This is a genomic window from Brevibacillus daliensis (genome assembly GCF_021245735.1).
Classification (GTDB): Bacteria; Bacillota; Bacilli; order Brevibacillales; family Brevibacillaceae; genus Brevibacillus_B; species Brevibacillus_B daliensis.
Genome location: NZ_JAJISB010000032.1, coordinates 57,672 through 103,692 on the forward strand (window position 1 = coordinate 57,672; position 46,021 = coordinate 103,692).

47 protein-coding genes and 1 pseudogene (1 of these 48 running past the window's edge) are annotated in these 46,021 nt (G+C 39.6%); 14 read left to right on the plus strand and 34 right to left on the minus strand.

The window, feature by feature from the left end; genetic code table 11:
* Positions 1-721: the 3' portion of an ABC transporter ATP-binding protein gene (locus LM917_RS19485; protein ID WP_232699391.1), read on the plus strand. 53 nt of this gene lie to the left of the window's left edge; only the last 721 of its 774 coding nucleotides appear in the window; the start codon falls outside the window, past its left edge; its stop codon occupies positions 719-721.
* A gap of 143 nt (positions 722-864) precedes the next feature.
* On the opposite strand, the gene LM917_RS19490 is transcribed toward LM917_RS19485, so the two are convergent.
* The 3 genes from LM917_RS19490 to LM917_RS19500 form a co-directional block, all read right to left on the minus strand.
* Complete coding sequence (locus LM917_RS19490; protein WP_232699392.1) at positions 865-1,392, minus strand: ECF transporter S component; 528 nt, start codon at positions 1,390-1,392, stop codon at positions 865-867.
* An 87-nt stretch (positions 1,393-1,479) separates the two neighbouring features.
* Positions 1,480-2,049 (minus strand): isoprenylcysteine carboxyl methyltransferase family protein, encoded by a 570-nt coding sequence (locus LM917_RS19495; RefSeq protein WP_232699393.1) that lies wholly within the window; start codon positions 2,047-2,049, stop codon positions 1,480-1,482.
* The gene (locus LM917_RS19500; protein ID WP_232699394.1) at positions 2,043-3,098 is read right to left on the minus strand and encodes a type III polyketide synthase; all 1,056 of its coding nucleotides are present in this window, start codon (positions 3,096-3,098) and stop codon (positions 2,043-2,045) included. The genes LM917_RS19495 and LM917_RS19500 overlap by 7 nt, the downstream gene beginning before the upstream one ends.
* 270 nt (positions 3,099-3,368) lie before the next feature.
* On the opposite strand from LM917_RS19500, the gene brnQ reads away from it, so the two are divergent.
* Entirely contained in the window at positions 3,369-4,733 is a 1,365-nt protein-coding gene (gene brnQ / locus LM917_RS19505; RefSeq protein ID WP_232699395.1) for a branched-chain amino acid transport system II carrier protein, read from the plus strand.
* Positions 4,734-4,838: 105 nt separating this feature from the next.
* Here the strand turns inward: brnQ and LM917_RS19510 are convergent, their stop codons facing one another.
* Both LM917_RS19510 and LM917_RS19515 read right to left on the minus strand, forming a co-directional pair.
* Positions 4,839-7,241, minus strand: a complete 2,403-nt coding sequence (locus tag LM917_RS19510; protein WP_232699396.1) for an AAA family ATPase — start codon at positions 7,239-7,241, stop codon at positions 4,839-4,841.
* A 321-nt stretch (positions 7,242-7,562) separates the two neighbouring features.
* On the minus strand, positions 7,563-8,318 hold the full coding sequence (locus LM917_RS19515; RefSeq protein WP_232699397.1) for an NAD-dependent epimerase/dehydratase family protein: 756 nt from the start codon (positions 8,316-8,318) through the stop codon (positions 7,563-7,565).
* A 6-nt stretch (positions 8,319-8,324) separates the two neighbouring features.
* On the opposite strand from LM917_RS19515, the gene LM917_RS19520 reads away from it, so the two are divergent.
* Positions 8,325-8,534: a hypothetical protein gene (locus LM917_RS19520; protein WP_232699398.1), complete on the plus strand. Its 210-nt coding sequence runs from the start codon at positions 8,325-8,327 to the stop codon at positions 8,532-8,534.
* A gap of 35 nt (positions 8,535-8,569) precedes the next feature.
* Here LM917_RS19520 and LM917_RS19525 read toward each other — a convergent pair whose 3' ends face one another.
* From LM917_RS19525 to LM917_RS19540, 4 genes are all read right to left on the minus strand, one after another.
* On the minus strand, positions 8,570-8,776 hold the full coding sequence (locus LM917_RS19525; RefSeq protein ID WP_232699399.1) for a hypothetical protein: 207 nt from the start codon (positions 8,774-8,776) through the stop codon (positions 8,570-8,572).
* Positions 8,777-8,915: 139 nt separating this feature from the next.
* On the minus strand, positions 8,916-9,245 hold the full coding sequence (locus tag LM917_RS19530) for a hypothetical protein (protein WP_232699400.1): 330 nt from the start codon (positions 9,243-9,245) through the stop codon (positions 8,916-8,918).
* 98 nt (positions 9,246-9,343) lie between these two features.
* Positions 9,344-11,815, minus strand: coding sequence for a DNA topoisomerase IV subunit A (parC, locus tag LM917_RS19535; protein WP_232699401.1), 2,472 nt, complete (start codon positions 11,813-11,815; stop codon positions 9,344-9,346).
* A 2-nt stretch (positions 11,816-11,817) separates the two neighbouring features.
* Positions 11,818-13,782 (minus strand): DNA gyrase/topoisomerase IV subunit B, encoded by a 1,965-nt coding sequence (locus tag LM917_RS19540; protein WP_232699402.1) that lies wholly within the window; start codon positions 13,780-13,782, stop codon positions 11,818-11,820.
* A gap of 541 nt (positions 13,783-14,323) precedes the next feature.
* On the opposite strand from LM917_RS19540, the gene LM917_RS19545 reads away from it, so the two are divergent.
* The gene (locus LM917_RS19545) at positions 14,324-14,713 is read left to right on the plus strand and encodes a YflT domain-containing protein (protein WP_232699403.1); all 390 of its coding nucleotides are present in this window, start codon (positions 14,324-14,326) and stop codon (positions 14,711-14,713) included.
* A 167-nt stretch (positions 14,714-14,880) separates the two neighbouring features.
* Here LM917_RS19545 and LM917_RS19550 read toward each other — a convergent pair whose 3' ends face one another.
* The 11 genes from LM917_RS19550 to LM917_RS19600 all read right to left on the minus strand — a co-directional run bounded on the left by LM917_RS19550 (position 14,881) and on the right by LM917_RS19600 (position 24,775).
* Positions 14,881-15,183: a DUF1292 domain-containing protein gene (locus tag LM917_RS19550; protein ID WP_232699404.1), complete on the minus strand. Its 303-nt coding sequence runs from the start codon at positions 15,181-15,183 to the stop codon at positions 14,881-14,883.
* A gap of 584 nt (positions 15,184-15,767) precedes the next feature.
* Positions 15,768-15,953 carry a hypothetical protein gene (locus tag LM917_RS19555; RefSeq protein ID WP_232699405.1) on the minus strand — a complete coding sequence of 62 codons (186 nt, stop codon included), beginning with the start codon at positions 15,951-15,953 and terminating at the stop codon, positions 15,768-15,770.
* Between the two features lie 98 nt (positions 15,954-16,051).
* The gene (locus tag LM917_RS19560; protein ID WP_232699406.1) at positions 16,052-16,894 is read right to left on the minus strand and encodes an ABC transporter permease; all 843 of its coding nucleotides are present in this window, start codon (positions 16,892-16,894) and stop codon (positions 16,052-16,054) included.
* Complete coding sequence (locus LM917_RS19565; protein WP_232699407.1) at positions 16,894-17,820, minus strand: ABC transporter ATP-binding protein; 927 nt, start codon at positions 17,818-17,820, stop codon at positions 16,894-16,896. The genes LM917_RS19560 and LM917_RS19565 overlap by 1 nt, the downstream gene beginning before the upstream one ends.
* Complete coding sequence (locus tag LM917_RS19570) at positions 17,817-20,123, minus strand: DUF8725 domain-containing protein (RefSeq protein WP_232699408.1); 2,307 nt, start codon at positions 20,121-20,123, stop codon at positions 17,817-17,819. Before LM917_RS19570 ends, LM917_RS19565 begins: the two co-directional genes overlap by 4 nt.
* Positions 20,124-20,137: 14 nt before the next feature.
* A complete protein-coding gene (locus tag LM917_RS19575) occupies positions 20,138-21,247 on the minus strand; it encodes a TolB family protein (protein ID WP_232699409.1) in 1,110 nt (369 codons plus the stop codon).
* Complete coding sequence (locus tag LM917_RS19580) at positions 21,237-21,812, minus strand: RNA polymerase sigma factor (RefSeq protein ID WP_232699410.1); 576 nt, start codon at positions 21,810-21,812, stop codon at positions 21,237-21,239. The genes LM917_RS19575 and LM917_RS19580 overlap by 11 nt, the downstream gene beginning before the upstream one ends.
* Positions 21,813-21,927: 115 nt before the next feature.
* On the minus strand, positions 21,928-22,410 hold the full coding sequence (locus LM917_RS19585) for a dihydrofolate reductase (RefSeq protein ID WP_232699411.1): 483 nt from the start codon (positions 22,408-22,410) through the stop codon (positions 21,928-21,930).
* A complete protein-coding gene (locus LM917_RS19590) occupies positions 22,411-23,205 on the minus strand; it encodes a thymidylate synthase (RefSeq protein ID WP_232699412.1) in 795 nt (264 codons plus the stop codon).
* A gap of 98 nt (positions 23,206-23,303) precedes the next feature.
* On the minus strand, positions 23,304-24,011 hold the full coding sequence (gene rluF / locus LM917_RS19595; protein WP_232699413.1) for a 23S rRNA pseudouridine(2604) synthase RluF: 708 nt from the start codon (positions 24,009-24,011) through the stop codon (positions 23,304-23,306).
* A gap of 83 nt (positions 24,012-24,094) precedes the next feature.
* Entirely contained in the window at positions 24,095-24,775 is a 681-nt protein-coding gene (locus LM917_RS19600; protein ID WP_232699414.1) for a hypothetical protein, read from the minus strand.
* Positions 24,776-24,924: 149 nt separating this feature from the next.
* Here LM917_RS19600 and LM917_RS19605 point away from each other — a divergent pair, with 149 nt between their 5' ends.
* On the plus strand, positions 24,925-25,314 hold the full coding sequence (locus LM917_RS19605; RefSeq protein WP_232699415.1) for a DnaJ family domain-containing protein: 390 nt from the start codon (positions 24,925-24,927) through the stop codon (positions 25,312-25,314).
* Positions 25,315-25,438: 124 nt separating this feature from the next.
* On the opposite strand, the pseudogene LM917_RS19610 reads toward LM917_RS19605, so the two are convergent.
* The 3 genes and pseudogenes from LM917_RS19610 to LM917_RS19620 form a co-directional block, all read right to left on the minus strand.
* Positions 25,439-25,889: pseudogene (locus LM917_RS19610) on the minus strand (RtcB family protein); the annotation flags it as partial.
* 121 nt (positions 25,890-26,010) lie between these two features.
* Complete coding sequence (locus LM917_RS24660) at positions 26,011-28,425, minus strand: S-layer homology domain-containing protein (RefSeq protein ID WP_232699416.1); 2,415 nt, start codon at positions 28,423-28,425, stop codon at positions 26,011-26,013.
* 423 nt (positions 28,426-28,848) lie between these two features.
* Positions 28,849-29,319: a GNAT family N-acetyltransferase gene (locus LM917_RS19620; RefSeq protein ID WP_232699417.1), complete on the minus strand. Its 471-nt coding sequence runs from the start codon at positions 29,317-29,319 to the stop codon at positions 28,849-28,851.
* A gap of 347 nt (positions 29,320-29,666) precedes the next feature.
* On the opposite strand from LM917_RS19620, the gene LM917_RS19625 reads away from it, so the two are divergent.
* The 5 genes from LM917_RS19625 to LM917_RS19645 all read left to right on the plus strand — a co-directional run bounded on the left by LM917_RS19625 (position 29,667) and on the right by LM917_RS19645 (position 33,578).
* Entirely contained in the window at positions 29,667-30,371 is a 705-nt protein-coding gene (locus LM917_RS19625; RefSeq protein ID WP_232699418.1) for a peptidylprolyl isomerase, read from the plus strand.
* A 302-nt stretch (positions 30,372-30,673) separates the two neighbouring features.
* Entirely contained in the window at positions 30,674-31,435 is a 762-nt protein-coding gene (locus LM917_RS19630; RefSeq protein WP_232699419.1) for a cell wall hydrolase, read from the plus strand.
* Positions 31,436-31,565: 130 nt separating this feature from the next.
* Entirely contained in the window at positions 31,566-31,871 is a 306-nt protein-coding gene (locus tag LM917_RS19635; RefSeq protein WP_232699420.1) for a DUF1811 family protein, read from the plus strand.
* Positions 31,872-31,901: 30 nt separating this feature from the next.
* Positions 31,902-32,351, plus strand: coding sequence for a DUF441 domain-containing protein (locus LM917_RS19640; RefSeq protein ID WP_232699443.1), 450 nt, complete (start codon positions 31,902-31,904; stop codon positions 32,349-32,351).
* Positions 32,352-32,501: 150 nt separating this feature from the next.
* Positions 32,502-33,578 carry a DUF2515 family protein gene (locus LM917_RS19645; protein WP_232699421.1) on the plus strand — a complete coding sequence of 359 codons (1,077 nt, stop codon included), beginning with the start codon at positions 32,502-32,504 and terminating at the stop codon, positions 33,576-33,578.
* 73 nt (positions 33,579-33,651) lie between these two features.
* Here LM917_RS19645 and LM917_RS19650 read toward each other — a convergent pair whose 3' ends face one another.
* From LM917_RS19650 to LM917_RS19660, 3 genes are read right to left on the minus strand one after another with little or no spacing between them, the layout of a single operon-like run.
* A complete protein-coding gene (locus tag LM917_RS19650) occupies positions 33,652-33,816 on the minus strand; it encodes a hypothetical protein (protein ID WP_232699422.1) in 165 nt (54 codons plus the stop codon).
* A gap of 18 nt (positions 33,817-33,834) precedes the next feature.
* Entirely contained in the window at positions 33,835-34,731 is an 897-nt protein-coding gene (locus LM917_RS19655; protein ID WP_232699423.1) for a DUF1444 family protein, read from the minus strand.
* Between the two features lie 26 nt (positions 34,732-34,757).
* A complete protein-coding gene (locus LM917_RS19660) occupies positions 34,758-35,915 on the minus strand; it encodes a DUF3900 domain-containing protein (protein ID WP_232699424.1) in 1,158 nt (385 codons plus the stop codon).
* Between the two features lie 249 nt (positions 35,916-36,164).
* Here LM917_RS19660 and LM917_RS19665 point away from each other — a divergent pair, with 249 nt between their 5' ends.
* Positions 36,165-37,031 carry a serine/threonine protein kinase gene (locus LM917_RS19665; protein ID WP_232699425.1) on the plus strand — a complete coding sequence of 289 codons (867 nt, stop codon included), beginning with the start codon at positions 36,165-36,167 and terminating at the stop codon, positions 37,029-37,031.
* 177 nt (positions 37,032-37,208) lie between these two features.
* Here LM917_RS19665 and LM917_RS19670 read toward each other — a convergent pair whose 3' ends face one another.
* The 5 genes from LM917_RS19670 to LM917_RS19690 form a co-directional block, all read right to left on the minus strand.
* A complete protein-coding gene (locus LM917_RS19670; protein WP_232699426.1) occupies positions 37,209-37,364 on the minus strand; it encodes a hypothetical protein in 156 nt (51 codons plus the stop codon).
* Between the two features lie 110 nt (positions 37,365-37,474).
* On the minus strand, positions 37,475-38,734 hold the full coding sequence (locus LM917_RS19675) for a DEAD/DEAH box helicase (RefSeq protein ID WP_232699427.1): 1,260 nt from the start codon (positions 38,732-38,734) through the stop codon (positions 37,475-37,477).
* Between the two features lie 177 nt (positions 38,735-38,911).
* On the minus strand, positions 38,912-39,052 hold the full coding sequence (locus LM917_RS19680; RefSeq protein ID WP_232699428.1) for a hypothetical protein: 141 nt from the start codon (positions 39,050-39,052) through the stop codon (positions 38,912-38,914).
* 62 nt (positions 39,053-39,114) lie between these two features.
* Positions 39,115-40,005, minus strand: a complete 891-nt coding sequence (locus LM917_RS19685; RefSeq protein ID WP_232699429.1) for a HEPN domain-containing protein — start codon at positions 40,003-40,005, stop codon at positions 39,115-39,117.
* A 44-nt stretch (positions 40,006-40,049) separates the two neighbouring features.
* Complete coding sequence (locus LM917_RS19690; protein WP_232699430.1) at positions 40,050-40,757, minus strand: hypothetical protein; 708 nt, start codon at positions 40,755-40,757, stop codon at positions 40,050-40,052.
* 107 nt (positions 40,758-40,864) lie between these two features.
* Between LM917_RS19690 and LM917_RS19695 the strand changes: the two genes are divergently transcribed.
* Entirely contained in the window at positions 40,865-41,014 is a 150-nt protein-coding gene (locus LM917_RS19695; RefSeq protein ID WP_232699431.1) for a small acid-soluble spore protein P, read from the plus strand.
* Positions 41,015-41,199: 185 nt separating this feature from the next.
* Here the strand turns inward: LM917_RS19695 and LM917_RS19700 are convergent, their stop codons facing one another.
* A complete protein-coding gene (locus LM917_RS19700; protein ID WP_232699432.1) occupies positions 41,200-41,565 on the minus strand; it encodes a hypothetical protein in 366 nt (121 codons plus the stop codon).
* Positions 41,566-42,045: 480 nt separating this feature from the next.
* Here LM917_RS19700 and LM917_RS19705 point away from each other — a divergent pair, with 480 nt between their 5' ends.
* Positions 42,046-42,666, plus strand: coding sequence for a class I SAM-dependent methyltransferase (locus tag LM917_RS19705; RefSeq protein ID WP_232699433.1), 621 nt, complete (start codon positions 42,046-42,048; stop codon positions 42,664-42,666).
* A gap of 891 nt (positions 42,667-43,557) precedes the next feature.
* Entirely contained in the window at positions 43,558-44,307 is a 750-nt protein-coding gene (locus LM917_RS19710; protein ID WP_232699434.1) for a hypothetical protein, read from the plus strand.
* Between the two features lie 140 nt (positions 44,308-44,447).
* Here the strand turns inward: LM917_RS19710 and LM917_RS24500 are convergent, their stop codons facing one another.
* Both LM917_RS24500 and LM917_RS19715 read right to left on the minus strand, forming a co-directional pair.
* Positions 44,448-44,579 carry a hypothetical protein gene (locus LM917_RS24500; protein ID WP_255668440.1) on the minus strand — a complete coding sequence of 44 codons (132 nt, stop codon included), beginning with the start codon at positions 44,577-44,579 and terminating at the stop codon, positions 44,448-44,450.
* A gap of 14 nt (positions 44,580-44,593) precedes the next feature.
* Positions 44,594-45,892, minus strand: coding sequence for a helix-turn-helix domain-containing protein (locus LM917_RS19715; RefSeq protein ID WP_232699435.1), 1,299 nt, complete (start codon positions 45,890-45,892; stop codon positions 44,594-44,596).
* Positions 45,893-46,021: the final 129 nt, after the last annotated feature.

The window sequence follows — 46,021 nt, forward strand, 5'->3', positions numbered from 1 at the left end:
CGATCGACAAAAATCTGTGCATGTGCTTGATAAAATCTCTTTAACAGTGAACAAGGGCGAGTTCGTGTCATTGATCGGTCCATCAGGAAGTGGAAAAAGCACTATCTTTCATATGATTGGAGGTCTACTTACACCTTCATCAGGTGAAATCTATATCAATGGAAGACAGGTAACTGGAGAAAAAGGACTCATCAGCTATATGCCTCAATCATCCAGCCTGTTTCCCTGGCGAACAGTTGAAGAGAATGTAGGTCTTGCCTTGGAAGTAGAAGGAATGTCGAAGAAACAAACGCTTCAACTAGCCAGAGAATGGCTTCCCAAGATTGGACTTGGTGGTTATGAGCAAGCATACCCTCATATGCTCTCTGGCGGTATGCAGCAGCGTGTAGCCTTTCTACGCGCCCTCCTCAGTAACCAGGAATTAATCTGCCTCGATGAACCTTTTGGTGCCTTGGACGCATTAAGCAGATTAGAAATGCAAAACTGGCTGCTTTCCGTATGGGAAGAATATCAACGCTCTGTCTTACTTGTGACGCACAGTATCGACGAAGCCTTGCTACTATCTGATAAAATCTATGTGCTATCTGATAAGCCTGCCGTCATCGCTAAAGAAATTGTCGTTCCACTAGAACGTCCTCGACATGAGGAAATGATGGTCCGCTCCGAATATTTACAAGTGAAGCAACAAATCCTTTCTTTGCTCAAAAACAGGCAGACCTGAAGGAATATGATGTGTACGTAAGTCCCTTGCCTTTATAACAGAAACACCTTGCCCAAACCCTCTATTAAAAGGTTATCTGGAAAGGTGTTTTTTCTTTTTATACTTGTATGTAAGTATGGAGTTACGTGTAGGAAAAATGATGATTACCTTACTTTTTTTAATTTCTTATAAGCAAGTGCCGCCACAACAATGTTTGCAGTGGAACCTACTAGTAGTGGAATGATCATACTAATAGCAAAACCTGTTCCTATAATCGGTATCATCATAAGTGGTCCTAAAATACCGTTACAAACGATTCCTCCAATAATCCCTACCCACAGATTAACTTTAGTGGAAAGTAGCCAGAAAATCATTGCCCACGCTGCTTGTTGAACTGCCACAAAAAGATGAATGGGTAATCCCAAGGGAAATCCCGTCATTGCTGCGGTAAAAAGATGACCAATACCAGCTACAATTCCTCCCTCGGCTGGTCCAAATTTCACCCCAGCGTAATACCCCGTAGCTGAATCCAGCGCTACGGTTCCTGTTGGAGAAGGGATTTTTAACAGCGAACCTGCCCAGCTTAGTGCAATCATCACTGCAAGACGAGTTATTCTGCGTGTCGTCCAGAAGGGCTGTTTCATTCTAGCTGTTTGCTCATTACTTCCTTCTTTAGCTTGAAACAAAGTCACATTTATCTACTCCTTTCAAAAAAACTTATCTGCGACTAATTATATATTGTAACATATTTAATGATAACGTAATGATAATAATACGTATTATTTACGTCGCCACCAAATTGGCACAAACCGTTGCTGATCACTCATCCACCGTTTATATTGATACGCCTCATGTAGTGCTGCTTCTTCTATAGATATGCGTACGGATAGCATTAACACATTGAGTAAACTAAACAGTACAGCAGTCCAGATTGCTCCAAACGTCATCGGCAATGTAACTAGTTCAACTATCACTACTAGGTAGTTGGGATGCTTGATATATTTATATGGTCCACGCATGACTGGTTCAAGACCTTTTATCACATATATTCTGGTATTCCAATAATGTCCAAGCGATGCGATGCTCCATATTCTAAGCGGTTGAACCAAACAAAACAAAAGAAAAGGAAGTAGATGAAAAGAGATGTGATCCCAGCCTTTACTTCCTATTTCCACGAACATACTAATAAAAAATGTAACATGCAACAACACCATCCATTTATAGTGGTTCTCCCCTGCTTCCACGCCCCCTTGTTTCTTGATAAATCTGGTGTTCCGTTTAGCTAGCAATAGTTCTCCCACTCGCTGTAGTAATACAAATCCGATAACACACCAAAATAAAGTCACCATCGTACCAACACCTGCTCACAGGAAAATCCGGGTCCCAGTGCTAGTACCAATCCCGTTTCCCCACTTGTATGTACTTCATTCATTTCTCGCTCCAAGACGAATAAGACCGTGCATGATGACATATTCCCGTATTGTTGTAGGATATCCCTTGCATGTTTTAATTTGCCTTCAGGAAGGGTTAGGGCTTGTTCGTAGGCTTGTAATACTTTCATTCCACCTGGATGAGCAATCAATCGATCTAGTTGCCCGTTTTCTATGCCTTGAGAGAACAAAAAATGATCCAGCTGAGGTTTAATTTCCGTTTCAACAATGGTTGGGATATCTTTTGAGAAGATCACTTTCATTCCGTCATCCGTTATGTCCCATCCCATTACATCAGTAGACTCATGCCATATGGTTGATTGACTAGCAAGAAATTTGGGTGAGTTAAAAGGAGCTTGTACCTCATCCCCTACTAACAGAGCTGCTGCTGCACCATCTGCAAACAGACTTGTGGCAATCAGATTGCTTTTGGACCGATCTGCATGAACAAAGGTTAGACTGCATAGCTCTACACAGCAGACTAACACTTTTTCTTTTGGACATGCTTTAGCAAATGAGAACCCTCTTGCAAGTCCTGCTGCACCCCCAGCACAACCAAGTCCCCAAAGTGGTGTCCTCGCGATATTTTGTCTAAAACCCATGGTGTTAAAGAGGTGAGCATCCAGACTAGGCGTTGCCAGTCCGGTAGACGTCACCAGTACTAGTTGATCAATCTCTTTTACGTCCATCTCTATTTTTTCTAAACAATTTGTTATAGCTTGCTGACATAAACGTAGTGCTTGTACGAGGAATAGCTTATTTTTCTCTGCCCAGCCATGGGGGGTTGAGAACCATTCCAGTGGAGCGGCAAAATATCTGGATTCAATTTGTGCAGAATCAAACACGGTAAGCAATCGATCTATGTCCCGAAACTGATCCTGGAATAGATGGCGGGCAAACATCTGCCCCTCCGCTTTTGTAATTTTATGATCAGGTGTAGCTGTACCTACTGCTGCAATTTTTGGCATGACATACCTTCCTTCGGCGTTCCAGATGCCTGTTTATTTTCCCCTAAACTGTAAACCCTATGTAGTTTTCACGAAATATGTAAATGTAAGGGTTTACATCACACTTCAAATTTTTACAAAATTATAAATTATGTTTATATTTAAATAACGGTCACAAAATAGTAACATTATTAAAATATTTAGCTGCGATTACGTTTTTGAAATGTGATAAATTTATAATCAAATATAAAATGCACATCAAGACAAATGCATCAGGATAAGGAGTTTTTTATGAAAGATTTATCTACCAAGCAAACAATTACAATCGGGTTGATGCTCTTTGCATTATTCTTTGGAGCAGGAAACATGATCTTCCCGCCATCTCTAGGACAAGCTGCTGGTACAGAAGTCTGGATTGCAATATTTGGCTTCATAATGACAGGCGTAGGACTTCCCGTTTTAGCAGTCGCAGCAGTTGCAATGGGTGAAGGAGATTTACGTACATTAGCTAGTAGAGTTCACCCGCGTTTCGGACTTATTTTTACCGTTTTGGTATACCTTGCTATTGGGCCGTTATTCGCAATTCCTCGTACTGCAACTGTATCCTTTGAAGTAGGGATTGTACCGTTCCTGTCTTCTGGTTCCAATGGAAACGCGCTTTCACTCTTTTTATATAGTCTTATATTCATGGGAGTAACGTTCTGGCTATGTTTAAATCCTTCTAAGCTTGTAGATCGGATCGGAAAATTCTTAACTCCAGCAATTTTATTAATTATCGCAATATTGTTTGTTCTAAGCTTTATCAAACCAATGGGAGATTTTGGAACACCGGCTGAAACCTACATGAATGGCACGTTCTCAAAAGGGTTTTTAGAGGGATATCTGACCATGGACACGCTTGCTTCACTCGTCTTTGGTATCGTAGTTATCAATGCTATTCGCGAACGTGGTGTCACGGATAAAGTAAAGATCGCTACAAATACGATCAAAGCTGGTGTTATTGCCGGTATTGCTCTTGCGCTCGTTTATTTGGCTCTTGCTTACTTAGGTGCAAGCAGTTATTCGCTTGGAGTATCCACAAATGGCGGTCATATTTTGACTAATGTCGTTACTCATTTACTCGGAAAATTTGGCGTTATGACGCTTGGGCTTGCTATTCTTCTAGCATGTTTAACTACATCAGTTGGCTTGGTTACAGCGTGCAGTCAGTTCTTCTCTCAATTCCACCCGAAACTGACTTACAAAGTAAATGTAGTCATTCTTTCTCTCTTCAGTCTAATGGTTGCCAATCTTGGTCTTGAAACAATTATCTCCATTTCAGGTCCAGTCTTGGCCGGTATGTATCCAATTGCGATTGTACTTGTGTTAATTGCCTTACTTGATAAATTCACTCGCGGATATAAAGAAATTTATCAATGGAGCATTTTATTTACGGGGATTATTAGTTTCTTTGATTGTTTGACTGCTTTCGGAGTAAATATTCCTATAGTAACATCACTCTTTTCTTATCTGCCACTTTACTCGCAGGGTATTGGATGGGTTGTACCTGCCATTATTGGTGCATTCATTGGCTATATAATCGGTGATGTCAAGGGTGATAGTAGGCAGCTTCAGTCTGCAAAAGATTCTGTTACCAAGACTTCGAGAAACATGTAAAAGTAAACCTGGTAAGGATGAACGAACACGAAATAATAAAGGATCGAACCACAGTACATTATGGTTCGATCCTTTTTCTATTCTTACATGCATCTTATTAATCAGTTACATCAATACCTTTTCGATATCTTTCCATACTAACTCACTTAGTTCTTCTGACGTCCAGCTATCCTTACCATTGTCATGTTCAGCTAGACGGAATGCCTGTTCTTGCAATGCTTCTTGGATGATATTTTTTGCAAAACGAGCATTTCCATTGATTCGATCCTGCTTATGCCACATCAGCAGATGCTCATTCACCTTCTCTTCTGCTTCCTGATTCCAGGTATACCCTGATTCTACTAAGAATTGATTCATGATCTTCATTAATTCATCAGTAGTGTAATCTGGAAAGTGTAGATATTTTTTAAAGCGAGAAGATAAACCTGGATTACTCTCCTTAAAACGTTGCATGTCTTGTGGATAACCTGCCAAGACAACAACCAGATTTTCTGCATGCTTACTGATCTCTTCTACAAGCGTTGTTACAGCCTCCGCACCAAAATCATTAGATCCTCCAGAAGTAAGGGCGTATGCTTCATCAATGAACAGAACACCGCCTAATGCTTCCTTTACCTTCCGTCTTGTCTTCGTAGCGGTTTGCCCTACATAATCAGCAACGAGATCTGCTCTCCCAACCGTAACTAAATGTCCTCTTTTTAGATAGCCTACCTCATGTAAGATTTGCGCGTACAGCTTGGCGACAGTTGTTTTTCCCGTACCTGGGTTACCCGTAAAGACTGCATGCAGTTCAATCGGTACAGCAGGCAATCCTTTTTCCTGTCTTGCTTGTTGAACAGAGACGAATGCAGCAATTTTTCTAACCTCTAGCTTCAATTCATCAAGCCCAATCATCTTGTCTAATTCTTTTTTTGCAGAAAGTCTCGTTTCCTCTTGACCATGCACTGGCTGAATTTCATGCTTTTGCTTCACTTCGGAGGGTTCAATAATAGTGAAATCCGGGATACGTAAACCAGTCTCATTTTGTATCCGGCTCCCTTTTACAAAAATGGCATCCAGAATAATATTTTTCGCTGTTCGGGCATTTCCGAATGTGTCATCTACCCGTTCCCTGTCCAAACGTTGCCTAATCGCTATTTTTGTTTCTGGTAAAAGCAAATAATCATTGCGGGTTGCTACCTGCTCTGCAATAAGCAATAATTCTTCTGTTGTAAAGTCTGGCAGCATAAAATGATTGCTCTCAGGAAAACGACTTCGTAAACCAGGATTCGTCCGGAGAAAATTACGCATCTCCTCAGGATAACCTGCCAGAATTACAACAAATCTCCCTGCATATTCCCCACTCGTCATGGCAGAGACCAAGGTATCAATCACCACTTGGCCATAGTCACTCCCGCTAGAATCTGCCCTCTTTAAGCTGTATGCTTCATCAATAAATAGTACGCCACCTACTGCACGTTGAATCGCTTCCATTGTACGTTGTTCTGATTGGCCGACAAAAGCCCCAACCAAATGGGAACGATCTACCTCAACCACTTCATCACGTTCCAGCAAGCCCAACTCATGGTATAGCTTGGCTAGTAATCGGGCTAGAGTTGTTTTACCTGTTCCGGGATTCCCCATTAGAACGGCATGTAGTTCCATTTCATCTGTAAGCTCCCATCCCTTTTCCGTTCTTATCTGCTGATAACGCAGGAACTGTGCCAAGTGTTTTACTCGATCCTTGATTTCATCCATTCCAATCAATTCATGAATCATATCAAGGGCGGAGTGTTGATGTCCTGTTGATTCCTGATCGTTTTGATTGGTTAACTCCTGTTTAATGGATTGCTCTATTTCCTCGACCTGTCGGGCTACCCGCTGTAATCGGTTCAACTGTTCCGCAGAGTAAAACAATCCCTGAACCGAATTAGCGTAACCTGTTGCTTCCTTGAGCAGCGTAACCAGCTTTTCTTCCAGCTCACGTGTTAGCTGATGTACATTTTCATACCTGTCCGTCCACTCTCTTTTACCAGAGCGTTGTGCGGCGTTCATTCCCGTCTGAAGTAGCTCTTCCCAATTTACCAAATCATCCAGGCGGTGTTCGATCTGCTGAACAAACAGAGCTGCACCCTTCTTTCTGGTAGCAGCATTATCTGTTTCTCTTACAGCAGGGAAGGGAGTGGTTTCCGTCAGGGAGTGAAGAAGAAGTTGCATATAAATTTCCGCATGTATATCTGCAGTCCATTCATTGTGAGAGTCGAGTCTTCTTGCTTTCTTCACCCACTCCTCGGAGAGAGCCACTTGTCCGGTTTTCCGATATCGTTCATAGGCCAGTACAGTTAAAATAATCGACTCTGCTTCATCTATTTCAGTAGAGTTAAATTGTTTATCTTCTCTGGCTTGTTCGGTGTATTGCAACATCTGTATGGCTATATTTTCAGTTGGCATAGATTGTCGATTTACATGTTGCCAGCCTCTTACCTTATCGATCCAGTGCTGGTCATTATTTTGTCCCAAATGATTCATGTCTGGTCCTCCAAAAGACTTCTCAATCTGTGATGTACCACTATTGTAACAAAATAATTGGATGTATCCCTAGTATTGGGCAATAGATTTTTTGAAACGTAAAAATCCCTACACCCTGATGTGGATGTAGGGACAACAAAATGTTAAGACAACGCTATTAGGAGTAGAACCTAACTCTGCAACTTAAATTTTGACAGACGCAAATTTTCATTAGTATCTGTCATTTCATACACAAATCTTGAACCCTGATAACTCCCATGCTGGGCGTACACAGAGCGAAAGGCTGACATGCGTTATTCTTTTCGGAAGCAACTCAAACTATCATTTTGTAAATCCATCTCTCCACGTCGGGTACAACGGTTCCCAGCCGTAATTATTACGAGCTTTGGCATTCGATGCACCGCGCTCTCCTCTGTTACCTGGTTGATATTCAGGTACAGGGGCTTGCAACGAATCAGCATAAACTGGCAGCCAATGTGTTGCTGCAGCAGGCTCGTTATCTACAATATTTACTGGGCCAGTTGACCACTCCAGTGCCAATAGAGCTGCATTCGCTGCATCCTCCACATGAAGGAAAGAAGTAACCCCGTCGTTTGCATGGAGCTGTCTTAGCAGAACTTTTTCCGCCATGGTTCCATTTTTATCGTACCAGGTGTTGGGTCCGTAGAGCGTTCCATACCGCAGAATAACATGATTCGGTACCTCTGCTACAGCCCCTTCCAGTGCAGTAATACCCTCTATAGTCGTTTTACGCGGCATGGGTGCATTGATATCCAATGAAACCTCTTCTGAAGCAGGATGATCTCCTGGCTCATAAGCCCACGAAATACTTTGTGCAATGAATCGTCTAACGCCTGCAGCGTGAGCAGCATCTACCAGATTCCGCGTCCCTTCCATTCTGATGCTAGCATTCTCTTCTACATTCCCATTACTGAGCGAAGTAAGCTGATGAATGATTACATCTGGACGTACTTCCTCAACTACCGATAGGATAGCTTCCCGATCAAACGCATCGACGACGATAGCCTTAGCTCCCATAGCTTGAATGAACGGCTTACGTTCTGTGCTACGGGTCATTCCAATATGATTGCCGAATTATCCGGATATCGGTTCGATTCTCATCTGGCTCTGCAGCTTGAGGAGCAGAATATTAAGATATATCCTGTAGAAAAATACTCGATTACCAAAGGGAAGTATGAGGAACGATTAATTATGGGGTTTGGTAATGTAACGGAACCACAGATTACCAAAGGCATCAAAACCATTGCGGATATAGTAAGGAACAATAACTAAAGCAATCCTCCTGATAACAGGAGGATTTACTCTGTTCATGACAATGTAATATTTCCTATGTCAAGATCTGCTTCGACATGGGCAATTGCTTTAGGAAAAACTTCGCTTTCGGAAGCAGCACTTACTGCAAATGCACTTAATAACTTGTTTAAATGGTGTACTTCCACATGATATTGGGAGTCCCCATCGCAGGTTGTAGCAAAATGCAATTCATGACCATCAACGTGTAACGTTTTTTCCATCGTCATTCACCTCTTGACTAGTGTGTCCGATGAATACAGAAAGCATGAAGGGAGTAAAATCTTCCTTCTACACAAATAAAAACCGTTGCACCAATACGTGGGGCAACGGTTCCTACTCCTACCGATACTCTGATTGTAATTACACCATGGAAAAATCAGTTAAGGTGGTATCCTGTTTGATAACCTTACCATCTGGTAATGTTATCAGCAGAATTCCTGTCTGCTTATCCTCATCTGTCCATTCAAAATCAAAGCTAAATGCTTTCTTTTCTAGTTCATCTTCTCCACCAGCTGCTTCAAGCATTGTGCGCAGTGCATCTGCTAGAAGGGGAACTGAGATTGCTTCACCTTGCTGATTTGGAAGTGAAAGGTACTTGGGCGCTTCTTCAAAGTAACTCACTGTATCAAGTAGCAAATGAACTTGAATTCCGCTCAATTCGCATACAAAGCTATCAAATGGCTTAGACATGTTTTTCCTCATCCTTTTCCATGTTGTATCCCGTCTAAGTTGGGTCTCTTGGTGCTTCTGGTAGTAGGTAATTCCTTTCGTGTCGTTATCAGGTTAGATTATGTCTCTTCACCGGACTCTTTATTTTCTTCAGAAGGAATGGTTGCTTCCTGCAAAATCTGCTCTACTTCCTCATCAATAATCGCTCGACCGATTCCACCTTGCTCCGTGACATTTACCTGCTCGCCACTTACTTCGACGATTTTGCCAGACTTACCAGCTACAAGCCATTTCTCTGCTTTATCATCCTCAATTTGGCTCGCTATGATCAGATGCGGCTTTGTTTTACGCTTACGAATCAGGACAAGTCCTTTACCCGCACGACCTTGTAACGGAATACTTGATACCTGCGTCCGTTTCAGAATGCCTTCCTCGGTTAACGTACGTAGGACCCGTTGGTCTTCGATCTCAGTTACCAGTACATCAATAACCTCATCTGTTTTTGCCAAGTTAATTGCTTTTACCCCACTGGAAGCACGTCCCGTTGGAGATACTTCTGTTTGGGCGAAGCGGATAATCATATCTTCTCTGGATACGACGATAAAAGCACCCTCATCGTTAATGAGATGGACATGGACTACTTCGTCACTATCCCCCTTCAATTTAACGGCAGCAATAGCTCCAGAGCGGTTTGTCTCATATTCCTTCAACGAGGTCTTTTTAATGAGACCACTGCGTGTTGCATGACATACATACAACGGTTTATCAAAGCTATCTACAATATGCATTGCCACAATCTTTTGCCCTTTTTCGAGCGACAAGACATTGACTAATGCTGAACCTATATCTTTCCATTTGGCATCTGGAATATCGTTTACCAGCGTTGCAAAATATTTACCGTCCTGGGTGAAGAACAAGGCTGTATGAGAGGTATTCGTTTCCGCAAAGAATCGGACCCGATCCCCATCCTTCACGCCACAGGTTTCAATTGAACCTCCCATTGACTTAAAGGAGCGCGGACTTACACGCTTCACGTATCCTTCCTTAGTCAGCGTAACGATACAATCCTCCACCTGAATCTGCATAGACAAGTCCAGTTTTATCTCCTCGATTTCGCCTTGGATTTCCGTTAATCGAGGTTCTGCATATTTTTTCTTAATTTCATTTAGCTCTGAGATGATGACGTTAATCAATTTTTTCTCACTAGCCAGTATTACTTCTAGTTCTTCAATTTCCTTTTGGAGGGCTTCTCGTTCCTTTTCCAACTTCACAATATCAATACGTGTAAGGGAAGCTAATTGAATAGCAAGAATTGCATCTGCTTGCAGGTCAGTGAACTCGAACTTCTCCATAATATTTTTCTTGGCATCTGCACGATCAATGGAGTCCATAATGGTATCCACAATTTGACGCAAGATCGATTTGGCATGGATTAACCCATCTACAATGTGTTTCCGATTCTTTTTGCGATCGAGATCAAATTGAGAGCGGCTCGTTACAACTTCCTTTTGATGGACGATGTAGGCATCAAGAAGTTGTTTTAGTCCCATCTGCTTGATCGTACCTTCATGAATCGCATTCATGTTGTAATTATAGAAGATCTGCAAATCTGTATGTTTATATAAATAATTGAGAATTGCTTGCGGGTTTGCCTCTTTTTTGATATCGATGACGATACGTACTTTCTTAAGCTCTGCTTCTTTTCGACCTGTTTCATCGCGAACGGAAAGAGCACCTTCAATTTTACGTTCCAAGACTAGTTCATCGATTTGTGCAACCATTTTGGACTTCACAACATCATAAGGGATTTCACTAATTACAATGCGCTTAATCTTATTCCCTTTTGGCTCCTCGATATGTACTCTACCTCGGATAATAAATTGACCTCTGCCCGTTTCAAATGCCTTTTTGATACCAGAAACCCCTTGCACAATACCACCTGTGGAAAAGTCAGGTCCTTTTATATGCTCCATTAACTCATCCGTACTGATGGACGGCTTTCTCAACATAGCGACTGTTGCATCAATCGCCTCACCCAGGTTATGGGTAGGAATATCAGTGGCAAAGCCTACGGCAATACCTGTAGCACCATTTACTAATAAATTCGGATAGCGCGCTGGCAAGACAGAAGGCTGAACCGTAGAATTATCATAGTTAGGGATAAAAGCTACGGTTTCTTTATCAATATCTCTCAATAGTTCATTAGCGAGTGCTGAAAGGCGAGCCTCCGTATAACGCATGGCTGCTGGCATATCTGCATCCAGACTACCAAAGTTTCCTTGTCCCTGAACGAGAACGTGGCGCATTTTCCACCATTGAGCCATACGAACCATTGTCTCGTAAATTGCTGTGTCGCCATGGGGATGATACGTACCCATTACGGAACCAACTGTTTTCGCTGATTTTCGATATGCCTTATCAAACGTGTTATTGTCCTCATACATCGAATAGAGGATTCGACGTTGAACTGGTTTTAAGCCATCTCGGGCATCTGGAATAGCACGGGAGAGAATAACCAGATTAGCGTAATCTCCGAAGCGTTTACCCATGATTTCTGAGAAGTTTTGCTCAATCATGCGATTCGACAACATGTTTATTCATCCTCTCCTACTTCAAAGGTGACATGGGTCTCGATCCATTCACGGCGAGGAGGAACTTTATCACCCATCAGAACCGTAATCATTTTTTCACAATGAGCGAGATCATGTAACGATACCTGAATGAGCTTGCGTCGTTCAGTGTCCATCGTCGTCTCCCATAATTGCTCAGGATTCATTTCGCCCAATCCTTTGTATCGAGTCAACTTGGCACCTTTACCAAGCTTTTTCAGAGCTTCTTGCAATTCTTCATCATCCCAGCAATAGTAGGATTCCGCCTGTTTTCCGCGGCTACCTTCCTTAGACACCTGATACAACGGAGGTTGGGCTATAAACAGCTTGTTCGCAGCAATCAGAGGCTGCATATAACGGAAGAAGAATGTAAGTAACAAAACCTGAATATGTGAACCATCGACGTCGGCATCCGACATAATAATAATCTTGTCAAACGCACAATTTTCGATGGAGAAATCTTCACCAATATCTGTTTCCAACACCTCAAGAATCGTGCGGAATTCTTCGTTCATAAGTACATCAGAAAGTTTGGCTTTCTCCGTATTTAGCGGTTTGCCACGCAAACTGAAAATGGCTTGGAACTCTGAGTTACGCGCCTGCTTAGCAGAACCGCCGGCTGAATTACCCTCTACTAGAAACAGTTCGTTGATCTTCGGGTTTTTATATTGAGGTGGCGTGAATTTCTCAGAAATGGATCGGCGTTTTTTCGTGCCTTTTCCTTTTTTATCTCCACGAAGAGCATCTCTTTGCTTACGTAGTTCTTCGCGAATTAGCATGGATTTTAAGGCTTTGTCAATCAATAGCTTAGCGATTTCCGGATTTTCTTCCAGGAAAAACCCTAGTTTTTCCGAGATAATCTGTTCTACAGTCGCTCTAGCCTCTTCATTACCTAGTTTATCTTTTGTTTGCGATTCAAACTGCACATCCGCCATTTGAAGAGAGAGAACGCCAAGAAAGCCCTCACGTAAATCATTTCCCGGAAGATTCGGGTCTTTTTCTTTAAGGTAGCCTTTTTTACGCGCGAAATCATTGAAGATACGTGTGGTTGCATTCTTGAACCCAGTTACGTGTGTACCACCATCATTTGTTGGGATGGAGTTCACATAAGAGACAAGTGTTTCTGTGTACCCATCGTTGTATTGGAAGGCAAGTTCAACATAAACATTATCCTTCTCACCCTCAAAATAGATGATCGGGTGAAGAGTATTTTTACCTTCATTCAGATAATCTACGTATGATTTAATGCCATCTTCATAATAAAACTCTTCCTTGCGTACTTCTGATTGGCGTTTGTCAATCAGAACCATGCGCAACCCTTTTAACAAGAACGCGGTCTCACGAAAACGATCTCGTAGCGTCTCAAAATCAAATTTAGTTACAGTAAATACAGCTGGATCTGGTTTGAACGTAACCGTGGTGCCTGTCCGTTTTGTTTTCCCGATGATTTCCAGACCCGTTACTGGCTTCCCCACATGTTCCTGACCATTTTTATCTACCAGATATTCGTAACGTTGCTTATATATGTTGCCCTCACGATGGATTTCAACCTCCAACCAACTTGACAAGGCAACTACAACACTGGAACCAACACCGTGAAGTCCACCACTTTTTTTGTATCCTCCCCCGCCGAATTTACCTCCTGCATGCAGTGTGGTAAATATAACTTCTGGAACAGGTCTACCTGTTTTATGCATACCAGTTGGGATACCTCGACCGTGGTCCTCCACACTGACGCTTCCATCAGGGTTCAAAGTTACAATAATCCTGTCGTTCACTCCAGCAAGGGCTTCATCCTTTGCATTATCTACAATCTCTGAAACAAGATGATGCAAGCCTCTTGAGCCGGTAGAACCTATATACATACCAGGTCGTTTACGGACAGCGATTAAGCCTTCCAAGACCTGAATATCATCTTCGTTATACGATAGTGCTCGATTATCAGCCATTCTGTTCTCCCCTCTGTTCTACTCTGCGATCACGTACATTAGTCTTTAGCGAACACCTAATCGCTATTTTATACCATTTTTTATGAATAAAAAACTCTTTTGCAAGAAAGCACTTACATAAAAAACTGTTACTGCTTGTTGTTTCGCATAATTTATCTTTCATCACGGAAAATTATACCTTGTTTCTGATCAGAGTAAAATTGGCATCCATACCCTTTCTAACAATACTCAATAAGTTCCTTCTTCGGGAAGAATATTTGTAATTTTTCCTACAAAGAACAACTGTTCGTGTTATTTAGTAAAAAATAAGCCTCCCTGCATGACTGCAAGATGACCTGACTGGTCTTTCCTGATTCTCATATACATTTCTAAGTAAATAACGCATCTTTCTTATGTATTACCCAATGATATATTGTAGCAAAACTGGATTGATCATACAAGGAAGCCGCAATGATTGCCACTGTTTAGTCAGTGTAAGAGAGACTTGTTACGGGGAAGATACTAACGCACAGGAGAAGCCTTATAAAAGGGGATGATATCCTTGATATCCGCAACGAAGCCTTTTGTTAAGCTGCACAAGTATGACCACCATCTAGTTGATGACATCGAGGCGCTTAATTCCTCTGGTTACGCAAAGGATGATATTACTGTACTGAAATGGAATCCGGACAAAAACCATTCCAATCAACGAGATAATTTTTACAAATACAGTAGACATTTTGAAAGTGCCAAAGGAAATATCGACAGCAAGGCTAATTTTTTTGACAATGGTGGTAAGGAATTGCGTACCAAGCTGGAGCATCTTGGCTTAACAAAAGACGAGGCTTCAGCACTTGTACGTGAACTGGAGGAAACGGACAAAACCTGTATCCTCACTGTTCGAGACCTGAAGGATAATATCATCGAAATGAACACGCAGTATTTACATTGATTTATGCAATCAGAAAAACTTCATTGAAGTCTATTCGATGAAGCTGGTTCTTCTTTAGCGGATGTTTTTCATGCGTATCAGGTTGAGTTGCTCCGCAGTTTATGCTTTCTGTTACAGAAAAAAAACCCTCCGTTTGCCATCTGGCAAGTGGAGGGTTTACTTATTCATTATTCGTTTGAATGATCGATTAGCTCGATACCATCAAGTGTTTCATGCAATTTTGCATGAGCTGCTTCTTCCTCTTCTTCTAATAGAGGAACCAATTCACCGTCTTCGATTCCGAAAACATAGATGTCGATTTCGCCTTCTTCATCCAGCTCTTCTTCATTTTCAACATAATCGGTCATCGCAACATATTGTTTGTCGTTTAGTTCAAACATCGCGATTACTTCAAAATCGCCCATTTCTTCGCCATTCTCATCATCTAGAGCAATAATATCGCCCAATGCCAAATCTTTATCGTCTTCCATTATAGTAGCCTCCTGCCGCTAATGGTATCTAACTATCCATAAAGCATGCTGTATTATGACGCAAGGTACTTCCTAACCAGTTTTCCCAAGTGCCTTCATTAGCATACCTTTCTTTGGATAAATTGTCCATGAAAAATGGTACACAAGGTGAGTTTAGATAGAAAAAAGCGAACCCCTTATGTTATTCCACTAACACACCCGTTAGTTGAGTAGATTTAGTTTCTATTCAACAGTATCTAATAACTCTACATCTACATTTTCAGTGTCTTTCCAACTATAAAACTTTTCTAAATGCCATGAACGTTGTCGGAATATTTATTCTTATTATACTGCATCAATGTTTTTTGTTGTAAATAATTAACTATTAATTAACTATTATGTGTTGTTATGGTAGTAAATAAGGTCATTTAGTGGTCTTGTAAAAGAAAAAGGTACACCACTATATTATTAGTGATGTACCTTTGTTACGTTAATATAACGTGCAACATATTAGACAAGTTGTTGATTTTAACAACCTCATGTACTGTCACTTGTCTTTACTATTACAGAGTGAGTTCGCTGTTATCATTTTTGTAGAGATCCAACTAATCCACTTGCACTTCTTCGATGATTCCCTTTTCCATCAAAAATTCTTCTTCTGCTTGAATGATCGCAGCAATTTCTTGACGACCTACTTTCATTCCTTGTTGTGCCAGACGTTTCTCAACGAAAGTTAACATTTCTTCAAAATCAACAATCTGTACTTCTTCCGATGGTGATTTATTCGTCATCTTGTGACTTCCTCCTTGACTGAATCGCTTTTACCTGTGAGTAGTATAGCATGGTTAAAAGAGACAGACTATCTCATTCTTACGCTAAGGTTCTCGTACTATTCACTCCACGGACGGCGGACAGGCTTAAGGATGTAAGCAGCCAAACAAAGTAAGATTACACTTAACACAAGATAAAAGGCGGTGAAAATAATCCAATAATACTGGGAAAATATAGTCCATGACTCACCCATTAAATTTTTCTCTAAAATGTTTAAACCTACAATACATGGATTAATGGAAGCTATCCATTCCAAAATTGGGTAGTCCATAGGTGTCATACGTGTATCAGTAATCCAGTACGTAATAAAGTTCATCAAAAAGAACAGAATGACCCCTGTTCCAACTACGAAAAAGAACCCTATTCCGTATGCAGTAATTGTACTAATGCTCGTACGTTTAATCCAGGTTGAACAAAAAATCCCCAGAGACCCGAAGAAAATAATGTTCACGGTAAAAAACAGAAAGAGCTTAACAAGTTGCATGGGTGCAACCCCACCATACAAGAAAATGAAGCTGTATAACGGCATTGACGCAATCAATAGCAAGAACATGAACAAGATTGATGTCAACATTTTGCTTAAAACAATACGTCGCGGTGAAAGATGTGTCGTAAGCAAAATATTTAACGTTTGTCTTTCTCGCTCCCCACTGATCGCACCCGCTGCTAGCGCAGGAGCAATAAAACAAATCAACGCATAGTGAACCGCTGCCATGATAACAAGTAATCTGTCCCCTGAGCCTAATAAATCGGTTTGTTCATTGGCAATAATCTTCATAAAACCAATGATGATCGCGCCACATACAAACAGGTATAAACCCACTGTCCAGCTTGTTTTAGGCGTACGGAACCGTTCACGCAATTCCTTCGAGATTAATGGATTCGTAAAGAAGTTTCCCATCAGTTCCCCACTCCTTCCGTAATTGCCAAGAAGACATCTTCCAGGTTTTCTTGTGAATCTGCAAAATGAGTAACGGGAACCTCTGCTGCAATCAGCTTTTGTAAAAGATATACCTTTTCCTCTGGTGATCCAATGTAATGGAAACGGAAGTGATTACCCTTATTATCCACACGACGTACTAAAGGATCACTACTCAAAATTTGTTCTGCCACTTCCTCGCGACCAATAACCTTAACTTGCATGATGGAGATACCGCGTGTATCTACACTTACTTCTGGCACTGAACCACTCGCAATTAGGCGTCCCTTTTCGATAACACCGATCTCGTCACACAGCTCAGCCAGCTCTGGCAAAATGTGAGAGCTTATTAGGATCGTTTTACCCAATCCCTGTAGTTTCTTCAAAATCTCTCTCATCTCAATTCGTGCACGTGGATCAAGACCAGATGCAGGTTCATCCAAAATGAGTACTTCAGGACTATGAACTAGGCAACGAGCCAAACCAAGACGTTGTTTCATCCCTCTTGAGAGATGATCCACATAAGAATCCGCCTTGTTACTTAAATTGACTAATTCAAGCAGGTCTGCGATTAAAGCCGAACGATTCTTTTGCGGAATATTATAGGCACTCGCATAAAAATCCAAATACTCCGTTGCTTTCAAATTATCATAGACACCAAAGAAGTCAGGCATGTAGCCAAGGATATGTCGAACATCTTTTGGTTCTTTTTCCACATCATAACCGCCCACATATGCTTTTCCACTTGATGCAGAAAGTAAAGTGGACAGAATCATCATCGTTGTTGTTTTACCGGCACCATTGGGTCCGATAAATCCATACACTTTTCCTTTTTCGATCGACAAGTTCACACTATTCAACGCTTCAAACTTGCCATAACGTTTGGTTAGATCGTGCGTCTGAATCATTGGTTCGTCCCCCTTCCTTCCATCTCAAATACCGGTTTTGGCACGTAGACGGGCTCATCACCTGTATAGACAAAGCGTACAAGAATTTCACCCAATTGGTTAACATATTCCTCTACGTTTCCTTGCAATACCAGGGCTTTGCCTGAAGGAAGTTCTTTCCACTCACGGGATTTAGCATGATAGATATATTTTTTCACTGGTTCAAACGCAATATTATCTAATGGTGACTCTACTCTTTCTGCTTTAAAATCTGAAGGAACAGGAAGAGAAAACGTAGCTTTTCCGTTATACATGACAATCTGTCCTACCTCTTCATGTACCTTTTCATCGAATGTAACCCCAACTTCTATTGTTCCATACGGATACGTTACCTTATTATTCGCTTCATTTTTAATACGTATTGGTTGACTGATTACAGTGAGGAAATGCTCCTCCACTTCATGATCTGCAAGGTTATAAACCGGATATGAATCGGTTGATGAACCAACTAACATGATTTTGCCTGAACCTGAATGACTCATTAGCATACTTTCATAGCGCTGCTTAGCGATTTCTTCCCGTGTCATTTTGCCTCGTTCACGATCAAATATTTGTTGCTGATTAAAAACCGGTTTCACTTCCACGTCAATTGTCGTAGATTCACCTTTTCCAAGAGGCCCAATCTTAATCTGATTCGTTCCCATTTGCAGATATAACTCTTCAAAAGAGAACTTTGTATTATTTTTAATGGTTCCTTTTAGTTTTTTCTGCTTATACGTAACGTCAGCTTGTAATTCCCCAATTCCATTAACCAATCCAAAGGTTTCAAGGGAAGTCTGAGTCATATAAGGAACTTTATTATGAGTGACTCTGGTTTTACCAGTCTCATCCTGTACAATTTCCTGATCGCGGATTTCGTATTTCCTTTCGATATTCATCGTAGGAGGAAGGAATTGTTCCCCCGTATCTACAGACATTTTCCCACCTGATCGAATGAGAACGGCAGCATTTGTTGAAACATCTGCTACATCCTTATTTATTACTTTTATATTTGTAACGGTATATATTTTGTCTTCTGAAGCGATCATATTTTTACCGAATGTTAGCGTCCCCACACAGAACAGAATGGAGGTGAGAGGTATAATTCCCCACGCCCATTCTCTTTTATCACGACGCTTTAACACCATATACATAACAGGACCCAGCATCACCACATACCCTAGCCATATCATCAACAGGATGAATGGGGACGGCAATGATACACCTGGGATCATATCTACAGGTGTATCATACATACCATATTTATTTACCATGTTTTGATGTAATCCGTGTTCAAAAATGATTCGGTTCCATAGTGCCTGATTGTATGCCCACACTACTAGAGGTTGTGCATTTACATCAAAATTAGCAAACAAGACCTTTCCTGTTCCGTTTTCTTTTATGCTAAAGAGGGGCAGATTTTTGTCATACATGTTCAACTCAGTAAACGGAAGCTTGGTTCCCTTAGAAATGATTTCTAATTGAGCAAGGTCATTCGTCATACCAGGATTTTTCTGATAAGCCGGTGCAATATCTTTAAACTGATTTAGTAGTTCTTCTGGTGTTGATGCTGATAAAATTAGCTTCCCGCCAGAAAGCACCCAATTTTTCACTGCACCAACCTGCTCATCCGTAAGTGATCCTGCAGGGATATCTCCAATAATAAGGATCTGGATATTATGTAGTACATGGGTCACAGAAGGTAATTGCTTCGGATCAATATTTCTTACCTGCATAGCTTCCCAATAGGCGGAATCAGCCATTGAATAACTTTTTTTATATTCCTCCATATTACTCGCACCTTCAGTAGTTTGACGGGCTTGGTTTAAAAAGCTCATGCTGTTTGGATTTTTGTCTAAAACAACTACCGAGATATCACCCTCATGAAGTCTTCTGCTATTATCCGTTACCTTTGTTTTTTGGATCAATTCATCATTCTCATATAATCCGAGTTGCAAGGAACTTGATTCGTCATAATATCGAGTAGAAAATTGATTTGGAACATCAAAGTAAACCTGTTTATTCTCATCTTTTTTTAACTTAATTTCTTTCATATAAGGTAAAGGGTGTGCCTTAGACTTATGATCTACAAGAACAAGCTTTAGTTCTCCTTGAAATTCATCACCATTATTGTCCAAATCTACATATATTCTGCTCCAGCCATTAATGTTCAATATCTCTTTAAATGGAATGTTGGTTTGTATTTCAACTCTATCTGCCGCTTGAGCAACAGGAAGCTGAAGTCCCATCAACGCGAGGGCTATTGTAAGAATCCATCTCCACATATTGATTTTTCCTCCTATTTTTCAAGATCAAGCGGTGTAAACTGATAACCATTTGATTCATTGGTAACCAAAAGAATAGCGCTACCATCTCCTGTACTTTCCACGTTTGTCAGTTTGCTTTGATCTACCTCTCTGGGAATGGATATATTCTTCCAGCTTGGATTATCTTTTGTTATATCTGTGTAACTAATATTTTTTTCTGGTGTAAGAGCGAGTAAATGATGGGATGAGAACCAAGAAGCTGCTGATCCTTTACCTATCGTCTTATGCTCTTCTGTTTTTCTGTCATATACTTTAATCTCATCTTTGAAAATATAACTTAGGTATCTTCCATCGCTTGACCATGCGGGATCGGTTCCATCTGTTAATTTCTCTTCTTCCAAGCTAATCAGATTCGTTACCCATATTTCCTGCTTTCCATTTTGTACGCGGGTATACGCAACTAAATCGGAATTAGGTGCAAAACTTGGTGATAAAAGTTCTGCTTTCGGCACTTCCAACACCAGTCTTGATGCAGGTTTCGCCCGATTAGCGTTACCCAGATTTATCACCCAGAGTCTTGCCTTGTCTTCTAGCTCTTCGGTAACAGCCATGCTAGTTCCACTATCCGACCAGGCCACATCTTCATAGCTTCCAGCTGTTTTTGGCAAGGAAAACGAAAGTATTTCTCTATCCAATTGAATCGTTTTAACTTGTACCTTTTGATCTTGATCAACAAATGCAATTTTCTTCTCATTATTACTGCTATTAATTGCTGCCATATCCTTCGATTGTAATAACGGAACGCTGGAGGCATCTGATGGAAGGGCATAAGAGAGATCTTTATTGGGCCATACCAAATACGTAATAGCAACCAGAGCAACCGCACCAGCCATTGTATATGTGAAAAGACGTCCACGGTTCTTCTTTAGTTCTTTATCAACCTGCTTTGATTCTCCCAACTTAGTATGATCTAGAACTAGTGACTGTTTCGTATCCTGCATCTGTTCCATCAATTTTCGTTTTAAATCTTCTTTTAAGCGATAGTTTACCGGAACCGCACGACGCATTTCATTCAAGTGTGCTAAAAGTTCGACAACAGTCTCTTCCTTTTCATCTGGTGTACGACGCTGATCATCCATCATGATGGTCTCCTTCCTCATACATGCTTTGCAAGCTCTTTAACCCTCGGTGGGAAATCATTTTGACAGATGATTCCGTTCTGCGTAAGACATCCGCAATTTGTGCAATCTTTAGATCTCCGAAAAAACGTAAGGTAAGCACATCGCGCTGGTCCTGCGTTAAATCATTCATTCGTCTGCGAAGTAGCTCAATCTCTTCCTTCGTCAATGCTCGAAGCTCTGGCTGATATTCATCATCTGCCACGATTCCTAGCATCACTTCTGTATCAGTAGGAAATTCTCTGTTTCGTCTTACAAAATCTACAAACGTATTGTGAGCAATCCGAAATACCCATGATGCAAAAGGGCTTGTTCTACTATATTGGTGAAATTTTTCTAATGCCTTCATAAAAACCGTAGTAGTCAAGTCATCTGCATCCCATGGATTATGTACACGACAGCGCAAATAGCGATTTACTCTGTCGAAGAACTCATCATATAACTCGGGGAATTCCCGGTGTTCATAGTAGTCATTCTTCTCAACCATCGACACATTACCTTCATCGTTTGGCTTGGATGCCTTTACCATCCCTCATCCTCCATCCCTGTCTTTCTACAGGTTTGACGAGCCGTTTCAATAAAAGGTCACAGTAAAACGCAAAAAAAGATGTTTGCCACACAATATTACGGCAAACATCTTGCTTTTAGTGTCGGTCGTACACTTGAAAGGAGAAGGGATACGGGTTTTTTTCATCTGTATGACCTGGTTCCCCTGATACAAGCTGCCATTCCTGCGTATTCCATTCCGGGAAAAAAGCATCCCCATCAAACTGTTGATCAATCTTGGTAATATACATCCTGTTGATACACGGAAAAAACAGCTTATAGATTTCGGTCCCACCGATAACAAAAGACTCAGCCTCTCCCTTTATCAGTTCGAGAACTTCATCAGGTGAATGGGCAATTTCGCACCCGTCTTGATGATAATTAGATTGTGTTGTTACGATAATGTTGCGACGATTAGGCAAGGGCTTTCCTATCGAGTCAAACGTTTTTCGACCCATTATAACCGTGTGACCGGTTGTCACCTTGCGAAAATATGCAAGGTCAGCAGGCAGATGCCACGGAAGCTGATTATTTCTTCCGATAACGCGGTCATGTCCCATAGCAAAGATCGCTGATAGCATTTACACTGCCACCTCCATAGAGATTTTTGGATGGTGTTTATACTCAATTAATTTAATATCGTCGGGTGTAAAATCATAAAAGTTGGTGATTTCCGGGTTGATCCACAATTGTGGGGATTCATATGGCTCACGCTCTAACTGAGAACGAAGTCCTTCAAAATGATTTTCATAGATATGAGCATTATTCATATAGTGATGGAATTTGCCTGCTTTGTACCCTGTTACTTGCGCGATCAGGTGAACAAGTACAGCATACTGTGCAGTATTAAACGGAATACCTAGCCCCATGTCACCACTTCGTTGCACAAGGGTACAGTTCAAATATCCATCCGCTACATCCCACATCGTCTGAAACGCACATGGTTGCAATGCCATATCTTCTAAATCATTCATGTCCCATAAGCTCATGATATGTCGTCTTCCTTGAGGATCTTTACGCAGTCCATCAATCAATTTATCAATTTGTTTATGCTTAGCAATTTGGTAGCCGTATGCTTTCCCGATCGTGCCATCCTCCCTAGCCCATTCATCCCACACACGAACATTCATTTCTTGCAATAGCCCTACATCGTTGCTTTGGTGCTTATAAATCCACAGCAATTCCTTCACTGCCGTTTTGAATGCGACGAATTTGGTCGTTAAAATAGGAAATTCTTCTTGCAAGTCAAAAGTAAACATTTTACCAAAAGCCTTTTTCGTTGGTATGCCCGTCCGATTATTATCGTAATAACCTTCCTCAAGAATCTCTCTCACTAGTTCGAGATACTGTTTATCAGCTTGGTTCTTATTGGTCATTTCAATCACGTCCTTTGCAAAAACTAGAAGCAAGTATACCTGAAATCTTACTTTTTTTCACTCTTGCAGGTGAATCTAACTACCCGCAAACAAGTGGATTAACGTTTTTTTTCATCTTCCTTTAATGAGCTTTGTAATTCGCTCATCTCTTTTGAAGATAGGTTCCGCCAATGCCCCACCTTCAGTCCATCTAGTTTAATATTCATGATTCGAATACGTTGCAGCTCTACTACTTGATAGCCAAAGGCCTGGCACATGCGGCGGATCTGTCTATTTAAACCTTGTGTCAAAAAGATGCGGAAAACACGTTCACTAATTTTTGTTACCTTGCAAGGCTTGGTCATTGTACCCAGGATTCGTACACCACTACTCATGCCTTTGAGAAAGGCTGGTGTAATATTTTTATCAACAGTAACAATGTACTCTTTTTCATGGTTATTCTCAGCTCGTAAAATCTTGTTTACGATATCGCCATCGTTTGTTAGCAAAATTAAGCCTTCTGAGTCCTTGTCTAATCGTCCGATAGGAAAAATCCGCTCCTGATGATTCACAAAGTCAACGATATTCCCTTTTACATGTTTTTCAGTGGTACAAGTAATACCAACCGGCTTATTTAGAGCAATATAAACCGCTTTCTTCTTCGAGCCAATTAGTTTTCCATCAACAAGCACCTTATCGTTATGTTCCACTGTGCTTCCGAGCTCAGCAATCTTACCATTTATCGTTACTCGTTTTGCTTCTATCCATTTATCTGCTTCTCTTCGGGAGCTGATTCCTGTTTCACTAATGAACTTATTAATCCTCATATAAGTAATCCCTTCTCTATGCCAAAATACATAAACACCTGTTTATTATACTTTATCCAAGAACGCTTGCGTATAAAATTGCCCTAATAATCTCCAAGTTCCTCACATTCTCCCTGTATAAGAAACTCTTCAAATGAATATTGTGTAGCTTTCTCATTGTATGTTTCCTCTGGACGTATACACTTGATAGTATCCTCATTCTTATTCGTATCATGGATTCGAATAGCGTTTATCCTTTCAGGCAATTGTAGTTGAAACTCATATAATTTTTTGAGGGTAACTCGAAGATCTTCTTCATTATCAATTGGTTTCGCTACTTGTAACAAATGGATAGTACAATCAACTCTGTCAGCACAGCTATACGCATAAAAGAACGATTTGTTTTGACGATAGGAATACCTTTCTTTGGGAACCGAAAAGTTACGTTCTCTAAGCTGCTGCCCATATTCTTCATGTAAACCAAGCATTTTCGAGTTACTCCATGCCTTAGTGAAATGATACGGCACTACCTTTCCTTTCCACTTAACAATCATTTCAAAGCGAACAGGAACTGGATCACTTACTTCCGCAGTCACTTCATACCCACCAAGTCCGTTGTGATAAAAAAGCTCATCTACAATTTTAATTTCTTGTTGAAACTGCTCTTTAATGTATGCAACTGCGATCATTGCAGCTTTTTCCTCTTCAATTGGTGCACATGCTCTCCATATTACTATAAATAGCAGAAGACTGATTCCCATCGGAATATATATCAAATACTTCATTGGTTAGATACTCCTCCATTTTTTCATGAAAACTACATTATAGAATACACCAACTTCACAAATTCGTAAAATATTCAGTTATTTATAACAAAGCTACTTTTATTAAAAAGAGAATAATATTCATACATGTAAGGAAAGGGGATATAGAGATGACGAAGGAGCGAAATGATCATTCCTTTCTTCACAAGCGGATGCCTTCTAATAGTCCAGATAGTTCCGCAGATGTAGGTGATATAAAAGACTTACCCGGATTCGGGAAACCGTTAAAAGAAAGCTACCTTAAAGGTGATGCCCTTAGCAACGTGTTAAAAGAAGCTAACTACATTCCTTCGTGGGTAGATCTACAACACTCCATTCGAGATGAACTGAAAAAGCTTGTAGATAAAAAAGCAACAGCTCATAATAAAAAACTCATGATCAGTGAAATTGAAGAGATCAATAAACTTATTGCTAAATACAACCGAAATTGTCCACCCATTATGCAACGAGGACAAATCACCTATGAGAATATGGAACAGAAACTGGAAACGTACGAGTAACTAACATTCTAAGTTGCTAAAAATAAAAGCACTCCTCACGGAAACGATTGCTCAATCATTCCAAATAGGGAGTGCAATTTTAATTATGCTAAAAATTTCTATCTGTATTATGAACTAGACAGCATCAATCTTTATATGGGTCGAACTCGTCTGCTCCTGCCATATAGACCCCGATCGGTTTTAATACATGCATAACATCCAATGTTTCTTCATGGGCATGTAGCACTTCGTATAACTTCTTGTATACAAACGGACTTTCATCCGTTCCTGCTCCACGCAGTTCTACTCCAAATGAATCAATAGCAGCCTTCATCTGTTCGCGAGTAATTTTCCCGCCACTTCTCTTTTTCGTCTTCCAATTCATTCTACCTGCCGCTTCGGTTCGACTCATGATTCGACCCGCACCATGAACGGTACTATAAAAAGCAACTTTATTCTCTTAACGAATCCTTCCCACGTACAATTACAGATATATCTCCCATACTTCCACTGATAAAACCCATTTGTCCAGGTGCAGATGGGGTGGCACCTTTTCTGACAACCACATACTCCTTGCCATTGTGCTCCTCTTTCCATCCCCTACTTTCACTGGTGTTGTCGCACCTTCACGTTTAGAAGTGGGGGACTTCTTTCGGATTAAGTTAAACTTTGTTCGAAAAAACAAAGGCTAGGGGGATGTTCCCCTAGCCTAGTTTGTTACCAACCTAGTGTTTGAATCGTTCTGTCAATCATGACAGCTAATTCAGCTCTAGTTAGTGGTTTATTTGGATTTAAGTTATTGCTTTGATCACCTTTCATGATTCGGTAATCAATTTTATCAACTGCCCAATCTGGAACAGTAGAGCCATCTTTGTATGTTCTAACATTTAGAGGCTGTACGAAGTAACCCGGAGTTGCTTTAAGTGCATTCGTAATAAATACACCTGCTTCTGCTCTAGTTACAGCTTGATTCCCGTTAAAGTTTACGCTTAGGTGGTTAGGAATAATATTGGACTTCTTCAAGGGAGCTACGTAAGATTTAGCCCAATCTGGAACACCTTGCATAGAAGAGATGATGGATTGCTCCTCAGTTACGTTTAATTTAGATACAACGTTGTAAAGAGTGTAATCATTTGCATTAGCAGAAACCCCTAGGATTCTAGCTAATGTAGAAGAAAGTTCTGCTTTAGAAATAGCGTTGTTAGGTTTAAAGATCGTACCTTTATTTCCATTATAACCTTCAAATACACCAATACCGGTTAAACGTTCGATTGAATTCATGGCCCAGTGATTAGCAATGTCTACATATTTTGGTTGGTTCACTGCAAACACAGCATACCATGTGTTCATGCCATTGATAGGTTGTGCATTTACTTGAGCTCTGTCTGCTTCAATAGTGGCTTGAGAAGACAATGCTACCCACTGCTTGGATCTACTGTTGTAGTAGTACATTTTTAATTGTTTACCCTCTGCCTTAGCTTTATTTATCTTAGCAGTGTCGTAAACATTTATGGATACAGTGGATATCCCTGCTTTAGCCTGAACGCTCTCAGGGAAAGCAATGTGACCATTTGAACGACCTAACAATTCATTAGGTTTCAAATTATCAACAGAAGGCTTTGTAGTAAAACCGGAGACCTTAGAGCCAGAAGTTCCATTAGTGGAGGAACTGTTATTGGAGGAACTACTGCTTCCATTACTATTGTTAGAATTACTGTCATCTTTCTTTTTACGATAAACATTTATTACATATTCAGTTTCTTCTCCATCTTTATCTTTGATTATAACTTTGATCTTATTGTTACCCTCTTTTAATTTGATTTCATCAGAATATCTTTCGTTTTTAGCTTTTTCACCGTCAACTTTGATAGTGAAGTCTTTATAATCGTCTGTGTCTACGGTTACTTTTACTTTAATAGTCTTCTCACCGTAAGGAACTTCTACATCATACTTATATTTATCCTTTTTAAACTTAGGGTCCAGTTTACCCTCAGATACTTGGATACTGTCAGCTACAATATCTTTCTTTTTAGGAGGCTTTTCTGCGGTTTTAGCATCCACAGTAGTAGGGTCTGTACTTACCACTTCTCCATTAGGTCCAGAAGGTAAGTAGGCGATCAACTCATAAGAATATTTCTTATTTGAATCAAGATCAGACTCCGTAAATTCAAGCATACCATTCTTAGGAGTTACTTTACCTAAATTAGTGCTAGTTCCTGTTTTGTTGACTACTTTAAGAGAAAAAGTACCGTCTCCATTAGGAGTATAGATCCACTCTGAGTTACGAGTTACCACATAACCAGTAGCTCCTTCTACTTGTTTAAAGTTAAAAGATACTTTGTTATGAGTGGAATCTACGTTAGACTTCTCCACCTTGGTTACAGGAGGTGTTTTTACTACGTACTCAACTGGAGCACTTTCCCCATATTTGTTCTTAGCGACAACATAGTACTTATGTAACTTATTAGGAGTTACAGTGTCATCCTTAACTACTGTACTCTTCGTCTTAGCTATAAGCACGTTGTCGTCTCTCTTCAAGATGTACTCATCAGCACCCTTAACTTCTGACCACTGTAAAACAATAGACGAAGATTGTACTTTGGATGCTTTGAAATTGGCAGGCTGTGCAGGAGCAACTTCATTCGGATTAGGTACACTGTCAGCTAATGTAGTTGCATTTGTAGTTGTAGGTGCGCTTTCAGTGACTCCGTCCGCACCAATAGCAACTAATGTCACTACATAGGTAGTTTCCCCTTTTAGCTTCTCAACTGTAACAGTGGGCGTGCTCTGGGTATTGTCAACAAAAATAGTTTCTGAACCCACACTCAATTTATATTTCTTTGCAGCCTCTACTTTATCCCAGTTTAAAGTAATAGAGTTACTTGTGGTTCCTGTTACTTTAAGGTTAGTTGGCTGACTGATTTGAGTGGTTTCAGCTTGAACTTCTTCTTTTTTAGTATCAACTGCATTACTGTTTGATTTTACCACGTCCTCAGTTACTACGGGTGTTACATTCTCAGATGCATGTGCCACGTTATTCTCGATGCCCACATACGGAATAAATCCAGACCCGGATAATACTGTGGCTACTGCGGTTAAAGCGGTTAGTGAACTCCTTAACCCTTTTTTCACTTTAAATCTTCCCCTCTTCTTCTTTTAGCAGTTATAGTCCAGTGCACTGCTGATATCTCCTATAACTGCGTAAAGTTATTATCGAGTAAACCCCAAATTGACTTGAAATTTACCTTAATATAAACTTCTACTCGTCTATGAAACTAAACTCGATAATACATTTTTTATTTTTGTACTAATGTAGTTACTCCTCTCCCCAATCACATCTTAATCACCACCTCTCCCTTTAAAGGTCATGGGAATTCAGTATTGATATGCCCTCCGAATCATAACTCTCCCCATCTTCCTAACATATGTTGATCGCTTGTATAAGGAAGCTAAATCGTACTTGACTTATTTTTCATAAAATAACAGAAACTCTGTCTATTAATAAGACAGATATTATAACTAAAAGGTTACGTTTTTACGTTCAAAACTGACAGGCTATAGTGTTTTAACAAATAAAACTCGATTTTGTTTTACACCATCATAATTACTATGTACATCAATCCCGTCTACAATTGTATTTCCTTTTTCAATAACAAATCCCAGTTTTGTGTGGTAAGCGATTGAATTTTTATTCTCCGGCGAAGTTACACAACGGACAGTTTTAACCCCGTTTTCCTGTACTTTATTAAAAAATGTTAGATAAAGTTTACGTCCAATGCCTATTTGGCGGTACTTTGGATGTATGCCTACAAAATGAATATAAGCTTCATTGTTTCTTGTTTGAGATAAAAATCCAATGAGAAAGCCTACAATCTCCCCATTTTCTTCAACGATATAACTAGTTTCTTGAAAGTGGTCAAAAAATAACTTCGGTAACTTATCAGTCATTTGACGACCGTTCCACCAGTCATTTAAGACAGGAATAATCAACTTGTAATCTGAGGATTTCACATTTCTTATTTTCATAACATTCACCTCATTCTTTGCTTTTTGATGAAAAGAAGAAACCACATTAGCCTATTGAGCTAACGGATGACACTTGTAGTAAGTAAAGAAGTTGTGACTGTAAATTACATTTTATTCCATTTTTTTATTTCATGATACACCTTTATTCTTTAACTAACAGAACTCTATCTATTAATAAGACATATACTTCAGCGAAAGGTTGCTTTTTTTTCAGAATTTTTTGTTGAAACGTGGTCTTTGGAATAGAATTTGCTCCGTCCATATTCGCCTCCCCTTCCCCCCACCCCTTTGTTTTGTTACAATGTGCTAGAAATAGTGTTTAGCAAACATATAAAGGGGTTTTACAGATGAACAAAGTAACGAAATTACTCGTCATGTGCCTATTAACCTTATCGCTTGCCGCCTGTGGTACTGCCAATAACACAGACGAATCAGCAACTGGTTCTAACACTCCTGCTGGACAGGACGAACAAAAGGCAGATGGGAACAAAGAACAAAACAAAATAAAGCAATACGATAAAGAGCCTGAAATGACCCTTGATATCAATAAAAATTATCAGGCCGTTATTGATACGAACAAGGGATCATTCACGATTGAACTATTTGCTAAGGATGCTCCTAAAGCAGTAAATAACTTTATTTTCCTGGCTAAGGATGATTTTTACGATGGTGTTACCTTCCATCGAATTATGAAAAGCTTTATGATCCAAACGGGAGATCCACTAGGTAATGGAACAGGTGGACCAGGTTACCAATTTGAGGATGAATTAAACAATGGTCATCAATATGAAAAGGGAGTCATTGCCATGGCAAATGCTGGTCCCCATACAAATGGTAGCCAATTTTTCATTGGAACAGGTAAAGATGTTACCGGATTAAACTCCCAGCCTTTTTATACCATTTTCGGTAAAGTTATAGATGGCATGGATACTGTGGACAAGATCGCTTCAACCCCTGTCAAAGCGGGTAATATGGGCGAAGTAAGCACTCCTACCGAGGAAGTAGTCATTAAGGATATTACGATTAAAGAGGTTTCTGCAGAGAAAAAATAGCTTGAAACAAATGGATAATAAGACTGTATTTGTTCGTAATAGAGCAATACAGTCTTTTTATTTTCCAGTACCCTCCTATTGTTCGGCACTTCAATGTATAGCTAATATGATTGGAGACCTGCATATTGGGTATCTCTCATAAAGTAGCAGAAGACTAACAAAAGAATTACAAACGGCAAAAAACGGGAAAATTATAACATTACTTTTATTCCCAATTTTACAAGTATGAACTTGCCGAATTTGTACGTGCACGCGGAGCATGGTTATTCCACGTGCATGGACTAAAGAGGAGGCACAATATTTTGCTATATACCGAAAAAGACTCTTGGGTACGTACCTTGGCTTATATGTTTTTAGCCGTCAGTTCATTGGCTATCCTGTTTGCGTTTAAGGGTGGATCATCTCCATACTTTGCTCAAATCTCACCTTCAGACAATCCTACTCCATCTCCATTACAATCTCCTCCCACAGCTCCTGTTTCCTCACAAAAGAAAGAGAAGGCTAAGGACTCAGAGGCTGAAGCTGTGAAAGAAAAAATGAAAAAAGCACAACAGAAGTTAACCGCTTCTGGATTATTCAAAGGAACAGTGGATGGCGTATATACCGATTCATTCCAACAATCGATCGCAGCATTCCAGAGGTTAAAAGGATTGCCAGACAATGGAGAATTCACAGAACCAACCTATGAACTGCTTATGCAGACTTCGAATATCAAACAAGAGATTGATATGCTTGAACGTCTGGTATATGCAGAGAGTCGTGGAGAACCTTATGTTGGTAAAGTTGCGGTAGCAGCCGTCGTGCTAAACCGAGTCAGTTCTGAACAGTTCCCAGACACGATTAAAGAGGTTATTTTTGAAAAGAACGCATTTAGCGTCATTCAAAATGGGAAGTTACCAACTTCTAAGAATCTAGAGTCTAAAAAAGCCGTTCAAGATGCCTTGTTTGGACAAGACCCTTCCAAAGGCTCCTTGTATTTCTATAATCCAAGCATCTCTACATCCCAATGGATTTTTAGCAGAAAAACACAAGTAGTTATTGATAACCATGTCTTTGCTATTTAATGAAGAGATAACACTCCTGTCCAATGTGATTGGAGTGTTTTTCTTATGCACCTGGCTTGATTATCATTCTGATTCATTGTGATACAATATACAGACCATATGGGTTACAAGAAGAAGCAGGGGGTTACACATGCGTTTGTATAGTCAATTCACACTTGCAGAGTTGCAACAAGAAATGGAAACACTTCGTCAGCAGCTAGATGAAAAAGAAAAACAGGGAGATTTGGGAGCTGCGGGTATTCTTGAACAAAAATTTTATCTGGCAAAATCATATTACCTGGGAACAAGTGAATTCCGTATAGGTGGGACATATCAGGTACATAATCAAACTGGGACCTTTACCATACAATATTTTAACGGCGTTTTTGCATGGGGTACATTTGAACAGGACCCTGATGGTGAACCAGTAGGATTTCCAATTGGAATGCTTACCTAAACGTACGAGACATAGAAAGTGAGCCAGCTTATGGACATTACTAACCTGATACTATTACTACTTCTTACGTTATCGATCTTGGGCAATAATAATGCTGTTGCAATCGCAGTTGGCATTTTGTTGATGATTCGATTGCTTCATTTAGACAAAATGTTCCCGTATATTGAACAGAATGGTTTACACATCGGGATCATTATTTTAACCATTGGTGTAATGGCTCCGCTTGCCAGTGGAAAAATTACCCCTGCCATGATCTGGCAGACCTTTACCAATTGGCAGTCTCTTGCAGCTGTCTTTATTGGGATGTTAGTTGCATACCTCGGTGGACGTGGAGCACTCCTGATGACAGCTAATCCTGTCATTGTTACAGGACTGTTGATTGGTACGATATTGGGTGTTGCCTTGTTTAAAGGTGTGCCCGTTGGACCACTGATTGCCGCTGGCATTGCTTCCGTTCTATTTCAAATGTTTCCGAAGTAATATCCACAATCCTCAGCCGACAAACTAACTAATTAGACGTTTATTCCAAAAAAGAAGATCGTCTCTCTTGAGTTGAGGTTTTATGCGTATAAGAGATCTCTCCCGGCAAGACTATACCTATGTATAGGTTACTTACTAGGAGGGGTCTTTTTGTATACGAAACCGATGACAGAACAAGAGAAAAACCTCCTTATAGAAAGCATTCATAAACGTGTAGAGCGGGCTAACCAGAACAATCTTACTCGAACAAGTGCTTATCTGGACTTTTATTTGGAACACCCTGAAGTAGAATGGGCGCTCCTTGCTCATCTAGTCTCTCGCAATGGCGGTTGGCAAATGACTGACTTAAGAGGAGAGTGGATTCCACAGCTTTTGACTGAAAAAGAAGCAGGTAGCTTTTTTCAACTCTTGGAACGTTGTAACTGGCTTATTTTTCAGGATGCCTATCCTCAGTTGCTGGTATATGCCCATATGAAAAATCATGAACATCCTGACTTTTCCCTTCTTACTCAGATGGGAGTAAGCCAATTTATGATTCCAATTTGGCAAGCATTTTTGGGACAAAAACGCTCTGCATTATCTGTTTGGTCAAAAGTGAGTATCCAAGTGCTCACATGGGCACTGATCATAAATGAACAGAATTACATAGAACAACGTGTCGTTCAAAATCCTTATTATATCGATCATGTGCTATCTCATCTTGACTTTACATTGCCCGCCCTTTTTTCCCTCACGCAGATCTTTTTTCCCTTTACAGAAAATGGAGAAACAAATCTTAAATTAATTGGTACACGTGTTACTCACTTTGATCAGCTAGCGCTACGTATTAATGTGGGCAAGCTTTTGTATCAACTCTTATTCGAAGACCATGAACGTTACTGGTACATTTTGCAGTTTTGCACCAATGTACCACACACTGGTTCTCGGGCTGATTTCTTCCCCTCGCGCTTTACAAATCATGCACCTTCATCTGGTCCAAGTAGTAACTCAAAAAGTACGAAAAAGCTGTACGTCAGCCCATCCTTACCAGATGCCTGGCCTGATACTGTTCAGCCACCAGCTAAAGGTCATGATTGGTTTGACGATCCAGCTTGGTACAACTTGCTAACCTCACCAGAAGATTATCTGCCCATTCTTTCAGAGACTGACTATGAACAGGCTATCCATATAATCTCTGCAAGCTCACATTTTCTTTCTCCTATGATCTCGTTTTTTCAACGCGAATGAACATGTAAAATTTACAGTAAAAAAGAAGCTTTTTCAACGTTGCCGTCTGAAAAAGCTTCTTTTCTTTCATGATCTATTTAGGTTGTCTTAGTCCCAATTTCTTTGTGATACTCACAAACGTTTTATAGGTTGCATTCATTTCTTCACCAGGTTTTAAGCTTTTCTTATAATCACTATAATCTGCGTACAAATCATCCATTACTTCTTCTAGCAATTCTTTTTCAAATTTCGTTAACATATCCGAGTATCAACCTTTCTACTTATCCTTCGTTGGTGAAATAACAAGATAGGGTTCCAATTCATTCTCTTTATAAATAAATGGAAGAGGGCAAATAGGAACATTTCCTTTACTGACAAAATGGAGTGTAACCTGAGCAAGTAACTGAGCGCCTCTTTCATCATGTATATCGGCTAAAAGACAGACATCCTGATGGGGAATAGCTACTCCCAGCTCTTTCCCTTCTATCTTCTCAGCAAAGGATGATAAGAAGCTTGTAAGTAAAACCCGACTAGCGGCATACCCGTCCTCTGCATTGACAAAGGTAAGCATGTGGGGACCTACCTGATCTTCCTTTATGGCATAGGGTAGTTTTTCCAGGTTGCTAAGGGCATACTCGTGCAATTGCTCATCTGACATCGTTGCTTGCTCCAGCATAGATTGATCAATCAGCGCATAGCCTTCGCCAAGATCAAGTGCATACGCAATCTTTGTCTCCGCTGTATGTGGTCTTATTACTAGTGACCCAGCTTGTGGATGATCAAAAAAGGAACGATGGCGAATGACTGGATAAATGTGTTGTTCATGTCCAGTCAATTCTCTTTTCTGGGTTATTCCACGAACCGTTGCCGCAACATGTTTGGCAAACATGGACAACTTCTCTTGCAATACCACGTTGTTTTCATGATCTTGTCCAGAATTATTACCTTGATTCTCGTTTTTTATCTGATGAAAAAGGTGCGCTAAACCTTCTAAAGAAATTGTCCGTTCATATATTTCTTGATCAACCACCGCTGTCAATTTCAAGGTACTCCCTTGATCAGTCACACTCCAACCTGTTGGAAGTTCACTTGTTAATAATGTAATAAGCTCTTGTTTCCAGTTTTGCTCATTACTTCGTTCATTTGATTCGTTTGATCCGTTTGTTTGACTCATATTATCACCTCGCATTTTGACCCTATTCATTTACCCGGAGGAGTATCATCTTGGTCATCTGATGAGAATGACGTTTCATTCCCCTCTCCTGGTTGAACCCTATCATTGATACCAGGGTTCATCGCTGCCTCTGTGGCTCGTTGTTCAATTTCTGTTACTAGCTCATGTAATGCTTTTGGTTTCAAGAATTCAATCGGGGAAAAGCCTTTTTCAAATTCTAGTCCTTCCCCTTCAAGCACAACGACATAACGTCCCTTTATTTTGGCTATGTGTAATTGGGAGCCATAATCGGACAGCATCGCTTTCACTAGCATGTGATCCAGCTTGAACTTTATTTCGATTTCTGGCTGTTGATCAGTAATGATATGCATCGCTTCCATTACCGTCTCGTGCTCCCATTTCTCACTTAGTTCTCTTTTGGGACTGGCCGCTATTAATTCAATCGCTTCTTCTTCCTGTTGTCTTTCTGGGGAGTCTTCTGGATACACCATTTCGATATGCTGTTTAGCTAATGAAATGACCTCCTGTGACACGATTTCCGTAATCGTTTGTGGATACTCTATCGCACGCAAAAACTCCTCAAAGTACCGCGCATGAGAGAACTGATGAATTTTCACATAATACGGATCAGTCATTCCTTCCTCTTCCATGAACGGAAACATGACCGATTTCATATTTTTTGCATGAATCGCCATTTCCAAATTAGAGAGTAGACTCTTTTCGTCCGTAATTACAGCAGTTTTTTGCTCAAAATCACATTTGAGAATGAACAGAAAATCATCCTCTAGCTTCTCCAGCCTTGCTTTTACAAACAGAAGGACTCCTGCCCGTACTTGCGGTGTCTTTAGGTATGCTTGCAAAATCTCATTGGAACGCGTTCTGATTTCATCCTTCGTCACTGCTTGCAAAAGACGTTTAAACTGCCCGTAATTGGGATTGGAATCAAGCGGGTGCCCTGGTTCCAAGATAAATTGTCCTAGCTTTGTTCCACCGGCATCATGAAGTGGATTACGATCTACCTTTCGTTTGGCAATACGTTTAAATTCGCCTTCAAGAAATGCCTTAAGCTCACTTTGCTCATATTCATCACGATTTAGTACTTTTGCTATTTTAAGCTGCTTATTAGCTTCATTTTCAATCTGTTCCAATACAAAAAACGAAACCCACTCAACAATAAAATTCATTCCACCAGTTTCCCCTTGTCTTCCTGTTATCGTAATATCGTATAATAAGATCAAATGTCCTGTCCGCACTTGATTATATCAGAATGATTGCTTACAGTGGATACGGAACAAATTTTAGAAGACATCTGGAGGATCAAATGTTAGGTAATTCCACAATTACAATCATTTTCAGTATCATTATGTTAGTAGCTGGGTTTGGGATGTTGTTCTATTTATTAGCTACACGCCACAAATAAAGGAGCTAAACTTATGCGTCTATGTTGGCAGTCATGGATAAATTGGTGGCAGCGAAACTGGACGGATCGCCCCTATCAAATTGGTACACGGCTTCATCAATACGAAATTGTGCATGTTTTGGGCATAGGTAGCTACGGTATCGCTTACCTTGCTACCGATCAAACGACCAACCAGCTTGTCGTGATAAAACAGGTTAAACCAAGTCTGCGCAATCAAGCGAAGGGAACATTATCTCATCAATATGAAGCGCATATATTGGCAACATTACATCATCCCAGAATCCCTGTCCTATTAGACCAATTTAATACTCGTGATGATGCCTTTATCGTCATGACCTTTTTTCAAGGCATAAGCCTCGAAGAACATCTTTTTCATTTAAAGGAAGAATGGGACGAGCAATCCTCTGTCTTGTTCATGCTAGAGATCATTGAAATCGTGCATTATTTGCATACACACGGTATCGTTCACAGAGATATCCGAGTCCCAAATGTCGTACTGGTCGATAGAATTCCTCATTTAATTGATTTTGGTCTAGCTCGTTATCTTCTACCGTATGAAAAACAAAATCTTCCGCGGGAAATATTCGAACTGTCCAAAAGTGAAAATACGCTTGAACAGGAAGAAAATATTGAAAAATACCACGATACAGCTAGCGACTTTTATGCGATGGGACATTTTTTCCTTCATTTGCTATATTCAGGATTCTCCTCATCTGTTCGATCTGAAAATGATGTTGATGATGCAAGGTCCGATAAGTCCTGGCAGGAAGAGCTCTCTCTTTCATCAGATCTTACGTATATCATTAACAAACTGTTAGAGGCTGAAGCTCCCTATGAACATATTGATCAATTGAAAGAAGATTTGAAAGCATTACTATAAATTGAATGTTGGACCTAACGAAAGAAGTCCTTTTTATACAATAGAAAAGGAGAGCGGCTTCTCTTCATCGCTCTCCTTATTTGACAGATAAGAATTTATAAAAATTCTCACCTGCATAAGTACAACTAAGGCCTTGCCTGCACCAAAGGCTTGACAAAGCCAAGTTTTCTACTACTATTACTCTGCGATATCTTGCTGTTTACTTTCTTCTATTGCTTGCTTTAATTCCGCTGCTTCATCCTGTAAGGTTTGTCGCTCATGCTTGGAAAGATTTTGGCCACCAATCGGACCATTAACTAGCAGCTTTTCCTCATAAAGACGGTTTTTACGCATAAGCTCCCCCTTCCTTCGACTTCATAAGCATATTGATACCTGCTTACTATGCCACAAAAGAAAAGTGCTTATGTACTTCTGTGAGTTCCTGACTGAGCAGCGGCAGTAGCTTAGCGCTTTTTCTTGAACGGCCCATTTTTTGGACTAGATTCACCTTTTGGAGTACTTCTTGATGTTTTTTTAACGGTTCCATTCGTAGTACCCTTGGCAGTTGATTTAGGTCTAGATGCTGGTGGACGTTCACCCGGATTAATTAAAGCGCCATGTGACATCGTTTTTTCTGTAATGGAAATCTGATTTTGCTTGGAAAATTTGCGAATAATAAAGGTTTGTTGTGGTGTCACGATAGAGAAAACAAGTCCTGCCTTCCCCATTCGACCCGTTCTTCCGCTGCGATGTACATATGTATCTGCATCAGTCGCTGGGTCAAAATGAATGACAACTTCAACATCTGTCACATCTAGACCTCTCGCTGCCACATCGGTAACAACCAATACAGGTAGCTTTCCATCACGAAACGCTTGGAGAGCTTGGGCACGTGCTGTTTTATCCGTATCTCGGTGCAACAGCTCACAAGCCAGATTATGATATTCCAGCTTTTCTTTGATTTCATCTACTCGTTCTGTTGTATTTACAAAAACTAGTGACTTCTTCGCATTAACCAAACGAATGAGACGACGAAGTGCATCTGCCTTTTTTCGCCCTTCTTCCACCAGATAAAAATGATACACTTCATTCTTTGACTCTGGTGCTTCGGCGGCTATAATTACAGGGTCATTGGTCATTTTTGATAAAGCACTTCGGGTATTAGCTGGTAACGTAGCAGAGAAAAACAAGCGTTGTGTATCTCTCATCAGGCGACGCAGAATTTCTTGTACTGGGTTTGCAAAACCTCTGTCTAACATTCTATCCGCTTCGTCGATTACCACACTTTTTACGGTGTGAACCTTTAATTTACGTCCTTCCAACAGCTCCTGCACACGACCAGGTGTACCTACCACAATCGCTGGATTCGTTTTTAAACGCTCTTTTTGTCGCTTAACATCCACACCGCCAATGAGAGCGACTGCACCCATATTCATATGTGATAACAATTCGTTCGCTTCACGTTGAATCTGCATAACCAATTCTTGTGTTGGTGCTAATACTAATACTTGCAGATCTTTACTATCCTTGTCCAACTTTTCGGTCAAAGGAAGTAAATATGCCATGGTTTTCCCTGTACCAGTCGGTGACTCCGCAATCAGGTCACGTCCATCTAGAATAACAGGCAATACTTGCTCTTGAACAGGCGTAAGCTGTTTATAGCCACGCTCTTTCATAAATGATAATATAGGTTCTTTTGTTAGTAATTGAAAGTCATTAGACACTGAAGAAATCCTCCCAAACCAATAGTTCGTACAGGTTAGCTTACCATGTTACAGCATGAATTGAAACCCGGTTTACAAGAGAGATTCAAAACGTTCTTCTCAATCTTATTCTCTTCGTTTTCTATTTTGAAAAAAGGCGGTTTCCCATCAATTGGAAAACTCGCCTTTTTATCAGTATTAAGAATTGGAATCAACTCGTCTTTCATGCTTTTCCATTTTATCATGGCGGTCGATCTCACTGTGTTGATTGCGGGAGCCAGGTGGATTTTTACGGTACTCCTCCACCTGTTTCTGAAACTCCTTGTCATACCCTTTCATCTGACTCACCTCCATTGTTAGGTTTCCCATAACTGATTGAAACCATCCGGAAGGTGTAATCGCTACTTACTCTTTTCCAAAATCGGATAACGCTCTTTGAAGTGTTCAAAATGTGGAGGCTTGTACATCTCTTGATAGGAACAACCATGAATGACAAGCTCATCTAGTCGCTCTCGCAGTTGCTGTAGTTTTATCTTTTCCATAACCAGATTAATTAATGTAACGCGGGCAATTTGACGTAGAATGGTAATCTCCTCACGAATTGCATCACCCAGGGTCTTTCCACTGTGTACGATTTCAGAACGATGATTGTATGATCTTTTAATAAAATCAGCTATTTTCTTTCGTTCCTCTGCTGTTTCCCCCAGATAATAAGCAATTCTCATTCGTACCTTATATGTGATCTCACCCTTTTTCCCATCTGGTACAAAAAGGGATTCAAGCGCAATCCAAAGGTCTAATAGCTCGTCTTCCAGCGAGTTTTTTTCCAGTGAATGTAGAAAGCGTCGATAAGGCACAGTTGGAAACGCAGAATCTGTTTGCAGTAGCTTCTTAAAGAGGTCTTCAGTTTTTGGATCAAATTGAAAAACAGGCCCGTCCAATGATCGTTTCAAGTAGTTGATCCCATACGCACTTTTTTCCATGGTTAAAAGGTAGGGAATCGAGCAGATTCCTGTACCGTTAGCCAAATTAAGTCTATTTTCAATTTCAGTGATATATTGGCGGTCTTCTTTAACTTTTAATGTCGGATAATCAGCAAACAGAAAGAGGGATTGAGGTTTAACTCGTTCATCAAAATACACCTTGCTCTCATTCATTTGGGAACGTAGCCGAGAATGACACAGCTTGTAGATATCCTCATTACCTCCAATTAGCTGAAACCCATTATCTAATTCAATCCGTACAGGCTCAACAGTTACCGTGTTAAATACAGGAGCAATCAATAATGGCACTCTCCAACACCCCTTCTCTTATCTATTTTGCATACCAGTAAATTTTACTTACCCGCGTTACCCGCTTCTTTTCTCTTCATTGCCTCTTCTCTACTTAGACGTTTAACAATGGATTCGTGTTCCTTCAAATCCTCTGGTAAATTTTTATACAGTACTCCGTAGTCGGTTAGCATCGTGTTAAACTGATTGCCTTCCTGTACGAATACTTGTAACACTGTTTTATTTTTGAAATCGTAATATTCAATGACCTGACCTAAATCCCTAGTCGGTTCTCCATACACCCGTTTTATATCATCCATTGTCAAAGTGTTGGCTTTAATTTTTTCTTGTAAATCGCCTCGCTTTAGCATGATTTGTGCTCCAACCAGCTCGGGCTCCTGTTCAACTGTAAAATTATAGGGATATGCCATCTCCCATTTTCCTCCATTAATTGGTTCCATCTTAATAAAGGCAACATGCTGTTCTATCTCAGGATAAGGGCCATTATCACTGGCAAGATTTTTGCAGAACGTGGACTTGATTGTCGACTTTTCCACTGCTGCTCCGTAAATTGCTTCCATCTCCTTTAAAGAAGTCTTACCGATCTCTACCTTATCACTCAATTTACGTTCTTGACTTAAATCGATCTCTGGAACAGGGATTTGTGCCTCCTCTGCCTTTTTCGCTTCTTCTGCTTGATCAGCTTGACTATTACAGCCTGTTAAAATAAGTAATCCTGCTATAGTTGCCATAACGAATTTATTCTTTTTCATTGTTGTTTCTCCCCTTCAAAACATTTTCGTCTTATGCTATCTTGAATTTTTTCCCTGTGTGTAGCTCCTCAGTTGCACGCATACTACGAGTAAAGGAGTTGATTGGAATGGCAAAAGACGACTTTCTATTTGAAAATCCACATCAGACTTATAATAACCAATTTCGTCCTTTAGAACAAACCGGAGAACCACTTTCTGGTACAAAACAGGTAAAACAAAAAAATCATTCACGTCAAAAAGAAACACGCGAAGGATAATGACGCTAATTGTAAAAGTCGTCGTACGATGTGTACGGCGACTTTTATTTATATTTTATAGCAAATATCATAATATTTTCATCAGTAACACCTGTGGCAGTTTCTAATCAGAATCAAACACTCGTTTGGAAAGGAGCGGATCGTTATGTCAGATTCCTCATAATTGCATTGGTGCGAGATAACAATCACCCCTGTAAGCTGAATTGATACGTACTTTGATCTGGCAACGTAAGCAGATAGCCATCCAACGTGCTTACAATCCTGTCTTGCCAGTTATCTGCAACTTGAGTCCGATATACTCCATCTTCACCCACTACGAACTCGTTAAACCGTATCCCATTCCACCAAAGAGTAATCCTTCCATCTTTCTTATCCTCTAAGCGAATCGCATGATTGTGCGTCCATGCTTCTCCTAATACTTGCGTCCCTTCATTAAATAGCAGGGGATTGTAATGCAGGGTAAAATGGTGTTCTTCTGAACCAAACATGGAAAGCACAGGATACTCGATAAATTGTGACCTGTTGAAGCATCTACGGGGTCTTTCAAACACGATTGAACGTCCATTTTGAGTGGATTCTTGCTGCCGATCATCATGGCGCCAAGTCCCATTGCCCCCTTACCAGCGACAAAGTCTTGCATTTCGTACAGTAATCCTTGGAGATCATATGGGGAGAGCAATAATACTTCAAAGTCATATTAATAATTGTGGTGAAAACGATGAGGAATTTAATGTTGTTTACTTGTTGGATACTGAGGTAGAAGCTCTTACAGGTCATAAGTAGGAAAAAGGTGACAGAATTCAGGTTGCATGTATGTACTGTGACACAAATGTGGTTGCTTTATCGTATTACTGTCGGTTTGAAACAAAGTTGAACTGATTATAAATAAGTCGCACCATTTTGAAAAAGATGAACCGAAAACTAGTTGTGATTTTCGTTTTTTTCTTATGGAACTAACGCGGCAGGATTGTATAATAAGAGAATCTATAAAAATACATAAAAGTTATACATTCATTTAGGAGTGGCGAAAATTGAATAATCTTTGGAACAAAGTAATTTATAAAATCTGGTCTCCCGTTTACGATAAGATTTTTAATTCAGGCATTTTTCTAAATGCTCGAAGACAAATATTTCAAGAGACACCCTTCAATAAACAACAAAGAATACTTTTTGTAGGAGTAGGTACGGGAGCTGATTTAGAGTTAATAAATCATTATGACTTAGATATAACTGCAATTGACTTTTCACCTGATATGCTTAAAAAGGCGAAAGTGAAATTTAAAAATTCCTCTATTAAGTTTTTAGAAATGGATGCTCAAATTATGGCATTTAACAATAATTCGTTCGACTATGTAGTTGGAAGCTTAATCCTTTCAGTTGTTCCGAATGCAGATAAGTGTTTTCAAGAAATGGTGAGGGTTTTAAACCAAAGTGGGAAAATATTTATTTTCGATAAATTTACTCCTGAAAATAACAAACTTTCGTTATCAAAAAAACTACTCAGACCATTTATTAGAGTTTTAGGCACAGATATTGGATTGAATTTTGAAGAATTATACTTTAGAAATAATAAAAATTTAAAGATAGATGAAGATAAACCTGTAATGATGAATGGGATGTACAGAAAAATAATTATTAGTAAAGTTAGTTGATTATGTTTCTTCAAGTAACGGATGCTTTTGGTGAATAAAGAACACAAAACAATCAAACTTTTTTATAAAAGAATCATTCAATTTAACACAAGAAGTTCGTGTTTTGATTAATCTTTTTTCAAAACACGCTCTTTTTTTGTTCGTTTATCAAGGTTAATGGCAGTATTTCAATTAAACTTTATTTCAAAGCTACAATTACTACAGAAGTTAGAACGTAAGAAAAGAGCTTAACAAAGGTGATCGTATATTAAAGCAATCACTTAATATATGATTACAACCTGAATTCTGTCATTAAAGTAACCATATTTGTGTCACTCGACAGTAGGGCTATGAAACGTTAGAGGAGTAATTTATTCCTCTACCTATTTCAGTGCATGAAATGGCTCTTTTAAGAACTGAAATTAAGAGTATAAACTTATATGGCTTACTCTATTATCACCTGTTGTCGAGTGACACAAATGTGGTTGCTTTAATGACAGAATTCAGGTTGCAATCACATATTATGTGATTGCTTCAATGTAAGATCACTGTATACTAAGCTATTTACTAACGTTCTAAATTCTTTCGTTAATACGATAAAGCAACCACATTTGTGTCACAGCACATACATGCAACCTTATTTGTGTCACTGAAAAATGACAGAAATGTGGTTGCTCCTTTACAAGTAATACGGGGTTTAAGCTGATTCTTAGCAACCAGAATTCTGTCATTAGACACCTGTTAGTTAGGATTATTCACTTTTACTTTGACTTGGTTAGTTGTTAACTCTAGCTTTTCAACCTTCAACTGGATACTTACCAAACCTATATTTTTAATGGTGGACAGGCTATAATAGAAGTCAAAATTAGTCAAAGTCAGTATTTATCCTATACGAAAGATTGGTGATTGCAAATGGTAGCTGTTTTAGCAGAAGATCGCATTTATATGTTCGTTAAGTTTCAAAACAACAAAGATCATCTCCTCTCCCTCCAAAAAGGGCAACTGTACATGAACAATGGAAGATACTTCGCTGAGTTGGAGAAAAAATCAGGAACCAAGGGTATAGGAGATAAATACGAACTATCTCAGGTAATGAACAAAGTTAGTTTGAGTTTTCATCATTCAGAAACTAGTGAATTACTCTTTGAGGCTGAAGCAGATGTTTTGTCAATTTCTATGAATGCATATATGACTAAGCCTTTATTTTGTATTACTCAGATCGACTCTCAATCACTCAAGATTGTTAAAGAGTACGAAGAATCCGTTGATTGTCAGTTCGATTTCGGAGAAAATGATATTGAGCAATTGGTAAAAGATTTTGGTGAATACGCACTAATCATAAGTCCTGGTCCATTTAAAGAACGGTTGAATAAGGCACTTATTGATCAAGGACTACTAGCACATCAAGGGAAAATCTCATATGTAGATTACAAAGTAAATTCTGTGGAACGTCTTGAATCGTACCACGAGTTTGATCCAAACCATTTCTTTATTAAAGACCTGAGTTTCTCTCATCAAAGAGAGTATCGGATAGTTCTAGCCAGCGTTGACTCAGAAGAACCATTCGTACTGGATATCGATGATTTGACAGATATATCAATTTTGATCGAAACGAGAGATTTATTTAGTGGGAATTTCTCTTTAAAAATCGCCAAAGACTAGTTTTTTAAAACGCAGAGATTTCATAAACATATTTATATTATTCAAATAAGTTTACATAAGATATATTATCGGACTCAATGAAATATTAAAAAAAGGAGATAGAATTCCATCCATCTCCCCCATTCCCCTAACGAATTTTATTATCCCAGAGGGTTTTCCGTATCTGGTTGCACACCGACTGGTTTGTTGGAAGTGTTTAGATTAGCCACATTAAATGATGAGCTGAACAAAGTTAGTGCCAAAAGAGTCAGAACAATAAAAGACTTTCTCATAACTAATTCCTCCTTTAGTTGCTTTCCTTAATTGTATTATACAATTCTTTCAGTTTTTTCAGAATAGTTAAAGGCATCTCTCTGCCTTCTTCGCAATAAAAGGAGAATATATAGTTTGAAGTCTCTATGATTCGATTTACTGAATTAATTTTAGCAAAATAATCCATCGCTTTGAAACAAGTATTAATCCCATCGTCAAATTGACCGATGGCGACAAGATATCTGGCTTTATACTTATAATAGTGGCCCAACTCTGTGTATTGATAGTAATTGCCTAGCTCTGTGTGCTTATAAGGAGTCTTGATAAAAGTATTTTCTTCTTCTTTATCTAAGATTTCCTTTAGAGAAGACAAATCATTAACTGCAACCAGGGCTTCTAGTAATTGATTAACTCGGTGCAATCGTTGGTTTTCTCTGGATTCCTCCACTAATTGTTTAAGTAATGGGATTGCTTCTTCATATTCCCCCATCTTTGACAAAGTTATTGTGCGTAAGTATTTAGCTCCGTTGATAATAAAACGATAACCTAGGCTCTCATACTCTTGCAGATGTTGTTCAAGCTCCGAGTAGTTATTTAAGTGGAAGAAAGAGTTGCAAATTGCTAGTGCGACCCTCTCTTTCTCTTCGTTTTCTGTTTCATCTTCTAAATGACCCATTTTTCCAAGCTTAATACACATTTCATATTTTCCTATGTTATGAGCTTGGAATGCCATTCGGTATAGGAAGGATATCTTATCTGTTTTATCCAAAAAATCCAAATAGTTAATAATTTCTTCGCCTAATCTAAAAGATTCTTCCTGCAATTTTAAATCCCTGTATTGTACCATATAACTTTGATACAATCCTTTTACCATGTATGGAAGAACGCCGTGTTGCCTAGAATATTTACTAATAACGTTAGCGAGCGTTACTTTGACATTATCATCTGTAGATGCAATGACAAAATTGTATAAAGTCTCTAATTGGGTGTATGTGTCCTCACGACAAGATTCTATATATTTGTTTGCAATGTTCTCGATTAAAGTGATATTATGTGCATCAATTGCTTCTGATAAAAATTCTAATAGGACATCTGTGCGATTTTCCACTTCGATATAACATGTAATAACTTCCTCATATGTAATTTCCAGTGGAGCAATTAATGCTTTTACTGTACTTAGCTCTGGACGTTTTGTATCGCCTGATTCAATCTTAAAGATGACACTCTTGCTAACCCCTGTTAATCGAGCTAATTCAGACAAACTAATGTCTAACTTGCTTCTTTTTTCTCTAAATATGTCTCCGATCGTCTTGTAGGTAAGATTTTCTATCATACTTATCCCCCTAAGTTAACACTTTCATGACTTTTCACTTGCTTTGAGGCATTATTTTAAAAATACTATATGATTATTTTATATAAAATGTATATTATTGTAAATAAAAATTAATTTATTAGCATATTA

Bases quoted from the DNA above. Each gene is read 5' to 3' on its own strand.
- LM917_RS19495 (WP_232699393.1), bottom strand. From the start codon at position 2,049: ATGGTGACTTTATTTTGGTGTGTTATCGGATTTGTATTACTACAGCGA.
- LM917_RS19500 (WP_232699394.1), bottom strand. From the start codon at position 3,098: ATGCCAAAAATTGCAGCAGTAGGTACAGCTACACCTGATCATAAAATT.
- brnQ (WP_232699395.1), top strand. From the start codon at position 3,369: ATGAAAGATTTATCTACCAAGCAAACAATTACAATCGGGTTGATGCTC.
- LM917_RS19510 (WP_232699396.1), bottom strand. From the start codon at position 7,241: ATGAATCATTTGGGACAAAATAATGACCAGCACTGGATCGATAAGGTA.
- LM917_RS19515 (WP_232699397.1), bottom strand. From the start codon at position 8,318: ATGACCCGTAGCACAGAACGTAAGCCGTTCATTCAAGCTATGGGAGCT.
- LM917_RS19520 (WP_232699398.1), top strand. From the start codon at position 8,325: ATGATTGCCGAATTATCCGGATATCGGTTCGATTCTCATCTGGCTCTG.
- LM917_RS19525 (WP_232699399.1), bottom strand. From the start codon at position 8,776: ATGGAAAAAACGTTACACGTTGATGGTCATGAATTGCATTTTGCTACA.
- LM917_RS19530 (WP_232699400.1), bottom strand. From the start codon at position 9,245: ATGTCTAAGCCATTTGATAGCTTTGTATGCGAATTGAGCGGAATTCAA.
- parC (WP_232699401.1), bottom strand. From the start codon at position 11,815: ATGTTGTCGAATCGCATGATTGAGCAAAACTTCTCAGAAATCATGGGT.
- LM917_RS19540 (WP_232699402.1), bottom strand. From the start codon at position 13,782: ATGGCTGATAATCGAGCACTATCGTATAACGAAGATGATATTCAGGTC.
- LM917_RS19550 (WP_232699404.1), bottom strand. From the start codon at position 15,183: ATGGAAGACGATAAAGATTTGGCATTGGGCGATATTATTGCTCTAGAT.
- LM917_RS19555 (WP_232699405.1), bottom strand. From the start codon at position 15,953: ATGACGAATAAATCACCATCGGAAGAAGTACAGATTGTTGATTTTGAA.
- LM917_RS19560 (WP_232699406.1), bottom strand. From the start codon at position 16,894: ATGGGAAACTTCTTTACGAATCCATTAATCTCGAAGGAATTGCGTGAA.
- LM917_RS19565 (WP_232699407.1), bottom strand. From the start codon at position 17,820: ATGATTCAGACGCACGATCTAACCAAACGTTATGGCAAGTTTGAAGCG.
- LM917_RS19570 (WP_232699408.1), bottom strand. From the start codon at position 20,123: ATGTGGAGATGGATTCTTACAATAGCCCTCGCGTTGATGGGACTTCAG.
- LM917_RS19575 (WP_232699409.1), bottom strand. From the start codon at position 21,247: ATGATGGATGATCAGCGTCGTACACCAGATGAAAAGGAAGAGACTGTT.
- LM917_RS19580 (WP_232699410.1), bottom strand. From the start codon at position 21,812: ATGGTAAAGGCATCCAAGCCAAACGATGAAGGTAATGTGTCGATGGTT.
- LM917_RS19585 (WP_232699411.1), bottom strand. From the start codon at position 22,410: ATGCTATCAGCGATCTTTGCTATGGGACATGACCGCGTTATCGGAAGA.
- LM917_RS19590 (WP_232699412.1), bottom strand. From the start codon at position 23,205: ATGACCAATAAGAACCAAGCTGATAAACAGTATCTCGAACTAGTGAGA.
- rluF (WP_232699413.1), bottom strand. From the start codon at position 24,011: ATGAGGATTAATAAGTTCATTAGTGAAACAGGAATCAGCTCCCGAAGA.
- LM917_RS19600 (WP_232699414.1), bottom strand. From the start codon at position 24,775: ATGAAGTATTTGATATATATTCCGATGGGAATCAGTCTTCTGCTATTT.
- LM917_RS19605 (WP_232699415.1), top strand. From the start codon at position 24,925: ATGACGAAGGAGCGAAATGATCATTCCTTTCTTCACAAGCGGATGCCT.
- LM917_RS19620 (WP_232699417.1), bottom strand. From the start codon at position 29,319: ATGAAAATAAGAAATGTGAAATCCTCAGATTACAAGTTGATTATTCCT.
- LM917_RS19625 (WP_232699418.1), top strand. From the start codon at position 29,667: ATGAACAAAGTAACGAAATTACTCGTCATGTGCCTATTAACCTTATCG.
- LM917_RS19635 (WP_232699420.1), top strand. From the start codon at position 31,566: ATGCGTTTGTATAGTCAATTCACACTTGCAGAGTTGCAACAAGAAATG.
- LM917_RS19640 (WP_232699443.1), top strand. From the start codon at position 31,902: ATGGACATTACTAACCTGATACTATTACTACTTCTTACGTTATCGATC.
- LM917_RS19650 (WP_232699422.1), bottom strand. From the start codon at position 33,816: ATGTTAACGAAATTTGAAAAAGAATTGCTAGAAGAAGTAATGGATGAT.
- LM917_RS19655 (WP_232699423.1), bottom strand. From the start codon at position 34,731: ATGAGTCAAACAAACGGATCAAACGAATCAAATGAACGAAGTAATGAG.
- LM917_RS19660 (WP_232699424.1), bottom strand. From the start codon at position 35,915: ATGAATTTTATTGTTGAGTGGGTTTCGTTTTTTGTATTGGAACAGATT.
- LM917_RS19665 (WP_232699425.1), top strand. From the start codon at position 36,165: ATGCGTCTATGTTGGCAGTCATGGATAAATTGGTGGCAGCGAAACTGG.
- LM917_RS19670 (WP_232699426.1), bottom strand. From the start codon at position 37,364: ATGCGTAAAAACCGTCTTTATGAGGAAAAGCTGCTAGTTAATGGTCCG.
- LM917_RS19680 (WP_232699428.1), bottom strand. From the start codon at position 39,052: ATGAAAGGGTATGACAAGGAGTTTCAGAAACAGGTGGAGGAGTACCGT.
- LM917_RS19690 (WP_232699430.1), bottom strand. From the start codon at position 40,757: ATGAAAAAGAATAAATTCGTTATGGCAACTATAGCAGGATTACTTATT.
- LM917_RS19695 (WP_232699431.1), top strand. From the start codon at position 40,865: ATGGCAAAAGACGACTTTCTATTTGAAAATCCACATCAGACTTATAAT.
- LM917_RS19710 (WP_232699434.1), top strand. From the start codon at position 43,558: ATGGTAGCTGTTTTAGCAGAAGATCGCATTTATATGTTCGTTAAGTTT.
- LM917_RS24500 (WP_255668440.1), bottom strand. From the start codon at position 44,579: ATGAGAAAGTCTTTTATTGTTCTGACTCTTTTGGCACTAACTTTGTTC.
- LM917_RS19715 (WP_232699435.1), bottom strand. From the start codon at position 45,892: ATGATAGAAAATCTTACCTACAAGACGATCGGAGACATATTTAGAGAA.